Source organism: Lysinibacillus sp. FSL K6-1151 (genome assembly GCF_038630755.1).
Classification (GTDB): Bacteria; Bacillota; Bacilli; order Bacillales_A; family Planococcaceae; genus Lysinibacillus; species Lysinibacillus fusiformis_D.
Window position 1 is genome coordinate 2,369,190 of the sequence record NZ_CP152040.1, and the last position, 57,671, is coordinate 2,426,860.

Genomic DNA, 57,671 nt, shown 5'->3' on the forward strand with positions numbered 1-57,671 from the left:
TGAGCCTTTGTCTACGAAAGCGTTACTCTTCAATACTCAGTCGGGTCCGTTAGCCGAATTAAAGGTTCGTCAGGCCATTCAATATGCTATCAATAAGGAACAAATGGTTGACAGTATTACACATGGTACAGAAAAAGTGGCTAACACATTATTTTGGGATGCCATTCCTTATGCCAATATAGAGTTAGCGCCAATCTTATATAATCCTGAAAAAGCGCAGCAACTACTAGATGAGGCAGGATGGACGTTACAGAAGGGCGAAAAAATTCGTTCGAAAAACGGGCAACCATTATCATTAGATTTAATCTACATCGCAACAGATGCAATCCAAAAGCCAATGGCGGAATTAATGCAAGGTGAACTAGCAAAAATAGGGGTACAGTTGAATTTAGAAGGTGCGGATGTGATGGTCGGTCTTCAAAAATTAATGGATGATCAGGTGGATATTAATTTCTGGCGTACAAACGGACCACCAACCGACCCACATAGCTTTGCAAATGAGTCAGCTACGCCAAATGCTAGTGGTGTTTATGAGGCAAAATTAGGCTTACCTAACGCCACAGACATCGATACGAAAATCCATCAATTATTAGTGGGAACAGATGAAGAGGAACGAGTGCAGCTTTACACGGATATTTTATCCATATTCCATGATCAAGCACTTTTCTATCCTATCTCTTACGAAACAAATAATGTAATTTATCAACCATATATGAAGGATTTTGCTCCACGTGCATCTGAATATGATATTCCCTATGCACAAATGGATAAAGAGTAATAAAAAAGAGAGAGTATGTCTTGCAAAGACAGCTCTCTCTTTATCATAGGAGTGAGTAGGAAGTGACAGCATGTATGAATCGACATGGATGTTTTGTTTAAAAAGAATTTTGACTTTGCCGTTTGTCTTACTAGGAGTTTCCATCCTAACCTTTGTATTTATTCGTTTTGTACCGATAGAGCCTGCTGAGGTCATCCTACGATTGGCAAGAGTTGCTCCAACCGAGGAAGCTGTTCAGGCATTACGCGAAGAACTAGGGACGGACAAACCTTTCGTTCTTCAATATTTGCTATGGGGAAAAGGCGTTTTACAGTTAGATTTTGGTACATCCTTTGTGAGTAAATTACCAGTAGCACATGAGCTATTCGCGAAATTACCTGCAACCATTGAATTAGCTCTTGCCGCATTTGTCCTCATTTTAGTATTCAGTATACCATTAGGGACTATGAGTGCATTGTCTAAGTATGCCATCATCGATAAAATCATTAGATTCTTTAGCATATTGAGCGTATCCATTCCAACATTTTGGTTAGGTTTCCTACTGCTCTATCTATTTAGCTTAAAATTAGGGCTCTTTCCGACAAACGGAAAGGGTACACTCGCTCATTTAGTTTTACCAGCCTTCGCACTAGCATTGCCAACCATTGGTCTGTTCATCCAGTTTATTCGTTCCACTATCCAGGAAGAATTACAGCAACAATATGTTCAATATGCGCAGCTAAGAGGATTAAAAAATTCTGTAATCCTCATACGTCATGTGTTACGAAATGCTGCCATACCTTTGACTTCCTTATTAGGTATGACGCTCGGTAGTTTACTAGGTGGAGCTGTAATTGTGGAGCAAGTTTTTAGTTGGCCAGGACTCGGTAGGTATTTAATCGAATCCATTACGAACAGGGATTACCCCGTTGTACAATGCTATGTATTGATTATTGCTGTGATCTATGTGTTGACCAATCTATGCACAGATGTATTGCATCGTCTATTGGACCCTCATCTGATGATGAAGGACAGGAGAGATTAACATGAAGCGATTACGAAAAAGAAGAGATCCTATTCTAGGGTTATTTAGCTTATCCCTCCTTGTAATCATTGTCTTACTGGGATTGTTTGCACCCATTTTAATGCCACATGATCCGTTAGCTGTCGATATAACTAAGAAATTTTTAGCCCCTTCCTGGGATTACCCATTCGGTACAGATCACTTAGGAAGATGCGTCTTTTCTCGCATGCTTTTAGGTATTCGCTATTCATTAGGATCAGCACTCTTCATTCAAGTCGTTGCTATTGTTTTAGCTGTCCTACTTGGTGCCTTTGTAGCGTTGAAAAGAGGTATAATCGATGTGGTATTTATTCGAATATGTGATGTTTTATTAGCTTTTCCGACACTGGTACTTGCATTTGGACTTTTAGGTGTATTAGGCCCTAGCTTAAAAAATGTTTTAATAGCCCTTATTTTTACACAGCTTATTTATTACTCCAGAATGGTTCGAAGTTTATGTATTGGGATGAATGAAAAAGACTTTATTCAAGCTGCTAGGATTACTGGCACTACAGGCATTAAATTAATCATTCATCATTATATCCCTAACATACTGCCAGCTATTGTCACGATTGTGGCGTTAGATATCGGGAAAGTCATTTTAGAAATCGCTGGCTTTTCCTTTATAGGTCTGGGCGTGCAGGCGCCGATTCCAGAATGGGGCATGATGGTAAATGAAGGGAAACAATATATCCGTCAGCATCCCGATTTAATGCTTTATCCTGGGCTTGCCATTGTCCTAGTGGTGTTATTGTTTAATCATTTAGCCAATCGTTTAAAGAAGTTTGATTCGTGAGGGGTGAAGTTATGGAGAAGGTTTTAGAAGTGAAAGATTTAAACGTCAAAATTGGGGAGAAAAATGTATTATCCACTATCAATCTGACAGCCTATAAAGGGCGTGTCTTAGGAATCATAGGAGAAAGTGGTAGTGGCAAGACCATGCTTTGCCATGCCATCATGCAAACATTACCGTCTATCGCACAGGTGACACAAGGGGAAGTTCTTTATCAGCAGGAAAATTTAATGAATGTTTCAGCTACTAAATTAAGAGCATATCGTGGGCGGCATCTTTCGATGATTTTGCAAAATCCATCCGCTGCCTTCGATCGTATCCAAACGATTGAAGGCCATTTCAGAGAAACATTAAAGGCACACTTTAAGCTGACCAAAAAAGAAATGAGACAAATAGCTCTTGATGCCTTACATAAAGTGCATTTACCAAATCCAGAGCAGCTTTTACACTATTATCCTTTTCAGTTGAGTGGTGGCATGCTACAGCGAGTGATGATTGCCTTATCATTGGCGCTACAAGCCTCCCTCTATATTGCTGATGAACCAACGACAGCTCTTGATACGATCAATCAAAAACAAGTATTAACACTATTTGATCGTATTCGCGTAGAAACAGAAGCTGCCATACTTCTTGTTACACATGATTTAGGTGTTATTGCTGAACTAGCTGACGATGTGGCTGTTATGTATCAAGGAAAAATCATTGAGCAAACGAATGTCTATGATTTCTTTGATGCACCTCAGCATGCCTATACAAAGAAACTATTACAAGCAAGAATGCTATTTTAGAGGTGAAAAAATGACGCTGCTAGACGTGAAAAATATTGATATGCATTACGCTCAAAGACCATTTCTATTCCAGCGTAAGCAGGAAGTTCCCGTATTACAGAAGGTGTCATTCTCACTTCAGGAGGGGGAATGTCTAGGAATAGTCGGTCAAAGTGGTTCAGGAAAAAGCACATTAGGTCGTATTATTTTAGGAATCGAACGACCAACAAACGGGGAGTTGCTCTTTCAAGGTGTCAATTTATACGAAGCACCAAGCAAGCATAAAAAAAGAATACGTAGAGATTTACAGGCAGTTTTTCAAAATAGCTATCATTCATTTAATCCGAAGCAGACGATTTTTGAAATACTCGAAGAACCGTTTCTGAATTTCGAGCATTTTAGCAAAACAGAGCGACAACATAAAGTAAGGGAATTACTAGACTGTGTAGAGTTAGAGAGGGCAATGGCTCAAAACTATCCTTCGCAGCTTAGTGGGGGGCAACAGCAACGAGTCAACATCGCTAGAGCTCTTGCGCTAAAGCCAAAATTAATTGTCTTAGATGAAGCGATTAGCAGTCTTGATATGATTTTACAGAAGAAGATTATACAGTTACTACAAACACTTCAAAAAGAGCGACAGCTTGCTTACATTTTCATTTCGCATGATTTACAGGCAACACGTTTTATGTCAGACCGTATCCTTGTCATGCAGCATGGTCGGCTAGTGGAGGAGATTGGAAAGGATGGAGCATATCAGCATCCCGCTTCACAACAATTATATCATGCTATTTTGCCTTCACACCCGCGAGAAAGAAAACATAAAACGAAATGATCATAATATAGAAAACACGTATACAGTGGTCATGGAGGTATGGGCTGGTAATGATAGAGGCCAGTTGGATTACCTCATTTGCTCCAAACATTAGTAAGAGTCATCTATTAAAGAAACGCCATTTTGCATTAGAATGGCGTTTTTCTTTTTATTAATAATATTAATTAACAAATTAACTTTATTGATATTTTCATTGAATAAATTAATTTTATTATTTACTTTTTTAAATTATTTGGTATATAATCAATTTAACTTAAAGGAAGGAGTTCACTATGGCTTATCAAGTAATCACAAATTGTCCTGTCTGCAGTAAAACATTGAAAATTACGAAGTTACAGTGTTCTCATTGTCAAACGACGATTGAAAATGAGTTTGAATTGTCGAAGCTAGCATCCTTATCACAGGATCAGCTTCATTTTGTGGAAGTATTTTTAACATGTCGAGGGAATATTAAGGAAGTAGAAAAGGAACTGGGCATTTCGTACCCAACTGTGCGAGGCAAGCTAAATGACATTATCTCATCCCTTGGCTATGTCCAAAAGAAGAAAAATGAAGTAGACGAGAAAAAAATTGTAAGCATGTTGGAAAATGGCGAAATCACAACTGATGAGGCCATAAAACTCTTAAAAGACGAATAGGGAGGAATGCTACATGAAAGAGGAAATTACTAAAGTGTTAACCATGATTCAAGAGGGAAAAATTGATGCTGATAAAGGGTCAGAGCTGATTCAAGTGTTACAAGAGAAAGAGGAGTCAGGTAATAAATTTCTGGAAAAAACGAAGTATTTAGATAAAACGTTAAAGGTTCGTGTGGTGTCCACTGAAAATGATAATGTCACTGTGAATTTGCCTATAAAACTTGTCAAGGCTGTGTTAATGGCTGGACACAGTATCGCTGCGAGTATTCCGCAATCGGAAAAATACGTGAAAGATATCGATATCAATCTTCTTCTTGAAGCCATCGAAAATGAATTAGATGGACAAATTGTGGACATAAAATCGGCAAACGGAGATACCGTTTCAGTTTTCATTGAGTAGAGGCGACTTATGATGCATGTAAAAGTGAAAGCAAAAGACGTTCGCTTTACCGTTCCTGTTCCATATGCTGTGCTAACCATTGTTCTTTCCACTTTGACTTCAAAATGGATTCAGCAAAGTGTCAACAAATGGACAAAGGCATACTTCGACAGAAAAAAAATCGACTTTTCCTTTCCATTCATTGACAAAGAAATGCTCAAGCCTATTATCAAGGAACTACAAAATTACAAAGGGCTCGTGCTAGTAGATGTCAAGGCACAAGACGGTACAGAGGTTAAGATTAGACTGTAATAACCTAATAGTTAAGATGGGAGCATGTTTTCATAAAAAGCATGCTCTTTGTTATTTAAAGAGAATTCTTTGCAAAAGAACTATCTAAATTCCACAATTTGTCCTCTAGATTGTCTAAGAGTGTTTTTGTTCTTTTCTCAAGATGATCTGGTAGCTCATTTTTACTGAAATAGGTAAGATTCAAACTCTCACCATCCCTCATCTCTAATACACCACTGACATTTTTCGCACTATAAAGATGAATAACTGTATAGATTTCATCCCCATTTGGATATTGAAAATAATAATTTGGCCCTGAAAAAACACCAATCAAGTCCAATTCATTCGCTACCAGTCCTGTTTCTTCATGAAGTTCACGGGTAGCAGCTTCTTCTAGCGTTTCATTCAGTTCCATTGAGCCACCAGGTAATCCCCAATCCAACGTATCTGAACGATGTTGAAAGAGAATTTTCTTGTCATCGTTGACTACAAGAATTGTCGCCCCGATACTGATAATCGGTCTACTACCGATGTGTTTCCTTAATTCTGAAATATAGCCCATATGTGCTCCTCCTCTATATTATAAAAAAACTATTCGCCTTTCTTATTATAAAGACCTCTATTTTACTTATAACCCTTGAAAATGGATTTATTGGTATAGATGAACAATCTTTTTTTGTACAAAATAATGCTCAAAAATGCAGAATAGTCAATCAAAAATGAAAAATAGCTTTTTATAATCAGTCTTTTCTGAATTTTACCTATATTGATTGTTTTGAAAACTCTATGTTAAGGTAAATAGACAAATTGAATATGCTAAATTTTGGTGGTTCAAATGGGGTTCATTCCATTTGATTAAAAGGGAAGTTGGTGAGAGTCCAACACTGTCCCGCAACTGTATTTAGGAGCTCGATAACAAGGCCACTGTTTTGTTTGTCAAAATGGGAAGGTGTTATTGAAGTGTTGATTATAAGTCAGGAGACCTGCCACAAAATAAGCATCAATTGACCTACGAGGATAGGGAGGTGTTAGCTACTGCATGATTTTTGTGAATTCCTGTAAATTCACTGTTATTTGGTCTGTCATGCTTTTGTAGATTAACAACTTCTAAAAAGGGGTAGAAGTTGTTTTTTTGTTGTTCTTTCGTGTTGGAATGGTAACGCTTACAAGAATAATTAAACAAAGGGGCTGTCATTGAATGGAGTTAACTTATTCACCAGGTCTTGATGGGGTCATTGCTGCTGAAACAAAATTATCTTTTTTAGACACTGTAGGAAGTCAAATTGTTATTCGAGGCTACGACTTGATTGAATTATCACAAAGATATTCGTATTTAGACATTGTCTACCTACTACTGCATGGCGAAATTCCTACTGCCGAGCAACAGGCTGACTTACAGGACAAATTAAAAGCACATTATCAGGTTCCACAAGAGATCTTCCAAATCTTCAAGCTCTTGCCTAATGAAACACATGCGATGGATGGACTGAGAACTGGAATTTCTGTTTTAGCAGGCTTTGATCAGCACATCAATGATCGTTCTACTGAAATGAACTTGACGCGAGCTTATAGACTTTTAGGCGGTATGCCTAACATCGTAGCCAATAGCTATCGTGTCTTAAACGGACAAGATGTTGTGGAGCCAGATAGTCAGCTTTCCTATAGCGCCAATTTTTATTACATGATTACTGGTAGAAAACCAACGGCGTTAGAAGAGGAAATTTTTGATCAGTCTCTCGTTTTATATAGTGAGCATGAGATGCCAAATTCGACGTTTACAGCTCGTGTTATTGCCTCTACACAATCTGATTTGTACGGTGCTTTAACTGGAGCTGTCGCATCATTGAAAGGAAATTTACATGGAGGGGCCAACGAGGCAGTCATGTACATGCTTCTAGAAGCCAAAACAGTAGCAGGCTTTGAAGCCTTGCTGAAAAATAAACTGCAAAATAAAGAAAAAATTATGGGCTTTGGTCACCGTGTTTATATGAAAAAGATGGACCCAAGAGCACAAATTATGAAAGAGGCTTTGCATAAATTATGTTTGGCACAAGGGGATGATCGCTTATATCACATGTGTGAAGCTGGTGAGAAGGTGATGGCACAAGAAAAGAGCTTGTACCCAAATTTAGATTATTATGCAGCACCAGTATACTACATGCTTGGCTTGCCAATTGAAATCTATACACCTATCTTTTTTGGCTCACGAACGATTGGCTTATGTGCTCACGTCATTGAGCAGCATGACAATAACCGATTATTTAGACCTCGTGTCCATTATATTGGCGAGCGTCATAACCTTGAAGAATTGTCGGTATAATCAAGTTTTAACAACTCGCCATAGAGCTGATGGGCATTCTGACCAATGCCTATCAGCATACTAGTATATCAAATTCATGCCTTGAAAGGAAGATATAGATGATTAAAACAAATGACATATCTAAGACAGATCAATTACTTACAGATATTGCGGATTACGTAGTCAATACAACTATTACAAGTGAAGAAGCATACGAAACGGCACGCTATGTATTATTAGATACATTAGGGTGTGGCATTTTGGCCTTACAATATCCTGAATGCACGAAACTTCTTGGCCCAGTAGTACCAGGCACAGTCGTTCCCAATGGTACACGAGTTCCAGGCACTTCCTATGTTCTTGATCCTGTAAAAGGTGCCTTTAATATCGGTTGTATGATTCGTTGGCTGGATTACAACGACACTTGGCTTGCGGCTGAATGGGGACACCCTTCTGATAATTTAGGGGGCATATTAGCTGTGGCTGATTATTTGAGTCGCGTGCGTGTTGCTGAAGGGAAAGAGCCACTTAAAATGAAAGACGTATTAGAAATGATGATACAGGCCCATGAAATACAAGGTATTCTCGCATTAGAAAATAGCTTAAATCGTGTTGGGTTAGACCATGTACTGTTTGTCAAAATTGCGACAACAGCTGTTGTGACAAAGGCATTAGGTGGCACTCATCAGGAAATTGTCAACGCCTTATCAAATGCTTGGATTGATAATTCGAGCCTACGAACATATCGCCATGCACCGAATACGGGTTCTAGAAAATCATGGGCTGCTGGTGATGCAACAAGCAGGGCAGTACACTTAGCCATGATGGCTGTGAAAGGCGAAATGGGCTATGCAACGGCCTTATCTGCACCTGGCTGGGGCTTCCAAGATGTTCTCTTTAATAAGCAAGAATTAAAGCTTGCTAGACCACTAGCATCTTATGTGATGGAAAATGTTCTATTTAAAGTTTCTTATCCAGCTGAATTCCATGCACAAACAGCTGCCGAATGTGCCGTTCATTTACACAATGAAGTGAAAAATCGTTTACAGGACATTGAACGCATTCAAATTACGACCCATGAATCCGCTATACGAATTATCGATAAGGAAGGACCTCTTAATAACCCAGCTGATCGTGATCACTGTCTTCAATACATTACAGCAATAGGGCTTATCTATGGCGATATTACAGCAGACCACTATGAAGATGAAGTGGCTGCAGATCCACGTATCGATAATTTAAGAAATAAAATGGTGGTTGTGGAAAAACCCCAATATACAATTGATTACCTAGATCCTGAGAAACGTTCGATTGCCAATGCTGTTCAAGTTTATTACAAAGATGGCACATCATCTGAGCTTATTGAATGTGAATATCCTTTAGGACACCGTTTCCGTCGTGAGGAAGCATTCCCTCAAATCATCGATAAGTTCCAGCAAAACATTAGCACCCATTATTCTCAAAAACAATACAGCAAGATTAATGAAGTTTGTGCTGATCAAGCACTTCTTGAAAATAGTGCTGTTCATGAATTCGTTAATTTATTTGTTTAACTTCTTTCAGGAAATTAAAGCCTCTGGCGAATGTCACGAATCGGGAAGGAGTTAATAAAGGATGTTAGCCTAAAATCCTCCCATCCTTGCGATAACGGCTAACTGACCTGCATCACAACCACTTTCGGACGTAAATATGCCGAGGCATCATTGATTATTAGGAGGTTTTTATAGATGGCGTGGATTGTAAATGAAGCAATAGCACAAAAACAATTGGCTGAACAATTTCGAACACTCATTACTCGTTCAACGATTTTACAAATCCCAGGAGCTCATGATGCAATGGCTGGCTTAATGGCTAAAAAAGTTGGCTTTGAGGCATTATATCTTTCTGGCGCTGCCTACACTGCCAGTAGAGGTTTACCTGATTTAGGCATGATTTATTCAAATGAAGTTGCACAGCGTGCGAGCGAAATTATTCGTGCGACTAATTTACCGCTGCTAGTGGATATCGATACTGGCTTTGGTGGTGTCTTAAATGTTGCCCGCACAGCTCGTGAAATGGTAGAAGCTGGAGTAGCTGCTGTACAGCTAGAGGATCAAAATCTTCCCAAAAAATGTGGTCATTTGAATGGGAAAACACTCGTTGCTCAAGAGGAAATGATACAAAAAATAAAAATGATTAAACAAATAGCTCCTACGTTAGTAATTGTTGCCCGCACAGATGCAAGGTCTGTAGAAGGTTTAGAGCAGGCTATTTTAAGAGCTAAAGCTTATGTAGCAGCTGGGGCAGATGCCATTTTTCCAGAGGCTCTCCAAACAGAAAAAGAATTTAAACATTTTGCTAGTGAGCTAGATGCTCCGTTATTAGCCAATATGACTGAATTTGGACAAACACCGTATTATACGGCTAAGGAATTTGAAAAGATGGGCTATTCGATGGTTATATATCCCGTTACATCGATGAGAGTAGCAGCCAAAGCCTATGAGCAAGTATTTGGCTTAATAAAAAAGACAGGGACTCAAAAAGAAGCTATTGAGGATATGCAAACAAGAAGTGAATTATATGAAACCATCTCCTATTACAAATTTGAAGATTTAGATAGTGAGCTGGCGAAAACCATCTTACCTAAAGAGGAAATAAAGTAGGAGAAAAGTTTACTTTTCTCCTCTTTCTTTCAAGGAGGACTAGCATGGATAAATTAGAAAACAAAATGACCATTTTTACACCTGAGGACTTTCAGGAGGAAGAAGGGCTCATAGCAAAAACCGCAGAGCTGTTCATCAAACAAGATGTTGCTACTAATATGGCAGCTATTGAGCAGCATCAATATGACATCACTCGTCGGTTATTTCAAAAAGCTGGTGATCTTGGTTTACTAGCCATCGAAATACCCGAGGCCTATGGAGGGCTAGAACTTAATAAAAAAATTTCCGGGTTAGTTGCAGAAAGAATGGGTTATGGCAGCTCATTCAGTGTATCTTACAATATTCACGCAGGAGTCGGCACATTGCCCTATGTCTATTTTGGCGATGCGTCCCAAAAGCTGAAATACCTACCAAAGCTGGCTTCAGGTGAATGGATTGGCGCCTACGCTCTGACTGAGCCAGACGCAGGCTCAGACGCACTACATCCCAAAACAAATGCCATTTTAAACGAGGACGGCTCTGCATGGGTAATAAATGGTGAAAAGCAATGGATTACCAATGCACAGCTAGCAAATCTCTTTGTTGTTTTTGCGAAAACGAGTGAAGGCATGACTGCATTCATTGTAGAACGTACGTTTAGCGGTGTATCTATTGGACAAGAAGAGGAGAAAATGGGCATTAAAGGCTCCTCGACAGCTACGCTTATTTTACAGGATGTTGTCGTGCCGAGGGAAAATGTTCTTGGCGAGGTTGGAAAAGGCCATAAAGTAGCGATGAATATATTGAACATGGCACGCCTAAAGCTAGCTTTCTCCAACATCGGCACTTCCAAGCAGGCACTTCAGTTAGCTGTAACATATGGTAGGGAACGGAAGCAATTTCACCAGCCAATCGTTCATTTTACCATGATACAGGAAAAACTTGCGGATATGGCGACCTCCATCTATGGGGCGGAAAGTGCTGCATACAGGACAGCAGGAGAAATAGATGATGCGATGGAAGTTACGGATAAAGAGTCAATGGTTCAAAAAATAGCTGATTTCGCTCTGGAATGCGCACTCAATAAAGTCAATTGCTCAGAAGTGCTTGGGGAAATTGTAGATGAAGCTGTACAAATCCATGGTGGCTATGGCTATATGCAAGACTACGAGGTTGAACGCTTATATCGTGACGCTAGAATTAGCCGTATTTTTGAAGGAACAAATGAAATCAACCGTTTAACAATGGCGAAGCTACTATATAAGAAGTATTCACAAGCAACATCTACCGAAAATGCTCCAGTAGCATATCAACCAGCAGAAAAGAATCAGCAATACATCCGTCTTGCCAAGTACTTAATGCAAATAGCCATCGCTGTCATTGCTGACGCACAGATTCAATTGGAGCAAGAGCAGGAATATATGCGTCTGCTAGCTGATATAGCAAAAGATATTTATGTTATGGAAGCTTCTTTACTGCGGACGGAAAAGAACGCATGTGACAATATGAAGCATTTGATGACAGATATTCTTTGTCAGGAAGGCTATCGTAAAATAGAAAAAAGGACAATCGACATTATTTGTGCTGCTGAAACAAATGAACAAAAGCGAAAAACAAGGTTAGATCATATTCAGCGCTTAAACATCCCACTCCATCAGAATCTCTTTATGAAAAAGCGAGAGATTGCAAGAGGGATCATCAACAATCCAAAATCGATCAGTTCATTATCATAAACAGGAGGGAAAAATCATGGTTGATACATTTGCCAATGTTAGTAAAGAAGATTCCATCACGCTTATTCATTTAAATCATCCACCAGCAAATACGTTGTCATCAGCTTCTATTGAACATCTTCGTGTCATTTTTAAAGAATTAGCTGAGGATGAAGAGACGAGAGCCATCATTGTGACCGGCTCTGGACGATTTTTTGCTGCGGGAGCAGATATAAAGGAATTTGTTGCTGCCTTTGGGCAACAGGATAGAGCATTACAAATGGCTGAGGCAGGCCAAGCGCTATGTGATGAAATTGAAGCCATGAAAAAGCCTGTTATTGCTGCTATTAATGGGCCAGCCCTTGGAGGAGGACTAGAGCTAGCGTTAGGCTGTCATTTCAGGATTGCTTCAAGTAATGCCATTGTTGGTTTACCGGAATTAAAGCTTGGCTTACTGCCGACATTCGGAGGCACTCAACGACTGAGCAGAATAACAACGCAAGCAAAGGCTCTACAATTAATTTTAACAAGCCAGCAATTAAGTGCTGACGAAGCACTACAACTAGGTATTATTCAAGTGGTGACGGAGCCAGATGAGCTTCTGCCAACTGCCAAAGCCCTTGCTCAGTCTTTTGTTGAGGGCAAAAGTATGACAAGTGTATCCCGTACAATTGAATGTATAATTCAAGGCGGGAAGGATCATCTCCAAAAAGGGTTGGAATTAGAACGAACACGCTTTGCTGAGTTATTTTTAACAGCGGATGCTAGAGAAGGCGTTCAAGCGTTTATTGACAAAAGACAGCCCAACTTTAAACATTCGTAAGGGAGGAAACTACTATGACAAATGAAGTAATATTTTCCGTCAGTGATGGTGGCGCAGCAAGCATTACGCTGAATCGTCCTCAAGCTTTAAACTCACTTTCTATAGAAATGCTAAAGCCCATTGGTGAGAAACTAAAGGAATGGCAGGCGAATGATCAAATACACTTGATAATTCTAAGAGGTGCTGGCGAAAAGGGCTTTTGTGCTGGGGGTGATATTAAAACACTCTATAAAGCTCGCTCCAGTCAGGAAGCTTTCCAAAATGCCGAAATCTTTTTTGAGGAAGAATATCAAATAGATAAGGCAATCTATCACTACCCAAAGCCTATCATTGCTTGCCTTGATGGCATTGTCATGGGAGGTGGGGTTGGTTTAACGTATGGGGCTAGCCACCGAATTGTGACAGAGCGAACAAAATGGGCTATGCCAGAAATGAATATTGGCTTCTTTCCTGATGTTGGAGCTGCCTATTTTCTAAATAAAGCGCCTGGCTATGTAGGATATTACTTAGCTTTAACAGCATCGATCATCCAAGCTGCGGATGTTCTCTTTGCTAATGGTGCGGATAGCTATATGACGAGCGATCATTTACACGCATTCCTCACACGCATTGAACAAACGAACTGGCATACAGTGGAGACTAGCACAGCTCTAAAGCAATTAATAGAGGACTATTCAAGTACACCAACAGCAAACAGTGAGCTTGCCAGCCTTCAAAATGAAATCGATCAACATTTCTCAAAACATACAGTGGAGAAGATAGTCGAATCCTTAGACAATGACCTAAGCAAATTTGCACAAGAAACAAAGCAGTTGCTTCTATCTAAATCTCCATCATCCTTAAAAATTACATTAAAGCAACTGATAGATGCCCAACATAAAACGGTAGAAGAATGCTTTGCGACTGATTTAATCTTGGCAAAAAACTTTTTAAATCATGAGGATTTCTATGAAGGGGTTAGGTCTGTCGTCATTGATAAGGATCGAAATCCTCAGTATATCTATCAAACATTCGCTGATTTTACAGATGATATACTTGAAAAATTCTTTCAAGACAGTAGTGAAACCGTAAAGAAGTAAGAACAATGACATCTTCGCTCAATAAATGCTGAAACCATCTACTTGTTAAGAGGTAGGTGGTTTCTTAAGTGTTGTTCTGTAGATTTTCATAGGGTTTTGTCAGAGAAAGTAGAATGATATGTTATACTATAAAAAACGGAATAAAAGGATAAAGGTACAAATTCAATAGAATTTGTTTAAAAGGGAAGAACGGTGAAAAGCCGTCGCTGTCCCGCAACTGTAATTGGGAGCACATTTTAAAAACCACTGTTATGTATGTAATGGGAAGGGAAAAATGTGTGATGATCATAAGCCAGGAGACCTGCCTTTATCTAGTACAGCCAAAACCTACGCGGATAGGGGGTGTTGAGTGTGACGAATTACCTTCATCATACTCATAGTGCGACAACCAAAAAAAGAGTCTCTATTCAATATAGACGACTTATTTTATATTGGTTGAAGAACTATGAAGTATGTCAGTCATAGCTAGCATCTTCCCATTAGGGCAAGATGTTTTTTTTATGAATAAATAGGGGTGAACAAGATGACATCACATTCAATTTCATTTTATATAAATCAGTTAAAGCAGCAAATTATGAACAACCTTTCTGGTGAGCATATTAGGCCTTTACAGCTTTATATTAGGAAGTTAATAGAAGAAAACCCAAATGATTATACATCTATTAATGATGCCTATTTAACGATCAAGCGTGAATTAGTCGAGACATGTCATGATAGTAGATAAAAAATCTGAAGTGAAGTGAATAATTAAATGGAATGCAAAATGAACAAATCTGAAGACATAATGGACAACATAGATATGAATCAAAAAGTTTTATATAGAAAATTGGATCATTTTGAAATGGAAAGAGGCTTGGTATTAGAAAGTTTAGACATTTTTCTAAGATGGAATCAACAAACACAATACCTTTCTGAAGACAAGCTTCAAAAGCTTTGGATGAAACTGGTAAGGAAGTATAAATTCTCTCTCGATGAATGGGAAAGAACTGCTGGTCATACAAATATCCATGCTTATCTAGTGAAGGAGCAAGGACATGGGTTACAAAAGTTGATGCGCTTTTACAAAGATCGCCACGGCATAAAATGGTTGGAAAATGCATTTCATTATGGAATGTCATTGCTCATTGAAGTTGGAAAAATGCCTGGATTAGAAATGTTTTTCCTAACAAATTTAATATGTTACAGATGGGAAAAGGATTATTTAGAGGATGCAGATGTTCAACAGTTTTTTTGTCATTCAATAAATGGTAAAGTGAAGGAGGTCTATGAAAGTTTCAGGGCTTTCGATCAAGAACAGAATCTGTTAACCGCAACTACTCTCTATAAACTTTTATCAAAATATAATCCTCATTTTCAAGTGAATTCGGCAGCAACGCCTGAATTTTATAAGGAATTGTCCTTATTTGTCGAAATCGAGTAATCCATACGTTCGACATGTCAAACAGTCTATTATTCTTTAGAATATAGGCTGTTTCTATGTGAAATACGCTAGTATATTTAATGCTCATAGATCCGTAGTAACAAAAAATCTCGTACATAGTTTAGATACACAATGAATTAAGATATAAGTAATAGATGGTGAAATTCCTTCGAAAGTTATAATCGAAAATAATGAATAATCAAAAAATAAAGAAGTTTAGAATCTAGATTTACTTTTTATATGAAGGATGGTACACTTAAAACTATTGAACAACAACTATATATTGTGTTCGTTTTATATAGGTGCTACTATATGTAGTTTAAAAGGGAAGTTCGGTACAATTCCGACGCTGTCCCCGCAACTGTGAAGCTGACAATGATTACAACCACTGTGCATTCGCATGGGAAGGGAATCAGAGGATGAAGCAAAGCCAGGAGACCTGCCTCTATAAAACAATTAATCATTTCTTCGGGGATTAAGAAATGGGAACGTCAGTATTTTTGGTATGGTAACGTTTCCATTTAGCTATCTCTCTAGAGGAGATAGCTTTTTATTATATGAAAAGAGGGATTTCTATGAAACTTTATACGAAAACAATCTGTCCAAAATGCCTTTGGGTAAAATCTGAATTACAACGTGCAGGACTTGATGCAGAAATTGTCAACATTGATCACGATGAACAAGCTAAACAAACAATAATCGATGCAGGTTTTTTAAGTGTGCCTGTTTTAGAAATGAATAATACATTTATAGGAGATGTTAAGGACATAGTTTCTCATATTGAGATGATTGCGCTATGATCGTTTACGCAAGTCGTACAGGAAATGTCCGCAATATTGTTTCTAAATTAAGGGCAGAGTCTGTCGAGCTCTTTGAGGAATTACAATTGAATAAGCCTTATCTTTTAATTACTTATACTGATGGCTTAGGCGATATCCCTGCAAAAGTGGAACGTTTTTTAGAAAAAAACAGAGATTTTTGTAAAGGTGTAGTTGCCAGTGGGAATAGTAACTTTGGGCACAACGTATTTGGGGCTGCTGGCGAGAAAATCGCTGCTACCTATCATGTACCCTTAGTAAGAAAATTAGATTTACGAGGCAATCAAACAGATTATGAAGCCATACAAACGTTTTATGAAACGAGGGTAATAAGATGAAAACCTATTTAAAGCTAAATAATGACGTACTGAATCGTTATAGTTCAACTGGGCTACTTGAATTAGAAAAGGATCGTGAAGCTACACGCCGCTACTTTTTAGAGTATGTCAACGTGCGTTTACGTTACTTTATTGATATTGAAGAAAAAATCCGTTATTTAGTTGATGAGGGCTACTACGAGAAAGCATTTATCGACATGTATGAAATGGAATTTATTAAGAAGTTGTACAAAAAAGCATATGATTATAATTTCCGCTTCCCATCCTTTATGAGTGCAAGTAAATTTTACGATAGCTATGCTATGAAAAGTCGTGATGGAGAAGAGATTTTAGAAAAATATGAGGACCGTATTGTCATTATCGCCTTGTATTTAGCACAAGGGAATACGGTGCTAGCAGAACGTTCTGTCGAAGCAATGATGGAAGCTTATCAGCCTGCTACACCAACAGCATTAAATAGTGGTAAAAAAGCACGTGGTGAATTAGTGAGCTGCTTTAAATTATCGATGGATGATTCCATGAATAGCATTGCTGAAAATATTGGTTATTGCTTAGAGCTATCAAGACTTGGCGGTGGGGTTGGAGTTAACTTAACTGATTTACGCCCTTTAGGTGACCCTATTAAAGAGATTCTAAATCGTGCCAGTGGTGTCATCCCAGTTGCTAAACTGTTAGAAAATTCTTTCAGTTATTCCAATCAACTAGGGCAGCGAAATGGCTCTGGTGTTGTCTATTTAAATATTTTCCATGCAGACATTGAAAATTTTATTTCATCTAAAAAACCGAATGCCGATGATAAAATTCGCCTCGCAACATTATCAACAGGAATAATTATACCAAGTATTTTCTTCGAACTTATGAAACGTGATAAAGATATTGTCTTGTTCAGCCCATATGATATTTTCAAAGAATATGGCAAACGCATGTCTGAGATTTCCATTTCAGATATGTACTATGAGCTACTTGATAACCCTAAAATTCGTAAAATTAAACGTTTGAATGCACGTAGGCTGTATACAGAAGTGAAAAAAGCACAATTTGAATCGGGCTATCCGTTTGAAATTTTTGATGATAATGTCAATGAAGTGCATCCATTAAAAAACATCGGTCGCGTAAAAATGTCCAATCTATGTACCGAAATCCTGCAAGTTCAAGAAACAAGCATTATTACAGATCAAGATCAACCGAATGACTATGGATTAGATGTATCCTGTAACTTAGGGTCTATTGATATTCATGCAGCAAGTAAGGTCAATGATTTCGAAGCCTTAATCGATACGGCTATGCACCTATTAACAAATGTGTCGCAAATGACGCACATTAAAAATGTACCGTCTGTTGCAAAAGCCAATCAATTAATGCATTCAGTAGGACTTGGTTGTATGAACCTCCACGGCCATCTTGTGACGGAGGGCATTTTATATGGCTCTAAAGAATCGATTGATTTCATGGATCGTTTTATGGAAGCAATGAACTTTTATTCACTCAAATCATCGATGGAAATGGCTAAAGAAAAAGCTGCAACTTTTTATCGATTTGAGGACAGTGATTATGCATCAGGTAGCTACTTTGACCAATATGTCAATAAAATCGACGAAGAACTATCACCCGTTGTGTTAAAAGCACTTGGCAATGTTCCAATCATTACGAAAAACATGTGGGAAACGCTTAAGCAAGATGTGATGCAATATGGTCTATTCCATTCCTATCGTTTGGCTATTGCACCAACTGGCAGTATTTCCTACATACGTAGCTGTACGGCTTCTATTGCGCCATGTACTGAGCGTGTAGAGGTTCGTGATTATGCAGATAGTAGAACGATTTATCCAATGCCTCATTTAACAAATGATAACAGTCATTTATATGTAGAGGCATATGATGTTAATCCGTATGATTTAATTGATTTGTACTCTGCTTCTCAAAAACACGTTGACCAAGGTATTTCCATGACGCTTTATGTAACAGATAATTGGACAACTGAACAATTAGCTAAAGTATACATTTATGCATGGGTAAAGGGCATTAAGTCCGTTTACTATGTTCGTCAACGATTACAAAGCTTAGAGGAGTGTGTAGCATGTCAAATATAATTTATGAGGCGGTCAATTGGAATAAGGCAACGAGTGAACTTGCCCAAATATTTTGGGACCAGCAATGGAAGCAAATTTGGTTTCCTGAGGAAATTGCGGTCAGTAAAGATATCAAACAGTGGAAAAGCTTTGAGCATCAAGACACGTATAAAAAAGTGTTCGCGGGATTAACGTTACTGGATACAGTTCAGACCAATATAGGGATGAATCGTGTGGCCGCTTATACAGACGATTTACAAGAGAAGGCTGTCCTAACCGTTTTTGATGCATTTGAGGCAATCCACGCCAAATCCTATTCTTATATTTTTACAACGCTTTGTACAAACGAAGAAATAGATGAGTTATTTGAATGGGTCAAAAAAAATGAGTTTCTACAATATAAGGCCAATAAAATTGCGGATATTTATAATAGTATCGAAGAAAACGATCCAGAAAGCTTATGGAAAGCGATGTTCTCCTCCGTTATGCTCGAATCTTTCCTTTTCTATTCTGGCTTTTTCTACCCGCTGTACTTAGGAGGACAAGGCTTCCTACGAAACAGTGCTGAAATTATTTCACTTATTTTACGCGACGAATCCATCCATGGTGTCGCAGTTGGATTTTTTGCTCAAAATCTATTCAAGCAATTTTCAAAAGAAAAACAAGAAGAGCTAAATTTATGGGGCTATGAGTTATTATTAGATTTATATCAAAATGAAATGAAATATACGGATGATATTTATGCGGAAACAGGATTATCACCTGAAGTGAGAGCCTATGTACGATATAATGCTAATAAAGCCTTAATGAATGTTGGTTTTGAAGCAATGTTTCCAGAAGAAGAAGTCAATCCGATTGTGATGAACGGTATTCGTAATGAAGGCTCCACATATGATTTCTTTTCACAAAAGGGAGCTACCTATGCTAAAGCAAAAGTAGCGCCAATTACAGATGACACATTTAATTTTAATCGTTAGGATGGAAAATAATGAACGTAGAAGTAAAAATCAAAAGAGTACACGCGGATGCAATACTACCAATGCAAGCCAATCCTGGTGATGCGGGCATGGATCTCTATTCCATTGGAGCAGTAGAAATACCAGCAGGCGTAGCCAAACTTATTAAAACAGGTATACAGATTGAATTACCTAAAGGAACGGAAGCCCAAATTCGACCAAGAAGTGGACTAGCATTAAAGCATAGTGTAACCGTACTGAATAGCCCAGGCACAATTGATGAAGGCTACAGAGGGGAAATCGGCGTTATTTTAATCAACCACGGCCAAGAACCGTTTATCGTCGAAAAATCTATGCGTATCGCCCAAATGGTCATTCAATTTGTCCCATCCATTCAATTAGTAGAAGTAGATGAATTATCACAAACGATCCGAGGAACATCTGGATTTGGAGCAAGTGGTACTAAATAGAATTGATTAGTTTAAAAAGATGACAAAGAAATCCTGTGTGTATATACATGCAGGATTTTTTTGTTGTCAGTAAGGATAGTCTGTTTAAAGCTTAGCAGAACTACATACGATTGTGATAGATTACGAACCATTACAACAACACATGAAAGCAATGGACATAAAAAAATGGCGTCGGTTACTTACCAAAGTCATCCCATTACGGCATAATCAACAGCTACATCTAAAAATATCAACAGCTTTTAATTTTCATCTGTCTACCTAATAGGCAGCATATCACCACGAATATGTGCTCTTCTTTCTTTGTTCATCTTGGTAATTAACTAGATTCCAGATGAAAGATCGAAAGTATATGGTTTAAATTGGGATAATAATATAAAATTTATATATATACCATTTTTATTGTAGCTAATAGTGTTGGGATTGGGGGCGGAAGTTATAAAGAAGAAATTATGGAGTACAGGTTTATTACTAGTATGTATTTTTCTCGTTGCTTGTGAGTTCAATCAACAGGAAGGGAAAGAAGCGTCTACTATTGCTCAAAAGGTGAATACAGAAGAATTTATACCAAAGGCGATAAGCCCTGGTAATTTTAGTGAATACGATATGGCACTTAAGATGGATAATGACGGGAAATTTCAGCTAGAATCAACCGTTGTCGTTAAAAACCTCTCTACCGATGATTGGGAACAATTGATATTTTATTTTATACCTAATATGTTTACAAAAGCTGTCTCACCCGAACTGGAGCATCCATCGACCATTGCGTTCCATAACATTACCATTGATGGAAAAACGGCAGCTTATACTCTTGAAAAAGATTCACTCAACATTCAGCTTCAAGAAAAATTGAAACCTCATCAAGAAATGAAAGTTTATTTTTCCTATGAGTTCACTCTGCCTGAAGAGGGCTTAAGATTTACGAAGAGTAATGGTAATTATCATTTAGCTCAATTTTATCCGATGCTTGCCACATATAGAAACCATCAATGGAACAAAGAAGATTATCGTTTTAGAGGAGAGACGTATCATACTACATTCAGCAATTTCAAATTAACCTATGACATTCCTCAGGAGTACACGTTGGTGTCTTCATTTGATCAAGAGGCATTTCCAAGCCCAAACAAAGGGTTACTTGAAGTTGAGAACGTGAAGGAAATATTTGTTGCTCTAGTAAAAGATCCAATACTAGTGGAAAAAGACGAAGACATCGCCATTAGAGTATTTGGATTTGAGGAAAATAAAAAGGAATTATATCAAGAAATAGCAGACGAGGCTTCAGCTGTCATAAATTATTTTGAAGAAATAATGGGGCCGTATCCTCTCAAACAACTAGATATTATCATAGATGGAATGGGCATGGAGTACCCAGGAATTGTAACAGCCCATACGATTTACAACAGTGGTCCTAGTAGTTCTGAGCAGATTAAAAGTACAGTGGTTCATGAAATTGCCCATCAATGGTTTTACGGGGTCATTACCAATGATCCTTTTCATCATGCCTGGTTAGATGAAGGCTTCGCGGTATTTGCTACAAATCTATTCAACTTTAAAAAATTGAATCTGAGCAAACCCTATACGATTTACAGCATTGATCCAGACCTAGTGCTTCCAGTCAATTTACCACTTGATCAATACCAATCTGATATGAGTGCATATGTCTATGGAAAATCGCCTGCAATGCTCTTGAATTTGTTTGATGATAATGAAGAAATCAAAGACATTGAACAATTTTTAAAAAGTTACTATCAATTTTATAACTATAAAGAAATCGATTCCACAGAATTCGCGCGATTCACAAAATACTATTTTGATTTAAAGGACGATTCTATATTTGAGGGATGGTTAGATCTAGATAACATTAAAAATGAATGATTTAGCAATAGGTTCTCCACGAAAGAAAAGGGATATTGTGCAAGCAGTATCTCTTTTTTTATGTTCAAAATATATCAGCTTCACGATCAGGATTTAACCACCTTTTAGAGAAAAAAACATAAATTGAAAATTAAGTATTCTCTTAACGCTAATAATAAACTATACTTACAATTAATTATAGTTATAGAACAGGAGAATTGTCATGCTAAAACGGTTATTTTTTGTAAGTTTTGTATTTTATCTATGCTCTTTGATTTATGTAGAGGATAATAGCTATGTCCATGCAATTAACAAAGATGTAGTATTTTTTGATAGTGGTACTGCTATAAATGGTAGGACGATGTTACCGATGAGAAATATATTTGAATCATTAGATGCAACTGTTGCCTGGGATTCCTCAACCCAAACCATAACAGCAAGTAAAGGGAATACAACTATTCAATTAAAGGTTAATTCGTATAAAGCAATTGTTAATGGGAAGGAGACTTTTCTAGACAACCCACCTACCATTATGAACTCAACTACAATGGTACCCGTAAGGTTTGTTAGTGAGTCTTTAAAACTACCTGTTGAATGGGATTCAACACTAAGAGTAGTTAATATAATCACAGAAGGGAAAAATATTTTTATTTATGTTAATGATCCTACAATAAATACAGATAAGAATTCTAAAATTAATAACTATAATCAATTGGTTGATTTACATAATAACCTTTTATTTGTACTACAAAATTTGGAATATGAAAAATCGTTGTATCCTAATTATTCACAAGATTACCGTAATATATTAGAGAAACAGTTAACATTGTCTAAGCTAAAATTAAAGGTAATGCAAAGAATGGAAGTAATATTAACGGAAATTATAAGACAAGGATAGAGAGACAATTATTCAATCAAACTGATCCTCAACCGACATAAAAGAATGAAGGGTTGGGCATTTGGCTTTGTTATTAGATATGTAATAAAGCGTTAGAAGTTTATAAGGGGAAACTAACTCTCCATTCGCTGGCTATGAATTTTAACGCTGGTTTGTTAGATTGAAGTGTGATAAGAATTCATTTTTGATTAACCATTTCTTCAAAATGGACTCAATAAAGAACATAGACTTATCAATGATTTGAGTGAAGAATGCAGCTCTTTCTTAGTCATTGATTCAACTTAAAGTAAGAACTAATTATTAGCGAATATTACATTGGAAAGGCTACTTTAATATAAAATCCATGAAACTTTTTGACCATTTGAGGACTGTAAATAACAGTCCTCTTCTTTTTGTCGCTTACACGCGTACCAGACTTGAATAATGGTAAGAAGTTTTAAAAGTTAAAAAAATTTAAAAATTGAAAAAATATCCACAATATCTTATCATAGTAATGTAAAAGCTTACATTGAGAAGGGAGGCGGATGCCGGTGTTACGTGCATTAAAAGTAGGACTAGTAATTGAGCGAGCCAATCGGAAAAATTTAGTTGCGTTAGTCGCTGTTGCCATTATCGTTTTCGGCTTTATGTTTTATTTAAAGGCACAGGCCGTTGGTAATCAAATCGTTGAAAAAAAGGGTGACTATTATTCCATCCAGGCTGTACTGTCAAAATTTCAAGTGAAAGATGCTTCAGAATCAGGGGATGGCAGCGATTTATATAAAAATTTAACTAAACAAAAAAGCAAAATTGCTTTACAAATAGCAACATTAACAATGGATAGACAATCTATGTATTATGAGGCTTCACTTCAACTCGCTAAATTAAGGCAAGAGGCATTCGAATTAGAAGGATACGAAAATATTGCCGAGTTGTTACCCTCTAAATTACAAAATTCGATGGACTACCTTTATTTTAAATGGATGATAGATGAGGGAAAGGATACACGATCTGATCTATTTCAATACATACCGTTTTTATTATTTTTATTTAGTCACGTAGGTGCAGGCTGGTACATATTTATTAGCTTCCATACGAGTTCTATCTTACTGGATGACTTTGAGCATTCTAGTTTAATTCAAGGCTTTCCTGTGCGGTTTGATACCTATATTTTATCTAAATGTCTTATTTCTTTGTTATCCATAGTGACTAGTATTTTACTCATTTTTATTTGCGCAAGTCCGTTATGGATACTAAATGGACTTGGTAACCCACTAGAGCCTGTCGGGATTTATCTAGGAAATGCCACATTAATATCTACGCTTCAATATATCGCCATAAGTGTTGGCTATATGTTCGTCATTTCAATTTTTGTCATGCTGTTGTCGATTATTTTAAATGTGCTACTGAAAAATATGTATTTAACACTATTTGTACACTTTATTGTATTCTTTTTACCGATGATTTTTCCATCTCTTATTAGTTTATTCCCCTATAATCCTTTTAATTTTATGAATTTTAATGATATTTTACGAGGAGTACCGGTAGATTTAGCAGAGCCTGTTGCTATTACGATGAATCTAGGCTTAATCATCCTATGTTTAAGTATTATTTTAATGTTGTTTGTGATTAAAACATTCTTCTCAACAGGAAAAATCAATAGGGCATAGGGGAGGGAAAATAAGCATGTGGAGTTATTTTAAATTTGAATTCAAGCAATTTTTTTTGAATAAGAAAAACTTAGCAATCTACTTTTTACTTGCTTTTGCAACCTTTTTTTATGTATTTAAAATAGCACCAGCTTACGATCCGATTGAAAGTGTAGACTCTGAGGAGATTGAGGCGCGCTATTTAACACGTCAGGAATTTTTAGATCATATGGAAGGAAGAAAATTACATGGTCTGCATCCTGCCGTTATTTTTGCTATTGAAATATTTAGCGAGATTAACCCTATAGATAAAGCAAGATTAGATGCATTAGAAAAGGGCAATTTAAAAAAATATGCAGATTTAACGCGTGATTGGTACTACTTTACCAATGCGATTACCTATAAAAGTGATTCATTTTCATATAACTCAAAGTATTTTATAAAAAATAATGAGTATGCAGAAGATGATGCCTTTTATGCTTATTTAGAGCATGCAGTCCGTTATGATGCATATTCGAAAGCAGATTATGAATTATCAACGGAAATATTTGAACAACGCACGGCACTACAAACGCTCGAACGCTTATTAAAGGGTATACTGCCCATTATATTGATTGTCTGTGTGCTACTTTTAGCAATTGATATGGTTGCCAAAGATAGACGCCATCCATCCATTTTGAAGGGGTTTCCGATTAATGATTGGAAAAAGCTCCTGGTGAAAATGGTCGTTGTGCTACTAGGTAGTGCCTTATTATTTATACCGCTTATTGTTGGCTTCTTTATTGTAGGACTACAATCTGGCTTTGGGAATTTGCATTTGCCCTCTCCAGTATATGCGCCGCATCTCGACTGGCGTATGGAAGGTAAATTTGAAATGATGACTTTAGGTACGTTTTTAGGACAATCGCTGGCTTTACTTTTTACCTGGTTCATCGTTATCATCAGCATTGTACTATTATGCAGTATGCTATTCCGCAATGAGATGGTCAATTTCGCTGTTGGCATACTCCTTATTTTTGGTGAAAATTTTTATTTCAGCCGTTACGTTGGCTTTTTCTGGGACGTTCAAAATTATCCAACATCCTATATTCAAGTCGGACAAATTATTTCAAAACAGCGGAATTTTTATTATATGAATGATCATTTAAATTTTACTTTAGGATTACAGTTATTACTTGGACTAGCTGCCATTGTCATTTTTTTCATCATACTGACGGCATCGAACAGGCGATATAAGCTAATTAAATAGGGGTGGTAAAGATGATTGATATTCAAAATATTACCGTGCGATTTGGAGAAATGAACGTGTTAAATAATATTTCCATGACCTTTGAGCAAGGCGAAATGATTGGGCTTGTTGCACCAAATGGAACGGGAAAATCTACATTTATGAATGTGTTGATGAATTATGTGAAACCGTTGAATGGCAAGATCATTTTTAAAGATGGCCTATGCTACTCAAATAAACAAAATGAAGTGAAAATCCACACATTCGTGTCAATGATGCCAGACCAAAGTGACTTGTATAATCATTTAAGTGGGCGAGAGCATTTAAAAATGTTTGCTACGATGTGGAAATCGGATTTAAAACTGATTGACGAAACAATCGAAGCATTAAATATGGGGCATTATGTGAATAAAAAGACAGGTACCTATTCCCTTGGGATGCGCCAGCGTCTATGCTTCGCCATGCAAATTGTTACAAATACAGACATTATGATGATGGACGAAGTGATGAACGGGCTTGATCCAAATAATGTGGAAATTATTTCGAAAATATTATTAAAGAAAAAGGCGGAAGGGAAAATTATTATCATTGCCTCCCATTTACTTGATAATTTAGAGAAATATGCAGACCGAATTTTCTTATTTAACGAGGGAAAACTAATAGATACCAATCAAATAATAGAAGATTTTAGTCAAGCGCATATTAAAACGATTCGCATAAAAAATATGGAAAGTAATACGAAAAAACAGCTTCATGAGCTATATCCAAATATCAAACTTCAAACACTGACAAATGACATGACACTCATCCATTTACCAAGTTCTGAAGCCAGCTTATTAAGTTCACTTACATCTTTTTTAGTTGAGAGAAACGTAGTAGATTTTGCTTTTGGGAAAGTTACATTAAATGATTTGTATGCAATGTATTATCACGAAGAAAGCAATGTGACAGCTAGTTAAAGAGGAACAATCACTTTTATTGTTATAATTAGTTCTTGCTGTAAAATATAATGATTATTTACGGAGCTGCTTTTGACTTACTCTAGTTTCCAAAAACATAGTATTTACTACCTTTTCAGGTTAAGATTACATCCTCAGATAATTATTTATTGTTTGGTCATCATTGTTAAAATAATGTGAGACATATGAATGAAAAATTACGGTGACAGGTCCGCAGGTGATATACTGGTATATCTTAGTATAAGAAGAGGGGTAAAGCTATGAATAAATTTAATAAGACATTAGCATATATAAATGAATTACTTTATGAACCTAATAATTTAACAATAAAAGATATCCATGAAGAAACTCAAAACTCAAATTATGGGGCTGGGCTATTTCAGTTAAATTCTAAATCGGTTAGATTTAGAGTCGCAAAAATAACACCTAATAAGATAGGACAGTTTGTTTCCTTTTGGGAAAAGGATGAAACTAATAAAAACCAAGCATTCTCATATGATAATGCCACTGATTTATTGGTAATAAACACTTTTAATGATAATGGTGATTTTGGCCAATTCGTTTTTCCAAAAGAAGTTCTTTTAAAACAAAACATCCTTAAAACCGTTAATACAAAGGGTAAAATGGCAATTAGAGTTTATCCTAGTTGGGATACTCCCACTAGTCAACAAGCGCTAGCAACACAAAAATGGCAATTACCCTATTTTATTAAAATTGACGATGCTAGTAGTTTGTCAATACATGAGCTATTAAAATTATACTCCAACTAATTTTCTTAAACAAATGAATAAGCAACAGATTTATTACAGAAATTGCGCTATTCATATTTACTGAACAGTTTGAGGGAAGCAATAAATAAGGTATCAACTACTGATTACGATTATCAAGATTTTGAAAAGGATCTATTTAAAATAAGAGCCTTTCTACGATAAGCAAACACAGGGACGATTATTCAATTAACGCAGTCTCTTCTTATATTAGCAGTTTAGTTATTCTTTAATATTACGTGAAGCAAGGATGTGAGTGCATGTTTCAAGATGGATTTCCCAAACATTTAAATGAGGATGTGACGACAGTGGTTGGAATGATTCCTCATAAAACTTATAATCATGTCACGATTGCTGTGTCTGAGGATACTATCCACTATTTTCAAAATAATACCGTGATTAGATTTCCTTATCGTACCTACTACATTGATAGTTCAGATGAAGTTATAGAAAAACTAAGTCTACAACAAAAAATGATTTTGCATTGTATATATTCAAGAAGTTGTGATGGATTTGTACGTCAAAAGCATATTTATTCGTTGCTACAGATGGATTACGAAGACTGGGCTATTCCTTATATCGTCAAAATATGTGATGAATATGTCGTAGAGATAATAGAATTAGCCTATGATATTTTAAAAGAGCAGGATACAGAACGGATTAAGAGATTTTGTCTTGAAAATATTGTGCCATTTTGCAAAAGCTATAATCGAATGATTAGCTATTGGAACGAATTTTACCGATATAGATACAATCATTTTCAAACATACATTGGCAGGAAGTTATTTAGAGATTGTTTTGGTTACTCTAAATCAATGGAGCGCAGGGCAAAGAGAATTGTGGAGCACTTAACCTAAAGTAACTGAGGCTTTAATTGAATAAGACTTATTTCATTTTACGAACGGGCCAGATTGTTGAGGAACATTTTCAACAAAATTGATATTATTGTTGAACTATCGAGTAAGGTTGTGAAGATTATTACTTAAACTAACGGCTCAGGATAGTTAAAGTATATTTAGGGCACGTTACTTCAAAAAAGGAGTAATCTAAATGAAAAACCCATTCTTAATTAGTTCATTTGTGTTTATATTTTTGTTCAGCTTTTCTATGTATTTAGGAAGTCCAGTTTATTCACAAACTACACCTTCAGATAAAAATGAGTATTTACATCCTGCAAATAAGGAAAAAGTTATTGATGAAACTGTAGATGAATTTTATCTGGCATTAAGAGACCTAAAATATCCTATACATCAGGAGGTTTTTCAAAGATATAAGCAGAAGTCAAAGCAACAGCAAAGGCATTTGGATACTGCTCTTTTTAAAGAAATGCCTGATGCATCTGTAAATGTTAGAAAAAAAATATTGTTCAATGAGGTAGAAAAATTAAATTATATTACTTTTGATGGAAATATTCTTCGTACCTACCCTAATATAGATATTAACTACCATCAGACCGTTAGCCCCGATAGGCAAGTTTATTTCTTTTATTCCTTTAAAGACACTGAAAAAGAATTTAAAGGTAATTATGCAATTTATGATGTGGAAACAAAAGAAATGGTGACAGGTGGAAGTACTTATATGCCAAAGCTCAATCTTACAATGAACACTTATGATAAAGAAAGTTTAGAGAAAGTTGCAAAAGGGATGTATTCGTCTAGTTGAACTAACGGTAGCGATAGTGCAACTTCCTATAAGCAATTTTAGACATACTTTAGTTATTTCATTAAAGGCGCAATTCTGCAGCAAGAATTGTGCTTTGTGTAGAATTGAAATAAAGTTGCGATGTTTTAAAAAAAGATACGATGTTTATAAATTATCAAGACCTAATTTTAAAAAAGATAGAAAAATTAAACATACTAACATTAGTAGTACAAACCAGGGCCATGGTTTGTACTACTAATGTTAGTATGTTTCTTCTTTTACTAAAGCACCCGTTAGTTTAAGTGTAACTCTTCACAATTACTTGATATTATATAGTTAAGTAGAAATATAAATTAGAATTTAGTTTATAGTTATAAAAATAAGTTTTTTATACTCTTATAATTCTTCAAAAAGGAGAGTTTATGAAAAAGACTATTGTTTTTGTATTAACGATACTTATATTATTCTCGGGATTCGCAACACAAAGTTATGCGTTGTCAGATTCGAAATCTGTGGCAATACAAGCGTTGCTAGATGATGCCTCTCGTACATCAGGTGTGCCTGGAATGTCAATCTCAATACTTGCTAATGATGAAGTGTTCTACTTTTCTTCTGGGTATGCAGATCTTGAAAAGGGGTTGTCTGCAAGTGAAAATACACTCTATGAGTTGGCCTCGGTGAGTAAAGCTTTTACTGGTATGGGGATTCTGCTATTGGAAGAGCAAGGGCTGCTATCAATGACTGACCCTATCCAAAAATATTTACCTTGGTTTACGTTAAAGTATCAAGGTAAACCTGTTGATATGCAAAGCCTTACACTAAATAACTTCCTTCACCATACCAGCGGCTTAACAAATATTAGACATACTCAAAATATTCCACAAGGCAATACGCCTGATATGTTGCAAAAGACTGTGGAAACGCTGGTAGATGCTGAATTGGCGTTCTCTCCCGGTGAACAATATAACTATGGAACCGTTAATTATGACGTATTGGGTTTGGTTATTGAGATTGTATCACGACAAAGCTATGAAGACTTTATGAGGGAACAGATATTTCTACCCTTAGGTCTTCACCAGACGTATGTTTATAAAGAAGATGCTCAAGCCACTGGACAGTTAGCACAGGGCTACCGTTCTTCCTTTTTCATAACAACTCCATTTAACGCTCCGGATTATGCTGGGAATAAACCTGCCGGCTATATCATTTCTAATACAAAAGATATGGCGCGTTGGATGGGCATACAGATGGGTATCGTGCAGGACATACCCGAAATATTTCACAGGGTTATCGAAAAATCACATAGGGGTGATATGTCTGTTTCGGCTGTCAACGATATGTATTATGCGGCAGGTTGGTCGGTAAACGCCGAACAAACGTTTATAGAACACACTGGGGGTAATCCGAATTTTAGAACCGAAGTAGCCATACTGCCAAATGAACGAACAGCCATCTGCTTACTGAGCAACGGCGCAAATACCAATATAAACCTGGTACTAAAAGTTAAAGATATATTAGACGGCAATCTAACTCAGTCATATGAGATAAGCGGCACACAGCTTTTGGACATCATTTTGTCGTCTACCACAATTATTCTTTGCCTATTGGCCGTTCTGTTATTTCTCTTAGGATTAAGAAAAAGGAAAACGAATGAGCAGCAGCCAATTACAAAAAAGAGAACAATCGTAACAATTATTTTCCTAATCGCTACGATTGCCCAGTGTATAATGTTTTTTGCCTTCGATTGGTCAACGATACTTATTTGGCAAACATATAGTGTTCTTACAGCTTTGATTTCGTCAACATTATTAACAGCAAGCATTACTTGGTATATACTCACCGATAAGATGCCTCGCTCCGAAAATAAGTATAATGTTAAGTAATTAAATTCCACTTTATCAATATTCTTAATTAAAAAAACATAAGACACCTCGGTGTCTACAGTCTGAAACTGCATAAATTTTTATGCAGTTTTTTCTTTACTTTCAAATAATTATTTTGTAAGATAAAGCCAACTTCAAAAGTGGCCAGACCACTTTTGAATTCATTCAGTAAGAGACGCCATCATCTGAAGGTGGTGGATTTTGTTTCTTTTTAGTAGGTACCCAAACACCTACTGAATGAAGATAAAGCCTTTGGATGCATTGTTTATCTGCGCGAAAGGAAAGCGACAGCAATAATTATTCCAAGGCAAATAGATTGACCGAGGAGTTGATCGTATGAATAAAAAAACCGAACAAAAGAAAGTGTTTTTAGATATCGTCCAATAATTACGACAACTTATTAAAATAGAAAAAACACAGGCTGGTGAAAAGTCACCTTCCGAAAGAGTCTTTTCAGAACGTCTAGGTGTCAGGCGATCCTCTGAGAGAGAGGCATTGCGAAGTTTAGAGTTATTAGGTCTTATTGAAACGAGACATGGGGAAGGTATGTTTCTAGCTTCTACATAAAAGCATCAGCTCGTAGAAATATTGTCGATGTTTATATTAGAAGACATGAAAAGGAAGCCATTCGCATTATAAGTTGTACAGAAACTCTGCGAACACTACCAGTGTGGGGCAGTTTTTTTGTAAAGCTAGAGATAGAAAGTACGATTAATTGTCAGGATGTTTTACGAGAAATAATCATCACGTCAGGAAATCGTCTTTCACTAAAAGTCTAGTTTCAGTTAGCAGTTTATGCTGATGACCGTTTAAATCGAAACTCAACAGAAGAAGAAAAATTAATCATTCAAACTATGTTGAAATCGATGCAGCTTGGCTATGAAAAAGAAGCATTAAAAGCTTACCAACAGTGGATGAATGCTGAACAAGGCATTTAGACAACAAAGGGGGAGTAAAACATGGTAATACGTAGCTTATTTAGTAAAAAGAAAGGGGACGGACAGGAAAAGGGATTTCCAGAAGGACTTATGACAAAATGTCCAGAATGCCGTCACATTCAGTTAACAAAGGAATTAGAAAAAAATCATAAAGTGTGTACAAAATGCGACCATCATTTCAAAATGACTGCACAGGAGCGCGTAGCATATTTCTTAGATGAAGGTTCATTTGTTTCAATGGATGATCATTTACAAACAAGTAATCCACTTAATTTCCCTGATTATGTAGAAAAAATTTCAGTGGCTAAACAACAAACGGGATTAAGCGAAGCTGTACTAACTGGGTTAGGAACTCTTGATGGAGAAGAAATTGTTGTAGCCATTATGGATTCTCATTTCCGTATGGGCTCAATGGGCTCCGTTGTAGGAGAAAAAATCACACGTGCCGTTGAAAAAGCTATTGAATTACGTGTACCGGTTATTATCTTTACTGCTAGTGGTGGAGCGCGCATGCAAGAAGGTATTCTATCATTAATGCAAATGGTAAAAACGAGTGTGGCATTAAAACGTCATAGTGAAGAAGGACTATTATTTATTTCGATCATGACGCACCCTACATACGGTGGCGTTTCAGCAAGCTTTGCTTCTGTTGGAGATATTAATATTGCTGAACCACAAGCATTGATTGGCTTTGCTGGTCGCCGTGTCATTGAAGAAACATTAAGAGAAAAATTACCAAATGACTTCCAAAAATCAGAGTTTTTACTAGCACATGGTCAGCTTGATGCAGTTTTCCATAGGAAGGATTTACGAAACCAAGTAGCAATACTTGTAAAAATGCATACAAAAGGCGGTGTGCAACATGTCTAAAAATTTAGCTTTTGAAGAACCAGTAGTACAATTACGAGAAAAAATTGATGAATTAAAAACGATTGCTACAGAGGCAAATGTAGACATGACAGGCGAAATCGAAAAGCTTGAAACACGTCTAACACAGCTAGAACAATCTATTTATGCCAATATGAAGCCATGGGATCGTGTACAGGTTGCTAGACATCCAGAACGACCAACAACTTTACAATATATAGAAGCTATGTGTGAAAACTTTATTGAGTTACATGGAGATCGTACATTTGGTGATGATGCAGCTATTCTTGGAGGAATTGCTCTCTTTGAAAGACAGCCCGTAACAATTGTTGGACATCAGCGCGGAAAATCAACTAAAGAAAATATTAGACGAAATTTTGGTATGCCACACCCTGAAGGATATCGTAAGGCATTACGCTTAATGAAGCAAGCTGAGAAATTTAAGCGCCCAATTATTTGTTTTATTGATACAAAAGGAGCCTATCCGGGTAAGGCAGCCGAGGAACGCGGCCCAAGTGAAGCCATTGCTAGAACTCTCTCTGAAATGGCGATTCTAACAGTACCAGTTATTAGTATTGTTATTGGGGAAGGCGGAAGTGGAGGTGCCATTGCATTAGGGGTAGCTAATCGCGTCTTTATGTTAGAGAACTCAACGTATTCGGTTATCTCGCCTGAAGGGGCTGCATCGATCTTATGGCGAGATGGTAGCCTAGGGAAGCAAGCTGCAGAAGCAATGCGGATAACAGCACCTGACTTAAAAGAGCTTGACGTTATTGATGGAATAATCCCTGAAATAACGGGTGGAGCACACCGCAATGTTGTGAAGCAAGCATTTTATATAAAAGAATGTATAAGCGTCACACTAAAAGCATTGAATTCCCTAAATGGCGAACAATTAATTGAAGATCGCTATGAGAAATTCAGAAAGATTGGACAATATACAGAAGCTTAAATTCATTTTTAGGTTTTTGGACATGTGAATTTGTTCGTAAAGAGAGAAAAATTGTTTCTTAGATAAATTAATATCCCAATGATGGAAGAAAAAAGAGTTGTATTTTGTAATATAGTTTGAGAAAAATAATTTCGCATTTAAATAAAACCCACGCATTTTGATAAAAGTTTGATCAAAATGCGTGGGTTTCTTCTATAAAAAATCAACGTTTGCAACAAAATCAAACTTTATTCCAAACCAATATGAGCTAATATCGATTCTATTTAGAAAATCGTAAATTAAAGCCTAAAATATACAAAAGGTAATTATAATAATTCGATATTAAAATAATCGTTTTTTATCAATCATTTTCAAAAGTTTAGACTTTGATGTCTATGTACAAGTCATTTCGTCTCACTATTATTAGTATACTTTTCAATGAAACATAACTTCCTATAATTTATATTATGTAAACTAAAATTATTTGGCGTGGAGGAGGGCTTAGACACGTCAACTACCCATAAGCTGTTGTATATATGGACAAAACTGTCTCCCCCTTTAGTGAATTTGTTTAATTGGCAAGATTTATACTGCATATACTGTTTAAGGTAACTTCAACTCCACACGTTTTGACGCTTATTCATCATCTGATAAATAAGCTGTTATTGAACGAACTTGTTCGTAGCCAGTTGCCATTAAAAATGTTGGAGCGCGTCCATAACTTTTAGCTCCGACTATATAGAAGTCCTTTTCTGGTTGGCGCAGAATTTTTTCTCCATGCGCTCTTACTGTGCCACAACTATGCTTCACCACCATAGGCTTCTGCTACAAATTTTTTACGCATAATCCACACTAGCTTTGTTGCAGTATTCTCTGCTTGTAATTCAGCGAGTACCAATAATGTATTACTAGCCGAATGACCACCACCAATAACTGCAATTTACTTATTGACATATCTCTTAGTCTTCTTATTAATGTATAGGATACCATATTCAATGTGATCTACTAATGCTTTTTCATTTTATAGCCCTCCCCCTGTAGAATTTGCTGGGTTTGGATTTCCCCATGCACCCGTTGCATAACAGCTCTCGCTTCAATAATCAGGAAATCTTAGTAAAAGATGTTTACAAACAACTTAAAGAAAGATATACTTACAAAGTAAACAAAAATTCTTAAGGAGGTCGAATGAAATGATCGTTAAATTAATGTCATTGGTAGCTACAACTTCAGTAAAAATGAAAATCACACATTCGACCAGATCGGAATGGATCGCTTAAGTTTTTTGTAATTAAGCATACCCATACCGCAGGGAGAAGTGTGCCCCTGCGGTATTTTTGTGCCTTTTTTTACCGTAGAGGAGTCTCTCTACGGTTTTTTTCATTTTTCATGGTAATTTAAGGAGGTGATAATAAATGATATTAAACATTTTTGCTCTCACGATAACTATTACAAAACGTAAGATCTCTCGTGAGCAAGCACTTCATAATGAAAATGTGAAAAAAATCTTTGAAGAGAACCAAAGAAAAATTGAAAGTTATATTCGTATTCGTCAATATTAATTTTGTTAATTAAAAAACAAGAAAGGTGGGAATTGAAATGATTTATATGATTAAAAGACGTCATGCAGTTTTATGGCTGGAGAAAGACACAACCACCAGATGAAGTAATATAAAGTGACAAATAATCACAGTAAAGCTAACCCGTTCTAATCTAGGACGGGTTGCTTTAGGAGTCACTTTTTAAGCGATGTTTTATACATACAACTTGATGTAATTTAAGAAAATGCTGAATTCCTCGATACTAAAATTGAACTTGGCAATTTTTATCTTAATTCCATTATTCCGTTAGCCATCCATGTAGCGCAAAAACAGCGCCCCATTGTGGAAGATCATAAGCAGATGTCTTCTTAAATTAAAGCCCTCGTTAGTTTAAGATAGTACATAATTATGATACGGTTCACCTTAATGTAGTTAGTTTCCATTATATATCCTTACCAGCGATTTATCGCTATTTTCATTAAGACAACGTATAATAAGAGAAGCAGAAGAAAAAGAATTCATTTTTCCTCTAGTTAAAAAAAGAGGTGCAATTATTTGAAACAGTTTGAAACAGCATTACCTGAGCAGTATGAAACATTAAAAAAACAGGCAAATTATACGTCTAGCTGGCGAGAGCGTTTAGACGCAGTCGAAAAGTTATCGGCTTATCAACATGACAAAATCATAGATTTATTAATAAATCGTATGCAACATGATACTGTCTACAAGGTGCAAGTAGCAGCCTATGAAGCACTTGCGGCGCTTGGCGAAGACGTAGAGAAGCCATCACCTGCACGTTTTGATATTATTAAAGGAACAGACAAAATTTTCCTGCGGGTTAAAAAGAGCTTGCCGAAGGATCATACCGTGGCAGATTTTGCGGATAAACTAAAACGTATGCGTTTAGATGTCTTTGATGCGTATGAAGGCGACAAAGGTTTACAATTTATGAACTGGTTAGAGGAACGTTGGGCAAAACTGTAATCAGTAGTTTTGCGATTTATGAAGGAAAGTCATTCTCTCCACTTGTGGAGGGAATGACTTTTTCTTATCTTACGCTGCGGTTCATCGAAATTAATATTAACTTGTATTACTTCTTTTCTTTGATCATCTATCTTTATTGTTTAATGATAAAACAAACACCTTAACGATTTTCTTTAAATATGTTACTCAAGAAAACGGCCCGATTGTGAAGTAACAAGTTAAACAACACTCTTCAACTAAACTGCCCCGTTAGTACAATAATAAAGAAAAAGATGGTTGCCTACCCTACCCAACTTGAAGTCGTTGCAAGTTCAAAAAATGTTGGCAGATGACATTTAAAATTTTCTTAGAAATTAATCAAATAGCCTCCATTTTTAGAGAGCTATTATTTATCAATATATTAAAAAAGGGTAACCTATCACCCATAGAACCCCTCCAATTTCTTTTTACAATCATTTTATTCAGATAACACACTCTGCATAATTACTATCGTAGCCCTTTGCATAAAAAGCTGTAGAAACAATATTCAAAGGAAAATCCAAGAAATGTTAGTTTAACAGCATTTCTTGGATTTCGGTTTCTTTCCAAACTTTCATTTGATATTGTTATTAAACGTTTACTAGTGGATAAAAATTATTAATCTTGAGATAGGTGTAACCAATCAAGGAAACCAAAAGGACTGTCTCCGTTGAAGAAGTATCATTTAAATGCAATGATTCAACTACTTTTTAATATTTATTACTTTGTATCCAATAAATAAAATTAAAAACCAAACTGGGGCGACATATAGAGCAACACGCATATCTGGAATAAACGCCATTAACACAATAACCATTAATAAGAATGCAATGGCAATGTACGTAGAAAGTGGATAAAGCGGAATTTTGAATTTCAGTTCAGCTACTTCCTCTTTCGTTTTTGACTTTCTAAATCTCAATTGTGCTAATAAAATAATCATCCAGCTTGTAATGACTGCAACCGTCGCAACAGCAGAAATATAGATAAACACTTTTTCAGGTACTATATAGTTTAAGACAACCGCCATTAATAATACCGCTGAAGAAAATAAAACTCCTCTATGCGGACTACCGTTTTTGCTTACTGTTTTAAAATATTTCGGACCATTTTTTTGTACCGATAAGTTGTGTAGCATACGCCCTGAACCGTATAAACCACTATTAAATGCAGACATTGCTGCTGTAATAACAACAAAGTTAATAATGTGAGCCGCAGCAGGGATGCCGACATAATCGAAAATTTGAACGAACGGGCTACCTTCTGAACCAACTTCATTCCAAGGATAAATAACCATCATAACGCCTAATGCACCAATATAGAAAATTAAAATACGCCAAACGATATTGTTAATAGCTGAAGGAATGGATTTGCTAGGATTTTTAGCTTCGCCTGCAGAAATACCAACTAATTCAACCCCACCAAATGAGAACATAACCAATACTAGTGACATTAAAATACCATGGAAACCGTTTGGCATGAAGCCACCGTGTGCCCATAAATTATCGAAGCCAATTGCTTCACCATGGTTGCCAACACCGAAGAAAATAATGGCTAATCCTAGAACGATCATACCGATAATCGCAACAACTTTAATCATCGCAAACCAGAATTCGAATTCTCCGTAAGCTTTTACATTTGCTAGGTTTACAAGCGTCATAATAACAAGGACTACAAGAGCAGTTACCCATTGTGGAATATCAGGGAACCAGTAGTTAATGTATACACCGACTACTGTTAATTCTGCCATGCCAACGACAATCCACATGAACCAATACGTCCAACCGGATAAGAACCCCGCAAAGCGTCCTAAATATTTATTCGCGTACGTGCTGAACGAGCCTGATACTGGTTCCTCTACTGCCATTTCTCCTAATGCACGCATAATTGTGAAAATAACTAATCCACCAATTAAATAAGCTAGTAGAATAGATGGTCCAGCCATTTGAATTGTTGAACTAGAGCCATAAAATAAACCGACCCCAATTGATCCACCAAGTGCAATTAATTGCATGTGACGAGTACTTAATCCGCGCTTTAGCTGTGAATCTTGATGATTATCTTTCATAATGTCTTACTCCTAATACGTTTAGATTTTCAAATACTTGCTCAAAAAAGGAATAAAAAAACGCCCTTTTGGATTAACCAAAAGGACGATTCAACTCGTGTTACCACCTTTAATTTATAAGCAATTCACATTACTTACCTTAAGAAGTACGGTCATTTGACGATACTCTCGCACATGATTACGGGTGCTTACCGACGTAGCCTACTTAGAATAATCTTTTCGGTACGCAGCTCCAAGATGAATTCCCAATCGTTTTACATGCACCTCTCATCAACCGGTAACTTTCTGTTCGTAAAAATAATTGATACTATTTCTTTTCATAGCCTTTGTTCTATACAAATATTTTTGAATTATTTTTCATTTTACACAAAAAAAAATATTTTGTCAATAAAATTTTTCAATTAAAGCTATAAAGCATAATATAACAAGAATATTTGATATGAATCATACATATATTGATTTTAATATTTCATTAAAACAGAAGTCTATTATGATCCTAAGAAGGATTTATAATATATGCGAGAATTATCTATAAAGATAGGATGATGACAATTATTGAAAAATCGGTTCTTGCTATGGTTATTTTACGTGTATTGTCTGGAAGTATTGAAGTAAGTGCTGGCTTATTGATGCTAAAGTTGAATAATTTAGAAAAAGCATTCTATATTAATACAATGCTTGCATTGGTTGGTCCAACAGCTTTAATCGTAACGACAGCAATTGCACTATTTGGACTAGCTGATAAAATTCCTGTGACGAGAATCATTTGCTTATTTACGGGAATAACACTTATTATTATTAGCTCACATATTAAGTAATATAGTCATTCCGCGTTCTAATGCTAATTAAACTCTTTCTTACAAACATCACATTTATGAGGCATACCTTTTCGCCCTTTTTAAACAATATCTTTTAGATTATTTAGTTTGCTGTAGCGTGTGACGACGCTGCGTTTTTTTTTTATGTATAAGTAACCACTACCTGCACAAATTTATATTAAGTGTATCGCACGCACTTATTCGGTTGTGGCGTTGGTTGACCGCCACAACCTCCCTCATTCAGGGTCACCGTAACTCAGTGACCCTTTTCTAATTTCTATTGTCAGATTGTTTAGTAACATTACACTGCATCAGGCAGTTTTCTACTTGAATAAAGAATGCATCTATAAAGCAATTTCTTTCGGCTTAACATCGATCAACAATATTTCTTGACCTCTACCCATGTTGATAAATAAGTTCTTCTATCTTTGTTTTTGTCAGTTGTACTCTGCCTTGCCTAGTTCCAAAAACCCCTTAAATTATCGATTGCCAGTAAATTGAACTTTTGTCTGACTATTACCTTTATACACAACTCTTCTAGCGCTTCTCTTCTTTGCTGCATCAGCTTCGCTAATCGTGCCTATTATACTTTACTTCATTACCAAACAACGCTTGCCTCAGCTCTAAAAAATGATGAAATTTGATTTTCTATACCCCTATTTTTTTTGATTCCGTATATTGCAGAAGTAATTTTAGAAGTAACAAATGTTTATTACGTTACCACCATATAAGAATATAGAATCTAAGGATTAAATTTCCACTCCAAAGACAATTTGTCCAAGACTTATTGTCTTTAAATAAAAAAGCCCAAAACTATTAGTCCATTGTTAAGATAAATAGTTTTGGACAAAATATTTAACAATCCTTACAAATTGCTCATGTACTACTCTTTTATAAACAACTATGAATTAACGGATTCGAGCCTTACGGAATCCATCGAAGATACTGAGTGTTGCAGATAAAATGAATACGATGATGACGCCGACGACTATCCATATTTCCAATTGCTTAGTTGTTATGGTAAATAATTTACTCATGTACGTTATAAATTCTTGGTTCATTAAATTTGGATTGCTTAAGATAACAATGAATACAATGGTTGCGAATAGTTCAACAATAGTATTAAAGATTGCCATTTTTTTCGTCCATTGTCCTTTCAATAATTTGTAGAGAGCTAACCCAATTTCGAGAGCGATGACAGCGATAACAATTGGCCAATAACGAAGTAAAACATCCTGATTGAAAGCGGGTGTTACGAAGTTGAGGCCATCACCACCGCCTTCATATATACCTACAAGGTGATTTGCATAAAAATAAAGAGTTGCCCAAATCGCCGTCCACATTAAATAGCCAAATACTTCAAGCTTCGTAATCGCTTTTTTCTTTGGAATATAAATAATGTTTTTCAAATCTTCAGGGGTCCATTTTGTTAGGTTTGCTGACAACGGATGCTGATCTTTTCCTTTATCTGTTCGTTCAATAATGACGAATACGAGTGTTAGCCAGAAAAAGACATGTATTCCTACTTCGATGATTCTCCATATTCCTTCACCCATAATCGTGAGGACGGCATTAATAATCACTTCTTCCCCACCAAAACCAATAAAGTATTCGGCAATAATCGAAATTAACGCAATGACAGCGGCAATTGGGACAATCATTTTTAATAACGATAAATATACATCAAAATAGCGTGGACCAATTAAATGCATTGGTTGATCTCGATAACCACTCGCTAATGCTGCTGGGTTCCCTAATTTTTCAAGTACATCCTTTACATCATCCTCACTGTAATCGTCAGGTAGCATATCCTCAATGGTTGATCGTAACTCAAGTGCGATATCCTCACGATTTTTTTCAGGCAGCCTCCGAGTGACCTCTTGAATATAAATCTCAGTCAGATTCATCTTGATCATCATCTCCTTGTAATAACTCATAAAGTTCTTTTGAATTGTTAATCCATTCTCTTTTTAATTGCAAAAATACCTCTAATCCATAGTCACTTAATACATAATACTTACGCGGTCTACTCTCTGATGTATCCCAGCTGCTCGTCACTAACTCTTGTTTTTCTAAACGGCGAAGCAATGGATATAAGGTACTTTGATCGATGTTAATGCCCGCTTCCTCTAATAATTGAACAAGTGAATACCCATACTGGGGTGTTCGTAATTGACTTAAAACGGCTAATGTCAGCGTTCCTCTCCTAAGTTCTGTCGTTAATGAATTCAGTAACGTACTCATTCACTCACCTCAATTCCACTTACTATATGACATACACTGTATAACTTATACTATGTATCGTACACTATTATTGTTACAACAACAAGCAAATTCAAATACCCTTGTAAGAAATAACATGAAAATGATTTAAAAGAGTGCATAAAAACAATGTTTATATTCTTTGTTAAGAAAACTAAAAAAGCCCAATTTCTCTGAATTGTAGGAGAGAAATTGGGCTTTGACTGCTACACAAAACTTGCCGAACTGTTGCATAAGATAGTCGAGCTTAGTTTAAAATGATCAGTCCTTATATAAAATTATAGAAATGATAGATAAATAGCATACGTGATTCGGATCGTCCTGGCTTCATCTAGTCAATATTAAACATTTTTGTGGAAGTCCATAGTTAGTTCAGTGTGATAGCAAACTCCGAGTTCGGCGCACCAGCAAATACAACCGTTCCATTCTTCGGTAGCTTTACTTTGTTATTGCCGCTTACAACGGTAAAATTCACGCATACGCCCTTCTCATCATAAACCGCAAACGAACTGTTCGATGACAATTCCACGTTCATTGTTTTCCCAGCTATCGCTTGTGGGATCGTAAACCATTTCGCATGTCCTTTTGCTTGCAAAGTTACTTTGGATGACTGCCCTGTATAAAGCGGTTTTACGTTAGTTCCACTTACGTATAAAAATCCGGACATTTCCATATATTCATTCCCGCCTTCCGTATAGAAACGAGTCTCTGTCATATCACGGCCATTCATCACTGGGATTTGAAGCTGATGCGCCGACATGTTTGGACCTATAATTTTTCTGCCCTCCCAATAGCCCGCTAGGTCTTCCTGACGATTAATTTGTTTGGTAAGCAGCATTGGTACGAGATATTGAGCAGAACTATATTTTTCGTTCACAAGATAGAACTTCACGCCCTCCCGTTTCTTCCATGCAGCAGCAGTCTCCTTCGATAGTACATTGTCTTCAAGCTTCTCAGCTAAATATTGAGTCATCGCAACTTGCCCAAAACCTGGTGCTGTTTGATAGGTGCTCTCTTTTAAATAAGTACGTCCGTTCTTCTCAGTGACAAAGTTGAGCTTGGATGTACCCTCCTCATTAATAAAGCTTCCGTCCGCAGTATATACATACTTTTCTTCGGGATTAAGGGATAAGAACAGTTTTCCGTTCTTCATAATTTCAAGTTTGAAATGACTGAAACTATTCCCGTAAAAGCCTGCTTTCTCTACTAAATCTTGAGGCATCTGAGTCGTTACTGGCTTGCCAAAGGATTTGTTTGGCTTAATATCCTTAATTGTGCCCTTCTCTTTAAGTGCAGCAAGCAGTAAGTCAGTCGCCATCAGTTGATTTGTAACACTACTACCGCTGGATGACACCACAGCAGCGGCCATCTTCTGTTCTGGTAGAACGACCAGTGTCGCATGTTGTAATATTGTGTCACCGCCCTTAGCCAAACCCTTTATCCCATATTCACTAAATGGATATAGTTTCACACTATCCCATCCAAGACCATAGTTGAAAATATTATCTCCATCCTCTGGCCACATTCCTTTTTTATATTCCTCTTGCTCCATAGCCTTGACTGCCTTCTCAGAGAGAATCTCTTTTCCCAGTCCCATAAACAATTGTGAGAACCTTACCATATCTTCTGCTGTCGAAGAAATCCCTCCCGAACCAATCAAATTCACTGATTCAATAGGAAGTTGCCCTTGATAGGATGGAAAATAAAGTTCAGCCCGTTTATCGTCTGCCCATTTATCCTGCGATGTTTTCGTATTATTGAGCTCTAGGGGCTCTGTAAAACGTTGATGAAGAAATTCGGTGAAGCTCATACCGCTAACTCTTTCCACCAAAATCTCGGCCAGCGTATAGCCGTCATTACAGTATACTGAGAACGCGCCAGGGTCTGCCTTTAAGCTCTGGTTTGACAACTGCTGTAACAAGGTATCATGGACATAGGTATCATTATCTTTAAATAAAATTGCATTACTATACACAGTTCCTTGTAAGCCGGAGGAATGGTTCAACAGCATACGCGGTGTAATGCGTTTGTATCGTTCATCCTTCATCTTAAAATCAGGAAGATAGTTAACAACAGGAGTATCTAAATCGACTTTTCCTTCATCGACCAATTTCATCATAGCCGCTGCTGTATACACTTTACTGACCGATCCAATTCCATATTGGGTATCTTTGGTTAGAGACTGTTCCCCTTTTAAATTGTCCTTGCCTTTCTGTCCCGACAAAATTAGCTTGCCATTATCAATTAACGCATATTGCACGCTAGCCGTCCCATAGGATTCCGTGAGTAGCGTAGCCTTCTCTGCTGCAATCTTCTCCAGTTTTTGATTAGCTACAACTTGATTAGCTACAACTGTAGTCTTATTGTTAGAAAACGCCATTGCCCCTGTTGGCAGGAACATCGTTAGCGCTAATGTAGCAGCTAATACCCCAGATAGTTTACTTTTCATAACAGAATTTCCTCCTTAGATAAGCAATTGATTTCATCGCTTACGGTTATTTGGACCAAAGAGTTCTCTTTGTTGTCCTTATTAGCAGTATACTTCAATAAAACCAAATTTAGGAAAAATAAAGTAAACAAAAGGGAAAATTTATAGCAACTGCCTTTCATTTATTAAAGGATGAATAACTGTATTATAGTTAATTTACCAGTACATAACATTTCAGACGTTAGTCTGAAGACAAGTAATGAGATAAATTGTATATTTTATTTATACTTTTTAACTATAAAAGTATTAGGAAAAATCCTAGACAACCATTACGTATAGATAAAAAATACTACTAAAACGTTCAAGTACATTTATTTGTACAAAACTATACGTAATGCGTTTGTTCTATTGGCATCAGAAAAATTATCAATCTGTATAAATTAAAGTCCAATGATTTTTTCATGTCGTTTTAGCTTTATGCAAATATTCAGACCGTTGACTAAATTTATCTGTCAATCATTGATGTTGCTAAATTGGGGCATTGTATTAAACATTTATTAATGAAGGGATATAAAAGTGTGTCGAGGTGATTTCTATGAAAAAGAAAATGCATTTTACAATTTTAAGTAACGATTCAACAGACGGAGATGGCGGTTACGGAGTAGGAACCCTTGATTTAAATAATGTAACGTCGATTATTATAGATTGTGAAAAAGAACAGGTGTTTATAGATTTAGAAGCCTTACATGGACGAAGTATAATCGAGAAAAAAGTTCGTTTTTCCTCTGATTTAGCTCATGCTAGTGACGATTATTATCGTTATTGGATAGTTTGGGTAGCTATTCAAATTTCTCAAAATGGTCCTTATTATGCGGGATGTACTGCAAGTGAAGTACGGGTATCAAAAGAAGTACGACGTATTAAACTTGGCTATAAATCTTTGCCAGAACAAGTAAATTATTTAGATAAGGCACTTAAAGGGAAAGTTCTCTTGAAACATGTAGATAGTAATTCAAAAAAACTACTTTATCAGTTTTTATCTGAATTTAATGAAGAGTATTGGAAATACTCACCTGAAGAATTAAAACAACAATTGTCTGGATGGGAGGATTTATAATGGCATTTGTAATTACAGAATTATGTAGAGATGAAAAAGCGGCTGTCTGTTTGGATGTCTGTCCAGTAAATTGCATTGTTATGACAGATACCCAATATGTAATTAATCCTGATATTTGTATTGATTGTGGAGCTTGTGAATTAGTTTGTCCAGTAGAAGCTATTTTTTTTGAAGATGAATTGCCTGCTGAATATGATTCAGCAACCCTGCTAGCTCTCAATCATTTTCGAAACTAAAATGGATTAGGATTTTATACTTCATATCATAATAGTGCCGTTTGCCCAAAACACCCTCCAGACTTTTTTCACCTTTATAATATTATGCTAAGCAATTTCCTATCTAAAAAAAGTCGGATTCCTAGACAATAAGAAATCGACTTTTTTATATGGCTATTTACAATACCTGCAAACTAATAGTCGTTCGCATGAATGAATTATTAGGTACAACAATAAGGAAAAATATTTAAAAATGCTGGTTTCCTTTTACCCATCTTAACGCTAGGGTTCAAAACCCTTCTGGCTAATGAAAAGTTCTTCTTCCGAAAAATACTGCCTCATTCGTTTATAAACCATTTGATAGACGGATGGATGATACCATTCTTCCATTTCCAGTTTTCTATATAGCGCCTGTAAGCCCATCTTGTGTGTGCGTTTACCACCGCGTCCGTCCCCCATAAAATAATCGTCAATACATAATCGGTTAACCAAGGGACGCAATATTTCTGCAAATCGCTCAGTACTTGGTAGTAAGGGGGCGATGGCAACCTGTGCAGGAATACCAAATTCAGCAAGCTGTTGGAGTGTTTTAAGCCTTGCTGAAATAGGTGGAGCATAGGGCGTAAAATGCTTGTGAATATCTTCCCTATCCGTCTCTATGGTCATACTTACCCGCACTTTATCTTTTAAAAGTTGCAGTAAATCGATATCTCGACTTACAAGTGGGCTTCTAGTCTGTACTAATAGGAAGTCAGGAGGATTCTCTACCATAACTTCAAGTAAAGATCGCGTCACTTTTTCCTTATGTTCTATTGGTTGATACGGATCTGTACTTGATGACATAAAAATGGTTACATTCCCTTTTGCTTTGGCCCGATGGAGTTCCTTTTGTAATACATGCGCAGCTCCGTTTTTAACATCGACCCAATGCCCCCACTCACCTTCCCTGAAAAGAGATACAGGCATTTCGCGAACATAACAATAGGAACAGCCAAATGAACAGCCTGTATAGGGATTTAGTGAATGCGTATAGCCAGACAGAAAGCCAGTTCCTTTATTTAGAATGGTTTTCGGATTTTTATAGAATATTTCATGTTTCATAATGGCCCCCATTCATTGTACGGCAATAATTATTCATTATTTGATGAAGCTCGCTTTTCAAGATCCAGGAGCAATGTCTTCATTTCTAATCCACCCCGATAGCCAGTTAAAGAGCCATTCTTCCCTGTTACGCGATGGCACGGTACCGTAAGTAATACTGGATTAGCCCCAATAGCCGCTCCTACAGCACGAACAGCAGCTGGTTTATTTATAGCATTGGCAATATCGGAATAGGATTTCGTCTGCCCATAAGGAATTTCACAAAGTGCATCCCAGACGGCTTGCTGAAATGGCGTACCTACGTACTCAAATGGAACAGTAAAGGTTTTCCGTTTTCCTTCTAGATACTGAGTAATTTCAACAACATAAGGTGCAAGCATTTCATCATCTTCCACAAGAGTACTTCCTGGAAAGCGTTTTTTTGTCCATTCGACTAATTCCTCGAATGGTTTGTTCTGTGAACCTACAAAGACAAGCCCCTTTGAAGTTGACGCAATATATAATTGCCAATCCTTGAACTTTAGTAAAGACCAATATAGACTTGAATTATTCTTTGTTTCCATTATACTTCTCCTCCACTTTACTCATTTGACGAAATTGTGCTGGCGTCTGTCCCGTTTTCTTTTTAAATAAAGTAATAAAATAAGGCGTATTAGCCATCCCCACACATAAAGCAATATCTCCAATCGCTTTATTTGACTGAATCAAATACTTTTTAGCTACGTGTACTCTAACTTCCTGTATATATTCAACTGGCGTCATGCCTTTGATCTTTTTAAATGTTCGATGCATATGATACGGACTTCCATGACAAATATTTGCTAACGATTCTAGCGTTAATTTTTCTGTGAAATTTTTATCAATGTATTCCGTAATTACATCCACCCACTCGCTATCAGGCAGATTTTCATTAGTGGGCTTGCAACGTTTACAAGGGCGAAAATTTGCTTGGAGGGCTTGTTCTGCGTTTGAAAAAATGCATACATTTTCTTTTTTCGGAACGCGAGATTTACAGGATGGTTTACAAAATATCCCTGTCGACCTTACAGCGTAGAAAAATTGGTTATTGTACGCTGCATCATTATTTATAATGGCTTGCCACTTTTCCTCTGTTATCATTTCTACTTCATTTATCATTCTAGGATGATGGCTCTCTCGATGTCCGTTATCGATACTATCCGACATTTATCTCACCTCTCCTTACAATATACTCTCTATAAATTCAGAATGGACAATTCTAGGAATAGAATAGCAAGATATTGAAGTTTAATTTTTACTTAGAATCGTGAAAAATGATTCCAAGTCCGTAGCGTTCTCCAGCAGTAACTGTGCTTACTCCGTGACGAACCGTATTTTTGTAATATCCTTTTTTACCTAAAACAGGTCGATGGTGAGTAGGAAAGATTAGCGCACTGCCTTGTTCTAAAGTAATGACATGCCCTCTACTCTGAGCACGCGGAATTTGTTCCACTAATAGAGATTCACCACCACAAAAGTCTTGATCTCGTTGATTTAATAAAAATACTACTTGAAACGGGAAAAATATATCACCATATAAATCTTGATGTAAACAATTAAATCCGCCTGTTTCATACTTTAATAGTAAAGGTGTTGGTCTCGTTTGATTATACTCTTCACAGGTGTTCAAAAAATCTTGAAGTTGTTCTGGATACTGTTCTGTCTTCTTTAAATAGCTCAGCCACCGATTAGCTGTTTTTGCTAATGCCAAATAAAAAGCCTCTCTTAAATGTTGGATGATGTCAGGTAATGGATAAGAAAAATATTTGTACTCCCCATTCCCAAAGCGATATCTCGTCATATTGATTGTCGTTCTGTATGACTCTTCCACACCATACATGTCTATGAAGAATTCACACTCCTCCTTTGTTAAAATCACAGGAAGCTTTGCAAATCCTTGCTCATCTAATTCATGTTGAATGGTCTCCCAATCTAAGCTCTCAACACGTGTTTTTATATGTTGGACCATTTTTATACCCTCCTTTACATTCCTGATAACTAACACTATAACCTCATAAATAGAAAAAAATAAGGAGTTGAGAATGTAAGAGCAAGATATCAAAATTAGTAAGGGCTATGGTGTGATTGTTATTACATTACCTACAATTTTCGATATGATTGCAAACCTAGGCGATCTAACAAGGGGGAAATTGAATGCATATATGAAATAGAGAAAGATATCATGACAAAAGCTATAGCCAATGGGGAAATTTGGACCTTAGTATAGGTAAGCGTAATAAATAATAAAACATCACTGAATCTCTTCTTTAAAAAATACGGAAAAGCATAGATATCTTTATGCACTCTTCTTCAATAAGCAAGAGATGTATTGACAGTATTTTCTATTATATATATATTTAGGTTGAATAGATTAATCATCAAAAAATGGAGGGATTTTTTTGAGAAAAACATTGATTTATTTTCTAGGATTCGTTTTGTTTTTATCTTTCTTTGGTTCTGAAGTAAAAGCTACGGAAAGGGTTGATAGTAAAACATTAGAGATAATAGATGGAACAACACTTAACTCAAAGGAATTGGAAGACCTACTTAACTCAAATAAAGAGTTTACTGTTGAATTATCAGACCAACAGGTAGCTGAGCAATATGCAAAAATAAAAAGCGTTACAATTCAAGAAGCTTACTCTAAATTAGCTGAATATAACAAACTTGATACCTTTTCTCCAAAGGCAGAGTCCTGTTCATGGTTTGGAACAAATACGGAAATCCCGATTTTCGGAAAAACTTACAGACCCCTCTTACAAGTATATGTACAGATATGTAGCTCAGGCGGCACACCAAAATATATTAATACAAACCAAGCACCGCTTTTACAAGAATTTGTAGCTAATCCAATCTCTTTTTCAGGCACAATCAAAGTGGAACTTCATAATGGACATTTCTTATTCCTAATCAATGGAAATTTTTATAATTCAACTTCAACCACTCATACTGGTACAATAGGAGTTGGAAACATTTTCACTGCATCCTACTCTGTTGCTTCTTCAAGTAGTTTTTATGCATCATTAACAACAGGTCTAACAAAACGTGATGTTTTAGGTTATTAACCCATTTTTCACCATTATCGGAGGCTGGTCCATGAAAAAAATACTTTCTATTATTACGCTAGCTACTCTTTTGATAATAGTCGGCTGTGATACTAACATATCAAATAACCAAATGTATAATGGGAATGATTTAAAAGTCGGGATTATCGGTCCATTTCCTGATTTTAGTGAGGAAAAAGTTGTCTTTGAAAAAATAACTTTTGATGATTTGAAAGGAAACACACAAAAAATTTCACACGACTTAGACGCTGTAATTATAACTAAAGAATTTCTTTCAGAAGCAGATGATGACCAATACGTTACTGTTTATAATGAATTAGAAATTCCGACGTTCTTTATGCAATCAACTAAGGCTCACATTCCTTTTGTCAATGAGGGAGTGGATTATGATACATTTATTGACATCCAACCCTTGAGTTATGCAACTGGTTATTTAAATACCTCAACTGATAAAGAAATCAAGTATGAAACTTGGAGGTATGAGCTTATCGATCATAAAGAGAACAATTCGAACATACAAGAGTTGTATTCAAGAATTTTTAAAACGATTGATTCACTTAAATAGAAAATGTATTCAAAATCATGGTGACATCCAATATCTGCATTCTATATAAATATACGAGGAATATAAAGAATTGGTCTTATAATATCCATGTCTAAGATACAATAAAAAGAGATTAAGGAACCTGAAGCTGGTTGGTGCTGCGTCCCGATTGTTAGACACATACTAACAATTGGAGGTGCTGTTTTTCTATGGGAAAATTTAAGCAGCAAAGAAAGAGAAATCGAGAAGTCAACAAATGTAGATCATAAACCCCTTTATTCATAATTTTTTACTTTCAACATGAATATCCACGCTAGGGTTCGTAACTTTTTTCGCTATTGAAAAGTGCATCTTCCGAAAAATACTGTCACATTCATTTATAAACCATTTGATAGATGGTTGGTACCTTTCCCCATATCGATATCTCGTCATATTAACACTATAACCTGATAAATAAATAGAAAAAAATAAGGAGTTAAGAATATAAGAGCAAGATAACAAAATTAGTAAGGGCTATGATGTGATAAAGTAAAATTACTCTTAATAGGACGAGGAGAATGAAAAGTGACATGGTATGAAGTCAATGATGATATTGTTATTACATTACCTACAATTTTCGACATGAATGCTAACCTAGGTTATTTAACAAGGGAAAAAAATGAATGCATGTACGAAATAGAGAACAATATTATGACAAAAGTTATAACAATTGGGAAAATTCAATCCTTAGTACAAATAAGCATAATCAATAATAAACAAATGGTGATTCAATTCCTAAATGATTCTAAACCTATTGAAAAGTGGAAGCGGCAAGAAATTGTAACATATATTCATGAATGGTTTGATCTCGATAATGATTTAACGTCATTTTATGAAATGGCAAAAGCAGACCCATTACTTAAAATACCTGTCCAAAAATTTTATGGATTACGAGTAATCGGCATTCCCGACTTATTTGAAGCTTTATGCTGGGGAGTTTTAGGCCAACAAATTAACTTAGCCTTCGCGTACACCTTAAAGAGGCAATTTGTAGAAAAATTTGGCGATTTCATTGAATGGAATGGTAAAAAATATTGGGTGTTCCCTTCATACGAACGAATTGCACAATTAACCCCTGCTGGCCTAGCAAATATTAAAATGACGGTGAAAAAAAGTGAATATATCATTGGCATTGCGAAATTAATGGCAGGTGGAGAATTATCGAGGGAAAAATTAATGGAAATGGACTTTAAAGATGCTGAAAAAAGCTTAATGAAAATACGAGGAATCGGCCCTTGGACAGCCAATTATGTTTTAATGCGCTGCCTCAGGTTCCAAACAGCCTTTCCAATCGATGATGTAGGACTTATTAATTCGATAAAACTATTACAAAATATGAATCGAAAGCCGACAAAAGATGAAATCATGGAATTATCGATACCGTGGAAAAACTGGGAATCCTACGCTACCTTTTATTTATGGCGTGTCCTTTACTGAATAAGTTTAAGATGAGAACAATTATAAAGAGCATGCTTTGAAACAAATGAATCAAAACATGCTCTTTTCAACTATTCTTTGCGAGCTTTCATATAATCACAGGCTCTATTATCTTTCATATAATTACAGGCTCTATTATAAATGTAAATCTATCCTACAATTCATCAATAATATCAATGTGTTACTATGGTAAACTCTCCACGATTTCCTCGTTGGAAGCCCCATCATGCTTTATGAAAAGTTTTCTTGTAAATGCACTAACTGCTAAACTCACTACAATATTAACGCCTAATGCAAGGAACCCAATGTTGATATCTTGTATAAATGTTGGCCAATTCGGGAAAAGGGTACTTAGATTTGCGCCTGTAGCGGCTTGCCAACCTACAATCATAACGCCAACAATTATCCCAGCGAACACACCTTGTAACGACAGTGGATTTTTTTTCATGAAACTACAAACAACAGCAGGTGCAAATTGTGTAACTAATCCATATCCCATTAAGAATAATAGAGTTATAGCACCACCACCACTAAAAGTAAAATAAAGGGCAATTAGGGCAACCAATGGAACCGTATAACGAGCAATAATACCAATTTGTCGATCCGTAATTTGAGGACGAAACGGCTTTATTATATTTTTTGCAAAAAGTGTAGCTGCAGACATCAAAATTAATGAGCCTGGAACAATTGCCGTTAACAGCCCTGCTGCTCCAATAAAGCCTACTATTACTGGGCTAAACGTTTGTGTGGAAATTTTGAATAATGCTAAATCAACATCGCCTCCCGATAAATTCGGGACTTGTAGAATAGCTGCTGCTCCGGTAAATAGGACAAATAATATAAATAATGCATAGATAGGTAGAATAATCGCATTTCTTCTTAGGGCATTTCCACTTTTAGCTGAAAAAGTAGCAACAAAGGTGTGGGGCCACATATAAAATCCTAATGATGTCAGCATCATTGTTGAAACATACCAAGACGCACTTAAACCTGAGTCTGGAAGCGTTAAGAACCCTGGATTTGTGGCTTCAATAGCTTCCCACATTGGTTGAATACCACCATAATAATGAAATGGTAAGTAGATTCCTAGAAATAAAACAACACCAAGTATAAGGAAGTCTTTAATGACTGCTGTCCAAGCTGAGCCATGAATACCTGAAACCATAACATAGACAATCATCGCAATGGTTCCAATCCAAATCGTGATTTTGGAGTCAATGGCTCCATAAGAAGCTTCAGAAACAATAATGCCAAGACCTTTCAATTGAATGATTAAATAAGGAATTAAAGCCGCCAAACCGACTATTGCTACAACCATTCCAAGCGCTTTACTTTTATATGCCTTCTCAAAAAAATCAGATTGAGAAAGTAAATTATGTTTCTTTCCATAGCTCCATATTTTTGGCGTTAACCAGTAAGCAATGACATAGTTCAGCATCATGATGTTGTAGAATGCTGCTCCACCTTTTCCATACATCCAACCACTTATCCCTAAAAATGCACTTGTAGTATAAATTTCTCCGGCCATTAGCAAGAAAATGAAAATAGAGCCAAAACCTCGACCGCCAACACTCCATTGCTCTAGACTCATATCCTTCCCTCTACTCGCCATAATGCCTAAAATTAATGCAATTCCTAAAAACACAGCAATAATACCAATAGATATTGTCATGTTACTCCACCTCTGCTTTGACGTCTGGATTTAAGCGATGTACTAAAAGCATGATACCTGTCCCTAATAAAATCCAAAGAACCATCCAAAATAACAAAAGCGGAAGTCCCAAGATATAAGGTTCGGTACTTTTAATAAAGGGAACTCCCAAAGGCATTCCAAAGTATGCAATGAATGATAGTAAATAACAAAGTCTTTTTCGAGTCATTTTATCTATCTCCTTCTTTTATAAGATGGCCTATTGTTTTATTAATTGGGCAAATCCATTATCAATAAACAAGCTTTTGACATCCCTTTTGTCAGCCGCAAATACGATTTGATGTTCATTATTTAGAAAATCAATGGTGTATTGTACAGTGGAAGCTACACCTAGCTTGAGAGCATCTTCATCTAGATCGAAGAAATCATTATGATGCTCTGCCCCAACCCCTTTTTCAAGATTTTTTATTCCAACGAAGGCAAATACACCTGGAAAGTATTTTTCATAAAACGCAAAGGATTCTGAGCCCATCCATGCTGGTGAAGAATATAACGTATTTGCACCTAATGCCTTTTCTACAGCAAGTGATGCAATGAGTGCGCAATCGTTTTGGTTGTAAACAAATAAATCCGATTCAATGGGCTCTGTAATAAATTCATATGTGCAACGATGTAGGTCGCAAACTTTTTCTAGGATTCGTTTAAATTCGCTTGCAGCATGTGAACCTTGATCATCATCTAAATATCTGGCAGTTCCTGAGAATTGTAAGCTTTCTGGAATGATATTTACGGCAGAACCGGAATGAATCATGCCAATAGAATAGGTAATAGTTTTAAAAGGATCTAAAGTATTTATTCTCATAGCTTTTAAATTGCTGTAAAAATCCGTAAAGCAATCTAATGGAGCCACCGATAAATCTGGTCTGGAGCCATGTCCACTTTTTCCTTTCAATAGCACATTAAAACTAAAGGAAGCAGCCATTCTTGGTCCTGGTTCAACAGATATTTTCCCTGTTGGAATATCAGATTTTAAATGGATGCCCCAAATGCCGTCAGCCCCTAATTCATATAAGCGTGTTAAAAGATTGTAAATGCCTCCGCCCATTTCTTCTCCTTGCTCAAAAGCAAGAAGTACTTTTCCTTTTACCTTATCTTTATGTTGAACCAAAATCTTCGCTGCCCCTAGAAGCATTGCTGTATGTCCATCATGACCACAAGTATGAGCAGCTTGACTAGTACTAGAAACGACTATTTTTTTCATTTTTAAATTATTTTCGTTTTCTTTCATCGGAAGTGCGTCTAAATCAGCTCTAAGTATCAATGTTTTCCCTGGTTGTTCCCCATGAATAAATCCAATAATTCCACCATTCGGGACGATCTCGTAATCAATGCCCATTTTAGTTAATTCCTCTGTAACTACTTTAATAGTCCGTATTTCCTGTAACCCAATCTCCGGATGCTTGTGAAGATCTCTTCTTATATTAATGACATAGCCTTCGATTTCTTCTGCAGCCTTTAAAGCATTAAGTTCAAACTCGATTGTTGTCATTTTATACACCCCTATTTTAATGGATTATTCTATTCCAAATCCTGAAATTCAACAGCAATCCGTTCAAGTGCTTGCTTTATAAGTGGTCTTGGCGAAGGGACACAAATTCTTTGAAAACCTTCCCCTTCTTTTCCGAACATCCATCCATCTTCTAGTAGAACATTCGCTTTATTATAGATACGATGATGAATCTCTCGATCGGAAAGACCATATCCATTAAAGTCCATCCACATCACATATGTGCCGTCTGGAATTCTTACTTTAACTGTAGGCATGTTTTCAGCTAAAAAGCTTTTTACAAACTCCATTGTGCCGTCAATATATTGCGTAACTTGTTCCAACCATTCATCTCCCTCGTTATAGACGGCTATAAGAGCTGCAATGGTAAACGGTGACGGTAACTGCATCCCCATTATGTCATTAAAGGTTTTTCTGCGTTCGGGGTTGGAAATGATGACATTTGTACAATGAAGACCCGCAACATTAAATGTTTTGTTAATGGCTGTACAAGTGACAATATGATCAGTATTTTCTACAACCTTACAGATTGGTGTAAATCTTTTATTTTTCCTAATTAAGTCACCGTGGATTTCATCTGCCACAATGATTACATTATGTTCCTCGCAAATTTTTGAAAGCCTTTTCAATTCTTTATTGGTGAATATATTTCCAGTTGGATTATGTGGATTACAAAGAATAAACATGGTTGTGTTTTTATCCTTTGCTTTCTCTTCAAAATCTACGAAATCAATTGAAAAAGATCCATCTGATTCACATTTCATTGCGTTATTTTGAACAATTCTACCATTACGCTCTATCGCAGTAGTGAACGGTGGATAAACTGGCCGTTGTATAATGATTCCTTCCCCAGGCTTAGTAAATGCTTGTACAGCTATATTCAAAGCATGAACCGTTCCAGGACTATATACGATTTCCTCTCTTTTGATCACCCAATCATGCCTTTTTTTAAACCAATGCTGAATGGATTCAAAGTACTCATTCGGAAAAATAGAATACCCAAAGATTCGATGATCAACCGTTTGATGAAGTGCATCTATCAAAGGCTGCATGACGGGTAAATCCATATCAGCTGTAAATAATGGAATCGTTTCATAATCATATCTTTCTGTATAACCGATGTCTTTAATTAATTCTTCCCCGTCCCACTTTAACGAATAAGTACGACGTCGACTAATTATTTCATCAAAATCATATATCATTCTTTCTCTCATCCCCCTTCCTCGTCATTGCTCGAAAATACGTTTTTTCCGTACCTGAGCAATTATTTTCATCAGTTTAGCACCTTAACTGTAAAATCGTCAATAAGAAAATAGAATTTTCCAAAAATTAAAATTGGGATGTTTGATCCCCTTCACAAAAATTGATTGGTTGTTGAAGCTTCATGATTAATTGAAGGAAATTATTTATGAATATGTTAAAATAAAGGGATGTTTGTTTACTAAGGGGGAATGATCTGTGGAGAAAGAAGAAATCTTTTATGAGCTAATGGAGACACTTTTTGAAACATCTCGATCCATTAGTACCTATGAAAGTATCCCGAGAAAGTACGGTACGGAAGATGAACTATATATGATAGAGGCTCACACACTCAATTTAATAGGTGATAAAATCAAAACAAATACTACTGAAATTGCAGAAATCACACACCGTACAAAAAGTGCAGTTTCTCAAATGATGGATAAATTAATAAAAAAAGAATTAGCATTTAAATATAGAAATCCTGACAATTATCGAGAATTAACGATTGAATTGACACCAAAAGGTCAACTGGTATATGAATATCATAAAAAACTCGATAAAGAAGAGTTTGGCAATTACTTAAAGGATTTAGAAAGATTCACCATTGAAGATTTTCAGAAAATCATTACACTTCTTAACCTAATTAATGAGCGAACAAAAAGTACACTTCATGAAAAAGCCTAAACCTTTTATTGCCAAGATTTGATCAAATTGATACTTTAAAAAAAGACAAGAGCGTGTTTTGGAAAAAAGATTGATCCAAACACGCTCTAGCTATTCACCACAGCTAGAGCGTCTCATCCAATTTCTGAATTTTGGAGTGGGAAATTAAATAGACATTGCCTAAAATGTCGATGTTGCCTCTCTTTACACGTACAGCGCAATCTTTGTTCGACGTATAAATATCTATGTCTTTCGATAAAGGAGACAGCTCATCTTGCACCAACTCCATGTTATTTTCAAGATCAAAATGCGACAGGACGGAAAAATTGTCAAGACCGATTCCTTCGTATAAAAAGCTTTTTTCAACTGGATAACCAAAGTTTTTCGAGCATAACCATTTAGCGGACATATTGATTGTTCCTGCGCTTGCCCCCATTACAACAGCTGTGCTTTTTTTAATCAAATCCGTCAATTCATAGTCTATCAAAAACTCATTCTGTTTAAGAGTATCTCCACCTAACAAGAAAATAGCTGACGCATTTTGAAGTATGGTTTGGGCATCTTCCTTCTGTACATGATAATTAATTAAATGATAGTCATCGAACATAATACCTGATAGATGTCTATGATTTCATTTTTAAATATAAAATTCAGTTTTTCAGCCTCTTCCAGAAACAGTTGAATCTATTGCTCATCGTACAAACTGACTACTAGTTTTCGTAAAGTATTTCCTCCTAATCATTTCATTAACAAAGCTTTATCTATAATGTTCGTTTTTTACGCAAAAGTAAAAGTGTCTAGCCAGTGGATGATTCGCATTTCACCGTTAAAAACACGAACGATTAATTAATTCTCGAATATTAACATACGTTTTTATTCTCTTTACGGATTTTCACCAATAATTACTCCCAACTATATATCTCACTCTACATACCTTATTGATTAAATAGAGTCAACCAAAACAGCATTGTACGTGTTCACGATTTTAAAGGTTAGCTTAAGAATGAGTTTTTAAAAAGTGTATAAATGGTTGTTCGATTAGATCGGATTTCCGCGAGCAAATATATAAACTTTGCTGAATATCTGCTTGCTGAACAGACACTTTCTCTTTTATTATTTTACTGGCATTGTTAATTGGGGAATTGCTATTCCTGTTTCAATTGGCTATATTGTTGGCTCTTTC

54 protein-coding genes, 3 pseudogenes, 3 riboswitches and 1 other annotated feature (1 of these 61 only partly in view) are annotated in these 57,671 nt (G+C 36.2%); of the genes and pseudogenes, 42 read left to right on the top strand and 15 right to left on the bottom strand.

What is annotated here, in order from left to right:
• The 8 genes from nikA to MHI04_RS11530 form a co-directional block, all read left to right on the top strand.
• A protein-coding gene (nikA, locus tag MHI04_RS11495; RefSeq protein ID WP_342534833.1) for a nickel ABC transporter substrate-binding protein crosses the window boundary here: on the top strand, window positions 1–778 show its final stretch. 836 nt of this gene lie to the left of the window's left edge; the window shows 778 of its 1,614 coding nt (coding positions 837–1,614); its start codon lies off the left edge, out of view; the stop codon is at window positions 776–778.
• Window positions 779–848: 70 nt separating this feature from the next.
• Entirely contained in the window at window positions 849–1,802 is a 954-nt protein-coding gene (nikB, locus tag MHI04_RS11500; RefSeq protein ID WP_342534834.1) for a nickel ABC transporter permease, read from the top strand.
• 1 nt (window position 1,803) lies between these two features.
• Window positions 1,804–2,616 carry an ABC transporter permease subunit gene (locus MHI04_RS11505; protein WP_342534835.1) on the top strand — a complete coding sequence of 271 codons (813 nt, stop codon included), beginning with the start codon at window positions 1,804–1,806 and terminating at the stop codon, window positions 2,614–2,616.
• A gap of 11 nt (window positions 2,617–2,627) precedes the next feature.
• Window positions 2,628–3,401 carry an ABC transporter ATP-binding protein gene (locus MHI04_RS11510; protein WP_342534836.1) on the top strand — a complete coding sequence of 258 codons (774 nt, stop codon included), beginning with the start codon at window positions 2,628–2,630 and terminating at the stop codon, window positions 3,399–3,401.
• Between the two features lie 10 nt (window positions 3,402–3,411).
• A complete protein-coding gene (locus tag MHI04_RS11515; RefSeq protein WP_271913452.1) occupies window positions 3,412–4,212 on the top strand; it encodes a dipeptide/oligopeptide/nickel ABC transporter ATP-binding protein in 801 nt (266 codons plus the stop codon).
• A gap of 272 nt (window positions 4,213–4,484) precedes the next feature.
• On the top strand, window positions 4,485–4,850 hold the full coding sequence (locus tag MHI04_RS11520) for a DUF2089 domain-containing protein (protein WP_141904351.1): 366 nt from the start codon (window positions 4,485–4,487) through the stop codon (window positions 4,848–4,850).
• A 13-nt stretch (window positions 4,851–4,863) separates the two neighbouring features.
• Window positions 4,864–5,250, top strand: coding sequence for a hypothetical protein (locus tag MHI04_RS11525; protein ID WP_036126329.1), 387 nt, complete (start codon window positions 4,864–4,866; stop codon window positions 5,248–5,250).
• Window positions 5,251–5,259: 9 nt separating this feature from the next.
• Window positions 5,260–5,541 (top strand): hypothetical protein, encoded by a 282-nt coding sequence (locus MHI04_RS11530; RefSeq protein ID WP_342534837.1) that lies wholly within the window; start codon window positions 5,260–5,262, stop codon window positions 5,539–5,541.
• Window positions 5,542–5,596: 55 nt separating this feature from the next.
• Here the strand turns inward: MHI04_RS11530 and MHI04_RS11535 are convergent, their stop codons facing one another.
• Entirely contained in the window at window positions 5,597–6,082 is a 486-nt protein-coding gene (locus MHI04_RS11535) for an NUDIX hydrolase (protein WP_342534838.1), read from the bottom strand.
• Between the two features lie 248 nt (window positions 6,083–6,330).
• Window positions 6,331–6,526, top strand: a riboswitch (cobalamin riboswitch).
• 192 nt (window positions 6,527–6,718) lie between these two features.
• Between MHI04_RS11535 and mmgD the strand changes: the two genes are divergently transcribed.
• The 25 genes and pseudogenes from mmgD to MHI04_RS11660 all read left to right on the top strand — a co-directional run bounded on the left by mmgD (window position 6,719) and on the right by MHI04_RS11660 (window position 33,737).
• Complete coding sequence (gene mmgD / locus MHI04_RS11540) at window positions 6,719–7,840, top strand: citrate synthase (protein ID WP_036126326.1); 1,122 nt, start codon at window positions 6,719–6,721, stop codon at window positions 7,838–7,840.
• A 98-nt stretch (window positions 7,841–7,938) separates the two neighbouring features.
• Window positions 7,939–9,372 carry a 2-methylcitrate dehydratase gene (gene prpD, locus MHI04_RS11545; RefSeq protein WP_271913460.1) on the top strand — a complete coding sequence of 478 codons (1,434 nt, stop codon included), beginning with the start codon at window positions 7,939–7,941 and terminating at the stop codon, window positions 9,370–9,372.
• 174 nt (window positions 9,373–9,546) lie between these two features.
• Complete coding sequence (prpB, locus tag MHI04_RS11550) at window positions 9,547–10,461, top strand: methylisocitrate lyase (RefSeq protein ID WP_036126321.1); 915 nt, start codon at window positions 9,547–9,549, stop codon at window positions 10,459–10,461.
• Window positions 10,462–10,505: 44 nt separating this feature from the next.
• The gene (locus MHI04_RS11555; protein WP_342534839.1) at window positions 10,506–12,173 is read left to right on the top strand and encodes an acyl-CoA dehydrogenase family protein; all 1,668 of its coding nucleotides are present in this window, start codon (window positions 10,506–10,508) and stop codon (window positions 12,171–12,173) included.
• Between the two features lie 16 nt (window positions 12,174–12,189).
• A complete protein-coding gene (locus tag MHI04_RS11560) occupies window positions 12,190–12,975 on the top strand; it encodes an enoyl-CoA hydratase-related protein (RefSeq protein WP_340809011.1) in 786 nt (261 codons plus the stop codon).
• Window positions 12,976–12,989: 14 nt separating this feature from the next.
• On the top strand, window positions 12,990–14,054 hold the full coding sequence (locus MHI04_RS11565; RefSeq protein WP_342534840.1) for an enoyl-CoA hydratase/isomerase family protein: 1,065 nt from the start codon (window positions 12,990–12,992) through the stop codon (window positions 14,052–14,054).
• Window positions 14,055–14,189: 135 nt separating this feature from the next.
• Window positions 14,190–14,378: riboswitch (cobalamin riboswitch) on the top strand.
• Between the two features lie 199 nt (window positions 14,379–14,577).
• Window positions 14,578–14,778 (top strand): hypothetical protein, encoded by a 201-nt coding sequence (locus MHI04_RS11570; protein ID WP_342534841.1) that lies wholly within the window; start codon window positions 14,578–14,580, stop codon window positions 14,776–14,778.
• 39 nt (window positions 14,779–14,817) lie between these two features.
• The gene (locus MHI04_RS11575; protein ID WP_180957801.1) at window positions 14,818–15,474 is read left to right on the top strand and encodes a hypothetical protein; all 657 of its coding nucleotides are present in this window, start codon (window positions 14,818–14,820) and stop codon (window positions 15,472–15,474) included.
• Window positions 15,475–15,757: 283 nt separating this feature from the next.
• Window positions 15,758–15,936: riboswitch (cobalamin riboswitch) on the top strand.
• A 113-nt stretch (window positions 15,937–16,049) separates the two neighbouring features.
• Window positions 16,050–16,274: a glutaredoxin gene (locus tag MHI04_RS11580; protein ID WP_342534842.1), complete on the top strand. Its 225-nt coding sequence runs from the start codon at window positions 16,050–16,052 to the stop codon at window positions 16,272–16,274.
• Window positions 16,271–16,630 carry a class Ib ribonucleoside-diphosphate reductase assembly flavoprotein NrdI gene (gene nrdI / locus MHI04_RS11585; protein WP_342534843.1) on the top strand — a complete coding sequence of 120 codons (360 nt, stop codon included), beginning with the start codon at window positions 16,271–16,273 and terminating at the stop codon, window positions 16,628–16,630. Before MHI04_RS11580 ends, nrdI begins: the two co-directional genes overlap by 4 nt.
• Window positions 16,627–18,720 carry a class 1b ribonucleoside-diphosphate reductase subunit alpha gene (gene nrdE, locus MHI04_RS11590; protein ID WP_340811127.1) on the top strand — a complete coding sequence of 698 codons (2,094 nt, stop codon included), beginning with the start codon at window positions 16,627–16,629 and terminating at the stop codon, window positions 18,718–18,720. Before nrdI ends, nrdE begins: the two co-directional genes overlap by 4 nt.
• On the top strand, window positions 18,708–19,676 hold the full coding sequence (nrdF, locus tag MHI04_RS11595; protein WP_036126298.1) for a class 1b ribonucleoside-diphosphate reductase subunit beta: 969 nt from the start codon (window positions 18,708–18,710) through the stop codon (window positions 19,674–19,676). The genes nrdE and nrdF overlap by 13 nt, the downstream gene beginning before the upstream one ends.
• Window positions 19,677–19,687: 11 nt before the next feature.
• Window positions 19,688–20,125 carry a dUTP diphosphatase gene (dut, locus tag MHI04_RS11600; RefSeq protein WP_342534844.1) on the top strand — a complete coding sequence of 146 codons (438 nt, stop codon included), beginning with the start codon at window positions 19,688–19,690 and terminating at the stop codon, window positions 20,123–20,125.
• A 414-nt stretch (window positions 20,126–20,539) separates the two neighbouring features.
• A complete protein-coding gene (locus tag MHI04_RS11605) occupies window positions 20,540–21,997 on the top strand; it encodes a M1 family metallopeptidase (RefSeq protein ID WP_342503775.1) in 1,458 nt (485 codons plus the stop codon).
• Window positions 21,998–22,199: 202 nt separating this feature from the next.
• On the top strand, window positions 22,200–22,874 hold the full coding sequence (locus tag MHI04_RS11610) for a copper amine oxidase N-terminal domain-containing protein (protein ID WP_330493305.1): 675 nt from the start codon (window positions 22,200–22,202) through the stop codon (window positions 22,872–22,874).
• A gap of 524 nt (window positions 22,875–23,398) precedes the next feature.
• A complete protein-coding gene (locus tag MHI04_RS11615; protein WP_342503774.1) occupies window positions 23,399–24,523 on the top strand; it encodes an ABC transporter in 1,125 nt (374 codons plus the stop codon).
• Between the two features lie 16 nt (window positions 24,524–24,539).
• A complete protein-coding gene (locus MHI04_RS11620) occupies window positions 24,540–25,751 on the top strand; it encodes an ABC transporter permease (protein ID WP_340809019.1) in 1,212 nt (403 codons plus the stop codon).
• Window positions 25,752–25,762: 11 nt separating this feature from the next.
• A complete protein-coding gene (locus tag MHI04_RS11625) occupies window positions 25,763–26,689 on the top strand; it encodes an ABC transporter ATP-binding protein (RefSeq protein ID WP_340809020.1) in 927 nt (308 codons plus the stop codon).
• Window positions 26,690–26,949: 260 nt separating this feature from the next.
• Window positions 26,950–27,459 (top strand): MepB family protein, encoded by a 510-nt coding sequence (locus MHI04_RS11630; RefSeq protein ID WP_089933558.1) that lies wholly within the window; start codon window positions 26,950–26,952, stop codon window positions 27,457–27,459.
• Between the two features lie 257 nt (window positions 27,460–27,716).
• Window positions 27,717–28,313, top strand: a complete 597-nt coding sequence (locus tag MHI04_RS11635; RefSeq protein ID WP_058844399.1) for a hypothetical protein — start codon at window positions 27,717–27,719, stop codon at window positions 28,311–28,313.
• 193 nt (window positions 28,314–28,506) lie between these two features.
• Window positions 28,507–29,118, top strand: coding sequence for a hypothetical protein (locus MHI04_RS11640; RefSeq protein WP_089933555.1), 612 nt, complete (start codon window positions 28,507–28,509; stop codon window positions 29,116–29,118).
• Window positions 29,119–29,519: 401 nt separating this feature from the next.
• A complete protein-coding gene (locus tag MHI04_RS11645; protein WP_342534845.1) occupies window positions 29,520–30,980 on the top strand; it encodes a serine hydrolase domain-containing protein in 1,461 nt (486 codons plus the stop codon).
• A 399-nt stretch (window positions 30,981–31,379) separates the two neighbouring features.
• Window positions 31,380–31,918: pseudogene (locus MHI04_RS11650) on the top strand (GntR family transcriptional regulator).
• 21 nt (window positions 31,919–31,939) lie between these two features.
• Window positions 31,940–32,788 (top strand): acetyl-CoA carboxylase, carboxyltransferase subunit beta, encoded by an 849-nt coding sequence (gene accD, locus MHI04_RS11655; RefSeq protein WP_342534846.1) that lies wholly within the window; start codon window positions 31,940–31,942, stop codon window positions 32,786–32,788.
• A complete protein-coding gene (locus MHI04_RS11660; protein ID WP_342534847.1) occupies window positions 32,781–33,737 on the top strand; it encodes an acetyl-CoA carboxylase carboxyltransferase subunit alpha in 957 nt (318 codons plus the stop codon). The genes accD and MHI04_RS11660 overlap by 8 nt, the downstream gene beginning before the upstream one ends.
• A 582-nt stretch (window positions 33,738–34,319) precedes the next feature.
• On the opposite strand, the pseudogene MHI04_RS11665 reads toward MHI04_RS11660, so the two are convergent.
• A pseudogene (locus tag MHI04_RS11665) lies at window positions 34,320–34,817 on the bottom strand (flavoprotein); the annotation flags it as partial.
• A 311-nt stretch (window positions 34,818–35,128) separates the two neighbouring features.
• On the opposite strand from MHI04_RS11665, the gene MHI04_RS11670 reads away from it, so the two are divergent.
• The gene (locus MHI04_RS11670; protein ID WP_080717122.1) at window positions 35,129–35,275 is read left to right on the top strand and encodes a YrzI family small protein; all 147 of its coding nucleotides are present in this window, start codon (window positions 35,129–35,131) and stop codon (window positions 35,273–35,275) included.
• A 534-nt stretch (window positions 35,276–35,809) separates the two neighbouring features.
• Complete coding sequence (locus tag MHI04_RS11675; RefSeq protein ID WP_342534848.1) at window positions 35,810–36,238, top strand: HEAT repeat domain-containing protein; 429 nt, start codon at window positions 35,810–35,812, stop codon at window positions 36,236–36,238.
• 721 nt (window positions 36,239–36,959) lie between these two features.
• On the opposite strand, the gene MHI04_RS11680 is transcribed toward MHI04_RS11675, so the two are convergent.
• Window positions 36,960–38,321 (bottom strand): amino acid permease, encoded by a 1,362-nt coding sequence (locus tag MHI04_RS11680; protein WP_058843558.1) that lies wholly within the window; start codon window positions 38,319–38,321, stop codon window positions 36,960–36,962.
• A 78-nt stretch (window positions 38,322–38,399) separates the two neighbouring features.
• Window positions 38,400–38,651 (bottom strand) — a binding site (T-box leader).
• 212 nt (window positions 38,652–38,863) lie between these two features.
• On the opposite strand from MHI04_RS11680, the gene MHI04_RS11685 reads away from it, so the two are divergent.
• Window positions 38,864–39,139, top strand: coding sequence for a YqhV family protein (locus MHI04_RS11685; protein WP_058843557.1), 276 nt, complete (start codon window positions 38,864–38,866; stop codon window positions 39,137–39,139).
• A 908-nt stretch (window positions 39,140–40,047) separates the two neighbouring features.
• Here MHI04_RS11685 and MHI04_RS11690 read toward each other — a convergent pair.
• From MHI04_RS11690 to MHI04_RS11700, 3 genes are all read right to left on the bottom strand, one after another.
• Window positions 40,048–41,046: a hypothetical protein gene (locus MHI04_RS11690; RefSeq protein ID WP_342534849.1), complete on the bottom strand. Its 999-nt coding sequence runs from the start codon at window positions 41,044–41,046 to the stop codon at window positions 40,048–40,050.
• Window positions 41,033–41,383, bottom strand: a complete 351-nt coding sequence (locus tag MHI04_RS11695; protein ID WP_036126229.1) for a PadR family transcriptional regulator — start codon at window positions 41,381–41,383, stop codon at window positions 41,033–41,035. Before MHI04_RS11695 ends, MHI04_RS11690 begins: the two co-directional genes overlap by 14 nt.
• Before the next feature lie 385 nt (window positions 41,384–41,768).
• Window positions 41,769–43,850: a serine hydrolase domain-containing protein gene (locus MHI04_RS11700; protein WP_036126227.1), complete on the bottom strand. Its 2,082-nt coding sequence runs from the start codon at window positions 43,848–43,850 to the stop codon at window positions 41,769–41,771.
• Window positions 43,851–44,424: 574 nt separating this feature from the next.
• Between MHI04_RS11700 and MHI04_RS11705 the strand changes: the two genes are divergently transcribed.
• On the top strand, window positions 44,425–44,946 hold the full coding sequence (locus MHI04_RS11705) for a YwhD family protein (protein ID WP_342534850.1): 522 nt from the start codon (window positions 44,425–44,427) through the stop codon (window positions 44,944–44,946).
• Entirely contained in the window at window positions 44,946–45,182 is a 237-nt protein-coding gene (locus MHI04_RS11710; RefSeq protein WP_036126223.1) for a ferredoxin family protein, read from the top strand. The genes MHI04_RS11705 and MHI04_RS11710 overlap by 1 nt, the downstream gene beginning before the upstream one ends.
• A 261-nt stretch (window positions 45,183–45,443) precedes the next feature.
• Here MHI04_RS11710 and MHI04_RS11715 read toward each other — a convergent pair whose 3' ends face one another.
• From MHI04_RS11715 to MHI04_RS11730, 4 genes are all read right to left on the bottom strand, one after another.
• Window positions 45,444–46,262, bottom strand: coding sequence for a radical SAM protein (locus MHI04_RS11715; protein WP_342534851.1), 819 nt, complete (start codon window positions 46,260–46,262; stop codon window positions 45,444–45,446).
• 29 nt (window positions 46,263–46,291) lie between these two features.
• Window positions 46,292–46,825: a methylated-DNA--[protein]-cysteine S-methyltransferase gene (gene adaB, locus MHI04_RS11720; RefSeq protein WP_036126218.1), complete on the bottom strand. Its 534-nt coding sequence runs from the start codon at window positions 46,823–46,825 to the stop codon at window positions 46,292–46,294.
• Window positions 46,809–47,447 carry a bifunctional transcriptional activator/DNA repair enzyme AdaA gene (locus tag MHI04_RS11725; RefSeq protein WP_271913498.1) on the bottom strand — a complete coding sequence of 213 codons (639 nt, stop codon included), beginning with the start codon at window positions 47,445–47,447 and terminating at the stop codon, window positions 46,809–46,811. Before MHI04_RS11725 ends, adaB begins: the two co-directional genes overlap by 17 nt.
• 88 nt (window positions 47,448–47,535) lie before the next feature.
• Window positions 47,536–48,249, bottom strand: coding sequence for a 2OG-Fe(II) oxygenase (locus MHI04_RS11730; RefSeq protein ID WP_036126214.1), 714 nt, complete (start codon window positions 48,247–48,249; stop codon window positions 47,536–47,538).
• A 430-nt stretch (window positions 48,250–48,679) separates the two neighbouring features.
• Between MHI04_RS11730 and MHI04_RS11735 the strand changes: the two genes are divergently transcribed.
• From MHI04_RS11735 to MHI04_RS11745, 3 genes are all read left to right on the top strand, one after another.
• Window positions 48,680–49,345, top strand: a complete 666-nt coding sequence (locus MHI04_RS11735) for a hypothetical protein (RefSeq protein ID WP_036126212.1) — start codon at window positions 48,680–48,682, stop codon at window positions 49,343–49,345.
• Window positions 49,346–49,376: 31 nt separating this feature from the next.
• Entirely contained in the window at window positions 49,377–49,910 is a 534-nt protein-coding gene (locus tag MHI04_RS11740; RefSeq protein WP_342534852.1) for a hypothetical protein, read from the top strand.
• 543 nt (window positions 49,911–50,453) lie between these two features.
• Window positions 50,454–51,365, top strand: a complete 912-nt coding sequence (locus tag MHI04_RS11745; RefSeq protein ID WP_342534853.1) for a DNA-3-methyladenine glycosylase — start codon at window positions 50,454–50,456, stop codon at window positions 51,363–51,365.
• A 184-nt stretch (window positions 51,366–51,549) separates the two neighbouring features.
• Here the strand turns inward: MHI04_RS11745 and MHI04_RS11750 are convergent, their stop codons facing one another.
• From MHI04_RS11750 to MHI04_RS11765, 4 genes are read right to left on the bottom strand one after another with little or no spacing between them, the layout of a single operon-like run.
• On the bottom strand, window positions 51,550–53,037 hold the full coding sequence (locus tag MHI04_RS11750; protein ID WP_036126203.1) for a sodium:solute symporter: 1,488 nt from the start codon (window positions 53,035–53,037) through the stop codon (window positions 51,550–51,552).
• Window position 53,038: 1 nt separating this feature from the next.
• Window positions 53,039–53,245: a DUF3311 domain-containing protein gene (locus MHI04_RS11755; protein ID WP_036126201.1), complete on the bottom strand. Its 207-nt coding sequence runs from the start codon at window positions 53,243–53,245 to the stop codon at window positions 53,039–53,041.
• A gap of 30 nt (window positions 53,246–53,275) precedes the next feature.
• The gene (locus tag MHI04_RS11760; protein ID WP_342534854.1) at window positions 53,276–54,565 is read right to left on the bottom strand and encodes an amidohydrolase; all 1,290 of its coding nucleotides are present in this window, start codon (window positions 54,563–54,565) and stop codon (window positions 53,276–53,278) included.
• Window positions 54,566–54,594: 29 nt separating this feature from the next.
• Window positions 54,595–55,785 (bottom strand): MalY/PatB family protein, encoded by a 1,191-nt coding sequence (locus tag MHI04_RS11765; RefSeq protein ID WP_342535771.1) that lies wholly within the window; start codon window positions 55,783–55,785, stop codon window positions 54,595–54,597.
• Between the two features lie 256 nt (window positions 55,786–56,041).
• Here MHI04_RS11765 and MHI04_RS11770 point away from each other — a divergent pair, with 256 nt between their 5' ends.
• Window positions 56,042–56,509, top strand: a complete 468-nt coding sequence (locus MHI04_RS11770; RefSeq protein ID WP_036126198.1) for a MarR family transcriptional regulator — start codon at window positions 56,042–56,044, stop codon at window positions 56,507–56,509.
• Window positions 56,510–56,612: 103 nt separating this feature from the next.
• On the opposite strand, the pseudogene MHI04_RS11775 reads toward MHI04_RS11770, so the two are convergent.
• Window positions 56,613–57,104, bottom strand: a pseudogene (locus MHI04_RS11775) (Type 1 glutamine amidotransferase-like domain-containing protein); the annotation flags it as partial.
• Between the last annotated feature and the right edge of the window lie 567 nt (window positions 57,105–57,671).

Excerpts from the sequence above, each read along its gene's own strand:
- nikB (WP_342534834.1), top strand. The coding sequence starts at position 849 with ATGTATGAATCGACATGGATGTTTTGTTTAAAAAGAATTTTGACTTTG.
- MHI04_RS11505 (WP_342534835.1), top strand. The coding sequence starts at position 1,804 with ATGAAGCGATTACGAAAAAGAAGAGATCCTATTCTAGGGTTATTTAGC.
- MHI04_RS11510 (WP_342534836.1), top strand. The coding sequence starts at position 2,628 with ATGGAGAAGGTTTTAGAAGTGAAAGATTTAAACGTCAAAATTGGGGAG.
- MHI04_RS11515 (WP_271913452.1), top strand. The coding sequence starts at position 3,412 with ATGACGCTGCTAGACGTGAAAAATATTGATATGCATTACGCTCAAAGA.
- MHI04_RS11520 (WP_141904351.1), top strand. The coding sequence starts at position 4,485 with ATGGCTTATCAAGTAATCACAAATTGTCCTGTCTGCAGTAAAACATTG.
- MHI04_RS11525 (WP_036126329.1), top strand. The coding sequence starts at position 4,864 with ATGAAAGAGGAAATTACTAAAGTGTTAACCATGATTCAAGAGGGAAAA.
- MHI04_RS11530 (WP_342534837.1), top strand. The coding sequence starts at position 5,260 with ATGATGCATGTAAAAGTGAAAGCAAAAGACGTTCGCTTTACCGTTCCT.
- MHI04_RS11535 (WP_342534838.1), bottom strand. The coding sequence starts at position 6,082 with ATGGGCTATATTTCAGAATTAAGGAAACACATCGGTAGTAGACCGATT.
- mmgD (WP_036126326.1), top strand. The coding sequence starts at position 6,719 with ATGGAGTTAACTTATTCACCAGGTCTTGATGGGGTCATTGCTGCTGAA.
- prpD (WP_271913460.1), top strand. The coding sequence starts at position 7,939 with ATGATTAAAACAAATGACATATCTAAGACAGATCAATTACTTACAGAT.
- prpB (WP_036126321.1), top strand. The coding sequence starts at position 9,547 with ATGGCGTGGATTGTAAATGAAGCAATAGCACAAAAACAATTGGCTGAA.
- MHI04_RS11555 (WP_342534839.1), top strand. The coding sequence starts at position 10,506 with ATGGATAAATTAGAAAACAAAATGACCATTTTTACACCTGAGGACTTT.
- MHI04_RS11560 (WP_340809011.1), top strand. The coding sequence starts at position 12,190 with ATGGTTGATACATTTGCCAATGTTAGTAAAGAAGATTCCATCACGCTT.
- MHI04_RS11565 (WP_342534840.1), top strand. The coding sequence starts at position 12,990 with ATGACAAATGAAGTAATATTTTCCGTCAGTGATGGTGGCGCAGCAAGC.
- MHI04_RS11570 (WP_342534841.1), top strand. The coding sequence starts at position 14,578 with ATGACATCACATTCAATTTCATTTTATATAAATCAGTTAAAGCAGCAA.
- MHI04_RS11575 (WP_180957801.1), top strand. The coding sequence starts at position 14,818 with ATGAACAAATCTGAAGACATAATGGACAACATAGATATGAATCAAAAA.
- MHI04_RS11580 (WP_342534842.1), top strand. The coding sequence starts at position 16,050 with ATGAAACTTTATACGAAAACAATCTGTCCAAAATGCCTTTGGGTAAAA.
- nrdI (WP_342534843.1), top strand. The coding sequence starts at position 16,271 with ATGATCGTTTACGCAAGTCGTACAGGAAATGTCCGCAATATTGTTTCT.
- nrdE (WP_340811127.1), top strand. The coding sequence starts at position 16,627 with ATGAAAACCTATTTAAAGCTAAATAATGACGTACTGAATCGTTATAGT.
- nrdF (WP_036126298.1), top strand. The coding sequence starts at position 18,708 with ATGTCAAATATAATTTATGAGGCGGTCAATTGGAATAAGGCAACGAGT.
- dut (WP_342534844.1), top strand. The coding sequence starts at position 19,688 with ATGAACGTAGAAGTAAAAATCAAAAGAGTACACGCGGATGCAATACTA.
- MHI04_RS11610 (WP_330493305.1), top strand. The coding sequence starts at position 22,200 with ATGCTAAAACGGTTATTTTTTGTAAGTTTTGTATTTTATCTATGCTCT.
- MHI04_RS11615 (WP_342503774.1), top strand. The coding sequence starts at position 23,399 with ATGCCGGTGTTACGTGCATTAAAAGTAGGACTAGTAATTGAGCGAGCC.
- MHI04_RS11620 (WP_340809019.1), top strand. The coding sequence starts at position 24,540 with ATGTGGAGTTATTTTAAATTTGAATTCAAGCAATTTTTTTTGAATAAG.
- MHI04_RS11625 (WP_340809020.1), top strand. The coding sequence starts at position 25,763 with ATGATTGATATTCAAAATATTACCGTGCGATTTGGAGAAATGAACGTG.
- MHI04_RS11630 (WP_089933558.1), top strand. The coding sequence starts at position 26,950 with ATGAATAAATTTAATAAGACATTAGCATATATAAATGAATTACTTTAT.
- MHI04_RS11635 (WP_058844399.1), top strand. The coding sequence starts at position 27,717 with ATGTTTCAAGATGGATTTCCCAAACATTTAAATGAGGATGTGACGACA.
- MHI04_RS11640 (WP_089933555.1), top strand. The coding sequence starts at position 28,507 with ATGAAAAACCCATTCTTAATTAGTTCATTTGTGTTTATATTTTTGTTC.
- MHI04_RS11645 (WP_342534845.1), top strand. The coding sequence starts at position 29,520 with ATGAAAAAGACTATTGTTTTTGTATTAACGATACTTATATTATTCTCG.
- accD (WP_342534846.1), top strand. The coding sequence starts at position 31,940 with ATGGTAATACGTAGCTTATTTAGTAAAAAGAAAGGGGACGGACAGGAA.
- MHI04_RS11660 (WP_342534847.1), top strand. The coding sequence starts at position 32,781 with ATGTCTAAAAATTTAGCTTTTGAAGAACCAGTAGTACAATTACGAGAA.
- MHI04_RS11670 (WP_080717122.1), top strand. The coding sequence starts at position 35,129 with ATGATATTAAACATTTTTGCTCTCACGATAACTATTACAAAACGTAAG.
- MHI04_RS11680 (WP_058843558.1), bottom strand. The coding sequence starts at position 38,321 with ATGAAAGATAATCATCAAGATTCACAGCTAAAGCGCGGATTAAGTACT.
- MHI04_RS11685 (WP_058843557.1), top strand. The coding sequence starts at position 38,864 with ATGATGACAATTATTGAAAAATCGGTTCTTGCTATGGTTATTTTACGT.
- MHI04_RS11690 (WP_342534849.1), bottom strand. The coding sequence starts at position 41,046 with ATGAATCTGACTGAGATTTATATTCAAGAGGTCACTCGGAGGCTGCCT.
- MHI04_RS11695 (WP_036126229.1), bottom strand. The coding sequence starts at position 41,383 with ATGAGTACGTTACTGAATTCATTAACGACAGAACTTAGGAGAGGAACG.
- MHI04_RS11700 (WP_036126227.1), bottom strand. The coding sequence starts at position 43,850 with ATGAAAAGTAAACTATCTGGGGTATTAGCTGCTACATTAGCGCTAACG.
- MHI04_RS11705 (WP_342534850.1), top strand. The coding sequence starts at position 44,425 with ATGAAAAAGAAAATGCATTTTACAATTTTAAGTAACGATTCAACAGAC.
- MHI04_RS11710 (WP_036126223.1), top strand. The coding sequence starts at position 44,946 with ATGGCATTTGTAATTACAGAATTATGTAGAGATGAAAAAGCGGCTGTC.
- MHI04_RS11715 (WP_342534851.1), bottom strand. The coding sequence starts at position 46,262 with ATGAAACATGAAATATTCTATAAAAATCCGAAAACCATTCTAAATAAA.
- adaB (WP_036126218.1), bottom strand. The coding sequence starts at position 46,825 with ATGGAAACAAAGAATAATTCAAGTCTATATTGGTCTTTACTAAAGTTC.
- MHI04_RS11725 (WP_271913498.1), bottom strand. The coding sequence starts at position 47,447 with ATGTCGGATAGTATCGATAACGGACATCGAGAGAGCCATCATCCTAGA.
- MHI04_RS11730 (WP_036126214.1), bottom strand. The coding sequence starts at position 48,249 with ATGGTCCAACATATAAAAACACGTGTTGAGAGCTTAGATTGGGAGACC.
- MHI04_RS11740 (WP_342534852.1), top strand. The coding sequence starts at position 49,377 with ATGAAAAAAATACTTTCTATTATTACGCTAGCTACTCTTTTGATAATA.
- MHI04_RS11750 (WP_036126203.1), bottom strand. The coding sequence starts at position 53,037 with ATGACAATATCTATTGGTATTATTGCTGTGTTTTTAGGAATTGCATTA.
- MHI04_RS11755 (WP_036126201.1), bottom strand. The coding sequence starts at position 53,245 with ATGACTCGAAAAAGACTTTGTTATTTACTATCATTCATTGCATACTTT.
- MHI04_RS11760 (WP_342534854.1), bottom strand. The coding sequence starts at position 54,565 with ATGACAACAATCGAGTTTGAACTTAATGCTTTAAAGGCTGCAGAAGAA.
- MHI04_RS11765 (WP_342535771.1), bottom strand. The coding sequence starts at position 55,785 with ATGATATATGATTTTGATGAAATAATTAGTCGACGTCGTACTTATTCG.